This is a genomic window from Eubacterium sp. An11, assembly GCF_002161065.1.
Classification (GTDB): domain Bacteria; phylum Bacillota; class Clostridia; order Lachnospirales; family Lachnospiraceae; genus Anaerobutyricum; species Anaerobutyricum faecale.
Genome location: NZ_NFLV01000009.1, coordinates 57672 through 114172, shown reverse-complemented (window position 1 = coordinate 114172; position 56501 = coordinate 57672). Strand labels below are relative to the sequence as shown.

General features: G+C 46.0%; 58 protein-coding genes, 2 tRNA genes, 1 CRISPR repeat array, 2 riboswitches and 1 other annotated feature (2 of these 64 cut by a window edge). Of the genes, 41 read left to right on the top strand and 19 right to left on the bottom strand.

All coding sequences use genetic code 11. The features are described from left to right. The 4 genes from B5E53_RS09085 to B5E53_RS09070 all read left to right on the top strand — a co-directional run. Window positions 1–112, top strand: the final stretch of a protein-coding gene (locus B5E53_RS09085) for a phosphoenolpyruvate hydrolase family protein (protein WP_087314287.1). The gene continues 719 nt to the left of window position 1, outside the view; the window shows 112 of its 831 coding nt (coding positions 720–831); its start codon lies off the left edge, out of view; its stop codon occupies window positions 110–112. A 195-nt stretch (window positions 113–307) separates the two neighbouring features. Further along, window positions 308–1147, top strand: coding sequence for a tyrosine-type recombinase/integrase (locus B5E53_RS09080; protein ID WP_087314285.1), 840 nt, complete (start codon window positions 308–310; stop codon window positions 1145–1147). A 519-nt stretch (window positions 1148–1666) separates the two neighbouring features. Beyond that, window positions 1667–2161 (top strand): hypothetical protein, encoded by a 495-nt coding sequence (locus B5E53_RS09075; protein WP_087314283.1) that lies wholly within the window; start codon window positions 1667–1669, stop codon window positions 2159–2161. Window positions 2162–2390: 229 nt separating this feature from the next. Beyond that, window positions 2391–2609 carry a hypothetical protein gene (locus B5E53_RS09070; protein WP_087314281.1) on the top strand — a complete coding sequence of 73 codons (219 nt, stop codon included), beginning with the start codon at window positions 2391–2393 and terminating at the stop codon, window positions 2607–2609. Between the two features lie 120 nt (window positions 2610–2729). Here the strand turns inward: B5E53_RS09070 and B5E53_RS09065 are convergent, their stop codons facing one another. Next, window positions 2730–2927 (bottom strand): type II toxin-antitoxin system HicA family toxin, encoded by a 198-nt coding sequence (locus B5E53_RS09065; RefSeq protein ID WP_087314279.1) that lies wholly within the window; start codon window positions 2925–2927, stop codon window positions 2730–2732. 152 nt (window positions 2928–3079) lie between these two features. Here B5E53_RS09065 and B5E53_RS09060 point away from each other — a divergent pair, with 152 nt between their 5' ends. From B5E53_RS09060 to cas2, 4 genes are all read left to right on the top strand, one after another. After that, window positions 3080–3505 (top strand): type II toxin-antitoxin system HicB family antitoxin, encoded by a 426-nt coding sequence (locus B5E53_RS09060; RefSeq protein ID WP_242963602.1) that lies wholly within the window; start codon window positions 3080–3082, stop codon window positions 3503–3505. Window positions 3506–3720: 215 nt separating this feature from the next. Beyond that, window positions 3721–6741: a type VI-D CRISPR-associated RNA-guided ribonuclease Cas13d gene (gene cas13d, locus B5E53_RS19245; protein ID WP_162611874.1), complete on the top strand. Its 3021-nt coding sequence runs from the start codon at window positions 3721–3723 to the stop codon at window positions 6739–6741. Next, the gene (gene cas1, locus B5E53_RS09055) at window positions 6734–7558 is read left to right on the top strand and encodes a type II CRISPR-associated endonuclease Cas1 (protein WP_162611873.1); all 825 of its coding nucleotides are present in this window, start codon (window positions 6734–6736) and stop codon (window positions 7556–7558) included. The genes cas13d and cas1 overlap by 8 nt, the downstream gene beginning before the upstream one ends. Further along, the gene (cas2, locus tag B5E53_RS09050) at window positions 7551–7868 is read left to right on the top strand and encodes a CRISPR-associated endonuclease Cas2 (protein WP_087314275.1); all 318 of its coding nucleotides are present in this window, start codon (window positions 7551–7553) and stop codon (window positions 7866–7868) included. Before cas1 ends, cas2 begins: the two co-directional genes overlap by 8 nt. A 123-nt stretch (window positions 7869–7991) precedes the next feature. Further along, a CRISPR array of direct repeats spans window positions 7992–8623; the repeat unit is 35 nt; unit sequence GAACTACACCCTGGCTGAAAGTCAGGGTCTAAAAC. Window positions 8624–9676: 1053 nt separating this feature from the next. Here the strand turns inward: cas2 and B5E53_RS09040 are convergent. From B5E53_RS09040 to B5E53_RS09025, 5 genes are all read right to left on the bottom strand, one after another. Then, window positions 9677–10285: a Fic family protein gene (locus B5E53_RS09040; RefSeq protein ID WP_087314271.1), complete on the bottom strand. Its 609-nt coding sequence runs from the start codon at window positions 10283–10285 to the stop codon at window positions 9677–9679. 4 nt (window positions 10286–10289) lie between these two features. Further along, a complete protein-coding gene (locus B5E53_RS19240; RefSeq protein ID WP_162611872.1) occupies window positions 10290–10457 on the bottom strand; it encodes a hypothetical protein in 168 nt (55 codons plus the stop codon). 115 nt (window positions 10458–10572) lie between these two features. Beyond that, window positions 10573–11904 (bottom strand): MATE family efflux transporter, encoded by a 1332-nt coding sequence (locus tag B5E53_RS09035; protein ID WP_087314270.1) that lies wholly within the window; start codon window positions 11902–11904, stop codon window positions 10573–10575. Then, window positions 11897–12349: a MarR family transcriptional regulator gene (locus B5E53_RS09030; RefSeq protein ID WP_087314268.1), complete on the bottom strand. Its 453-nt coding sequence runs from the start codon at window positions 12347–12349 to the stop codon at window positions 11897–11899. The genes B5E53_RS09035 and B5E53_RS09030 overlap by 8 nt, the downstream gene beginning before the upstream one ends. Window positions 12350–12514: 165 nt before the next feature. After that, window positions 12515–12937, bottom strand: a complete 423-nt coding sequence (locus B5E53_RS09025) for a hypothetical protein (RefSeq protein WP_087314266.1) — start codon at window positions 12935–12937, stop codon at window positions 12515–12517. Between the two features lie 374 nt (window positions 12938–13311). Between B5E53_RS09025 and B5E53_RS09020 the strand changes: the two genes are divergently transcribed. From B5E53_RS09020 to B5E53_RS09010, 3 genes are all read left to right on the top strand, one after another. Continuing rightward, window positions 13312–14448, top strand: coding sequence for a sugar diacid recognition domain-containing protein (locus tag B5E53_RS09020; RefSeq protein ID WP_087314264.1), 1137 nt, complete (start codon window positions 13312–13314; stop codon window positions 14446–14448). 191 nt (window positions 14449–14639) lie between these two features. Then, complete coding sequence (locus B5E53_RS09015) at window positions 14640–15452, top strand: alpha/beta hydrolase (RefSeq protein ID WP_087314262.1); 813 nt, start codon at window positions 14640–14642, stop codon at window positions 15450–15452. A 20-nt stretch (window positions 15453–15472) separates the two neighbouring features. Then, window positions 15473–16720, top strand: coding sequence for a DUF4147 domain-containing protein (locus tag B5E53_RS09010; RefSeq protein WP_087314260.1), 1248 nt, complete (start codon window positions 15473–15475; stop codon window positions 16718–16720). Here the strand turns inward: B5E53_RS09010 and B5E53_RS19235 are convergent. Beyond that, on the bottom strand, window positions 16717–17661 hold the full coding sequence (locus tag B5E53_RS19235; RefSeq protein WP_162611871.1) for an XRE family transcriptional regulator: 945 nt from the start codon (window positions 17659–17661) through the stop codon (window positions 16717–16719). The genes B5E53_RS09010 and B5E53_RS19235 overlap by 4 nt on opposite strands. Window positions 17662–17906: 245 nt before the next feature. Between B5E53_RS19235 and B5E53_RS09000 the strand changes: the two genes are divergently transcribed. Then, the gene (locus tag B5E53_RS09000) at window positions 17907–18458 is read left to right on the top strand and encodes a uracil-DNA glycosylase (RefSeq protein WP_087314258.1); all 552 of its coding nucleotides are present in this window, start codon (window positions 17907–17909) and stop codon (window positions 18456–18458) included. Between the two features lie 27 nt (window positions 18459–18485). Here B5E53_RS09000 and B5E53_RS08995 read toward each other — a convergent pair whose 3' ends face one another. After that, entirely contained in the window at window positions 18486–19427 is a 942-nt protein-coding gene (locus B5E53_RS08995) for a sugar-binding domain-containing protein (protein ID WP_087314256.1), read from the bottom strand. A 297-nt stretch (window positions 19428–19724) separates the two neighbouring features. Here B5E53_RS08995 and B5E53_RS08990 point away from each other — a divergent pair, with 297 nt between their 5' ends. The 10 genes from B5E53_RS08990 (at window position 19725) to B5E53_RS08945 (ending at window position 32535) form a co-directional block, all read left to right on the top strand. Continuing rightward, complete coding sequence (locus tag B5E53_RS08990) at window positions 19725–20762, top strand: NAD(P)-binding domain-containing protein (RefSeq protein WP_087314254.1); 1038 nt, start codon at window positions 19725–19727, stop codon at window positions 20760–20762. A 21-nt stretch (window positions 20763–20783) separates the two neighbouring features. Next, complete coding sequence (gene xylB / locus B5E53_RS08985) at window positions 20784–22301, top strand: xylulokinase (RefSeq protein ID WP_087314252.1); 1518 nt, start codon at window positions 20784–20786, stop codon at window positions 22299–22301. An 886-nt stretch (window positions 22302–23187) separates the two neighbouring features. Then, a riboswitch (FMN riboswitch) is annotated at window positions 23188–23338 on the top strand. A 252-nt stretch (window positions 23339–23590) separates the two neighbouring features. After that, the gene (locus B5E53_RS08980) at window positions 23591–25156 is read left to right on the top strand and encodes an FGGY-family carbohydrate kinase (protein ID WP_087314250.1); all 1566 of its coding nucleotides are present in this window, start codon (window positions 23591–23593) and stop codon (window positions 25154–25156) included. A 228-nt stretch (window positions 25157–25384) separates the two neighbouring features. Then, window positions 25385–26854, top strand: coding sequence for a 4Fe-4S dicluster domain-containing protein (locus B5E53_RS08975; protein WP_087314248.1), 1470 nt, complete (start codon window positions 25385–25387; stop codon window positions 26852–26854). Between the two features lie 163 nt (window positions 26855–27017). Beyond that, window positions 27018–27105 (top strand) — tRNA-Ser (locus B5E53_RS08970). A 190-nt stretch (window positions 27106–27295) separates the two neighbouring features. Continuing rightward, window positions 27296–30169: a TetM/TetW/TetO/TetS family tetracycline resistance ribosomal protection protein gene (locus B5E53_RS08965; protein WP_087314246.1), complete on the top strand. Its 2874-nt coding sequence runs from the start codon at window positions 27296–27298 to the stop codon at window positions 30167–30169. 122 nt (window positions 30170–30291) lie between these two features. Beyond that, window positions 30292–31002: an ATP-binding cassette domain-containing protein gene (locus tag B5E53_RS08960; RefSeq protein ID WP_087314244.1), complete on the top strand. Its 711-nt coding sequence runs from the start codon at window positions 30292–30294 to the stop codon at window positions 31000–31002. A gap of 23 nt (window positions 31003–31025) precedes the next feature. Beyond that, window positions 31026–31943: a SufD family Fe-S cluster assembly protein gene (locus B5E53_RS08955; protein ID WP_087314313.1), complete on the top strand. Its 918-nt coding sequence runs from the start codon at window positions 31026–31028 to the stop codon at window positions 31941–31943. A gap of 94 nt (window positions 31944–32037) precedes the next feature. Continuing rightward, entirely contained in the window at window positions 32038–32310 is a 273-nt protein-coding gene (locus B5E53_RS08950; protein WP_087282168.1) for a metal-sensing transcriptional repressor, read from the top strand. Window positions 32311–32328: 18 nt separating this feature from the next. Beyond that, entirely contained in the window at window positions 32329–32535 is a 207-nt protein-coding gene (locus B5E53_RS08945; protein WP_087314242.1) for a hypothetical protein, read from the top strand. Between the two features lie 218 nt (window positions 32536–32753). Here the strand turns inward: B5E53_RS08945 and B5E53_RS08940 are convergent, their stop codons facing one another. Next, a complete protein-coding gene (locus B5E53_RS08940) occupies window positions 32754–33665 on the bottom strand; it encodes a precorrin-6B methylase (protein ID WP_087314240.1) in 912 nt (303 codons plus the stop codon). 137 nt (window positions 33666–33802) lie between these two features. Here B5E53_RS08940 and B5E53_RS08935 point away from each other — a divergent pair, with 137 nt between their 5' ends. From B5E53_RS08935 to B5E53_RS08915, 5 genes are all read left to right on the top strand, one after another. After that, the gene (locus B5E53_RS08935; protein ID WP_087314238.1) at window positions 33803–34243 is read left to right on the top strand and encodes an Rrf2 family transcriptional regulator; all 441 of its coding nucleotides are present in this window, start codon (window positions 33803–33805) and stop codon (window positions 34241–34243) included. Between the two features lie 13 nt (window positions 34244–34256). Then, complete coding sequence (locus tag B5E53_RS08930; protein WP_087314236.1) at window positions 34257–35213, top strand: putative ABC transporter permease; 957 nt, start codon at window positions 34257–34259, stop codon at window positions 35211–35213. A gap of 54 nt (window positions 35214–35267) precedes the next feature. After that, complete coding sequence (locus B5E53_RS08925) at window positions 35268–35681, top strand: hypothetical protein (protein ID WP_087314234.1); 414 nt, start codon at window positions 35268–35270, stop codon at window positions 35679–35681. A 236-nt stretch (window positions 35682–35917) separates the two neighbouring features. Further along, on the top strand, window positions 35918–36595 hold the full coding sequence (locus B5E53_RS08920) for a phosphatase PAP2 family protein (protein WP_087314232.1): 678 nt from the start codon (window positions 35918–35920) through the stop codon (window positions 36593–36595). Between the two features lie 91 nt (window positions 36596–36686). Continuing rightward, the gene (locus tag B5E53_RS08915) at window positions 36687–37217 is read left to right on the top strand and encodes a EutP/PduV family microcompartment system protein (RefSeq protein ID WP_087314231.1); all 531 of its coding nucleotides are present in this window, start codon (window positions 36687–36689) and stop codon (window positions 37215–37217) included. 89 nt (window positions 37218–37306) lie between these two features. On the opposite strand, the gene B5E53_RS08910 is transcribed toward B5E53_RS08915, so the two are convergent. From B5E53_RS08910 to B5E53_RS08900, 3 genes are all read right to left on the bottom strand, one after another. Beyond that, window positions 37307–37567 (bottom strand): hypothetical protein, encoded by a 261-nt coding sequence (locus B5E53_RS08910; protein ID WP_087314229.1) that lies wholly within the window; start codon window positions 37565–37567, stop codon window positions 37307–37309. 274 nt (window positions 37568–37841) lie between these two features. Continuing rightward, window positions 37842–37914, bottom strand: a tRNA-Thr gene (locus tag B5E53_RS08905). Between the two features lie 118 nt (window positions 37915–38032). Next, window positions 38033–38425: a transcriptional repressor gene (locus tag B5E53_RS08900; protein WP_087314227.1), complete on the bottom strand. Its 393-nt coding sequence runs from the start codon at window positions 38423–38425 to the stop codon at window positions 38033–38035. A gap of 248 nt (window positions 38426–38673) precedes the next feature. On the opposite strand from B5E53_RS08900, the gene acpP reads away from it, so the two are divergent. The 3 genes from acpP (at window position 38674) to B5E53_RS08885 (ending at window position 42366) form a co-directional block, all read left to right on the top strand. Beyond that, window positions 38674–38907, top strand: coding sequence for an acyl carrier protein (acpP, locus tag B5E53_RS08895; protein ID WP_087314225.1), 234 nt, complete (start codon window positions 38674–38676; stop codon window positions 38905–38907). Between the two features lie 256 nt (window positions 38908–39163). Continuing rightward, complete coding sequence (locus B5E53_RS08890) at window positions 39164–40147, top strand: rod shape-determining protein (RefSeq protein WP_087314223.1); 984 nt, start codon at window positions 39164–39166, stop codon at window positions 40145–40147. Between the two features lie 2 nt (window positions 40148–40149). Continuing rightward, window positions 40150–42366: an ATP-dependent RecD-like DNA helicase gene (locus tag B5E53_RS08885; RefSeq protein WP_087314221.1), complete on the top strand. Its 2217-nt coding sequence runs from the start codon at window positions 40150–40152 to the stop codon at window positions 42364–42366. On the opposite strand, the gene B5E53_RS08880 is transcribed toward B5E53_RS08885, so the two are convergent. The 5 genes from B5E53_RS08880 to B5E53_RS08865 all read right to left on the bottom strand — a co-directional run bounded on the left by B5E53_RS08880 (window position 42363) and on the right by B5E53_RS08865 (window position 46649). Beyond that, window positions 42363–43115 (bottom strand): ComF family protein, encoded by a 753-nt coding sequence (locus B5E53_RS08880; protein ID WP_162611870.1) that lies wholly within the window; start codon window positions 43113–43115, stop codon window positions 42363–42365. The two genes, B5E53_RS08885 and B5E53_RS08880, sit on opposite strands and share 4 nt — an antisense overlap. A gap of 135 nt (window positions 43116–43250) precedes the next feature. Further along, window positions 43251–43685: a dUTP diphosphatase gene (locus B5E53_RS08875; RefSeq protein ID WP_087314217.1), complete on the bottom strand. Its 435-nt coding sequence runs from the start codon at window positions 43683–43685 to the stop codon at window positions 43251–43253. Window positions 43686–43739: 54 nt separating this feature from the next. After that, window positions 43740–44231 carry an anaerobic ribonucleoside-triphosphate reductase activating protein gene (gene nrdG, locus B5E53_RS08870; protein ID WP_087314215.1) on the bottom strand — a complete coding sequence of 164 codons (492 nt, stop codon included), beginning with the start codon at window positions 44229–44231 and terminating at the stop codon, window positions 43740–43742. Then, window positions 44221–44376: an anaerobic ribonucleoside-triphosphate reductase gene (gene nrdD / locus B5E53_RS19965; protein ID WP_140401473.1), complete on the bottom strand. Its 156-nt coding sequence runs from the start codon at window positions 44374–44376 to the stop codon at window positions 44221–44223. Before nrdD ends, nrdG begins: the two co-directional genes overlap by 11 nt. A 14-nt stretch (window positions 44377–44390) precedes the next feature. Next, window positions 44391–46649, bottom strand: coding sequence for an anaerobic ribonucleoside triphosphate reductase (locus B5E53_RS08865; protein ID WP_087314213.1), 2259 nt, complete (start codon window positions 46647–46649; stop codon window positions 44391–44393). Between the two features lie 611 nt (window positions 46650–47260). Between B5E53_RS08865 and rpmG the strand changes: the two genes are divergently transcribed. The 7 genes from rpmG (at window position 47261) to B5E53_RS19225 (ending at window position 50213) form a co-directional block, all read left to right on the top strand. Next, on the top strand, window positions 47261–47410 hold the full coding sequence (gene rpmG / locus B5E53_RS08860; RefSeq protein ID WP_140401472.1) for a 50S ribosomal protein L33: 150 nt from the start codon (window positions 47261–47263) through the stop codon (window positions 47408–47410). A 26-nt stretch (window positions 47411–47436) separates the two neighbouring features. Further along, on the top strand, window positions 47437–47634 hold the full coding sequence (secE, locus tag B5E53_RS08855; protein ID WP_087314211.1) for a preprotein translocase subunit SecE: 198 nt from the start codon (window positions 47437–47439) through the stop codon (window positions 47632–47634). 21 nt (window positions 47635–47655) lie between these two features. Then, window positions 47656–48177, top strand: a complete 522-nt coding sequence (gene nusG / locus B5E53_RS08850; RefSeq protein ID WP_087282131.1) for a transcription termination/antitermination protein NusG — start codon at window positions 47656–47658, stop codon at window positions 48175–48177. A gap of 63 nt (window positions 48178–48240) precedes the next feature. After that, window positions 48241–48666, top strand: a complete 426-nt coding sequence (gene rplK, locus B5E53_RS08845; protein WP_087282129.1) for a 50S ribosomal protein L11 — start codon at window positions 48241–48243, stop codon at window positions 48664–48666. Between the two features lie 75 nt (window positions 48667–48741). After that, the gene (gene rplA, locus B5E53_RS08840; RefSeq protein ID WP_087314209.1) at window positions 48742–49434 is read left to right on the top strand and encodes a 50S ribosomal protein L1; all 693 of its coding nucleotides are present in this window, start codon (window positions 48742–48744) and stop codon (window positions 49432–49434) included. A 259-nt stretch (window positions 49435–49693) separates the two neighbouring features. Beyond that, the gene (locus tag B5E53_RS19230; protein WP_162611869.1) at window positions 49694–49867 is read left to right on the top strand and encodes a hypothetical protein; all 174 of its coding nucleotides are present in this window, start codon (window positions 49694–49696) and stop codon (window positions 49865–49867) included. Between the two features lie 178 nt (window positions 49868–50045). Then, window positions 50046–50213, top strand: a complete 168-nt coding sequence (locus B5E53_RS19225) for a hypothetical protein (RefSeq protein WP_162611863.1) — start codon at window positions 50046–50048, stop codon at window positions 50211–50213. 501 nt (window positions 50214–50714) lie between these two features. Here B5E53_RS19225 and pflB read toward each other — a convergent pair. Together pflB and pflA are read right to left on the bottom strand one after the other, a co-directional pair. After that, complete coding sequence (gene pflB, locus B5E53_RS08830; RefSeq protein WP_087314205.1) at window positions 50715–52958, bottom strand: formate C-acetyltransferase; 2244 nt, start codon at window positions 52956–52958, stop codon at window positions 50715–50717. Then, complete coding sequence (pflA, locus tag B5E53_RS08825; protein WP_087314203.1) at window positions 52955–53695, bottom strand: pyruvate formate-lyase-activating protein; 741 nt, start codon at window positions 53693–53695, stop codon at window positions 52955–52957. Before pflA ends, pflB begins: the two co-directional genes overlap by 4 nt. Window positions 53696–53744: 49 nt before the next feature. Next, window positions 53745–53825, bottom strand: a riboswitch (ZMP/ZTP riboswitch). 116 nt (window positions 53826–53941) lie between these two features. Here pflA and B5E53_RS08820 point away from each other — a divergent pair. The 4 genes from B5E53_RS08820 to rplL all read left to right on the top strand — a co-directional run. After that, complete coding sequence (locus tag B5E53_RS08820; protein ID WP_162611868.1) at window positions 53942–54721, top strand: N-acetylmuramoyl-L-alanine amidase; 780 nt, start codon at window positions 53942–53944, stop codon at window positions 54719–54721. Between the two features lie 122 nt (window positions 54722–54843). Continuing rightward, window positions 54844–55203, top strand: coding sequence for a YccF domain-containing protein (locus tag B5E53_RS08815; RefSeq protein WP_087314199.1), 360 nt, complete (start codon window positions 54844–54846; stop codon window positions 55201–55203). A gap of 55 nt (window positions 55204–55258) precedes the next feature. After that, window positions 55259–55393, top strand: a sequence feature (ribosomal protein L10 leader region). 197 nt (window positions 55394–55590) lie between these two features. Then, a complete protein-coding gene (gene rplJ / locus B5E53_RS08810) occupies window positions 55591–56118 on the top strand; it encodes a 50S ribosomal protein L10 (protein WP_087314197.1) in 528 nt (175 codons plus the stop codon). An 89-nt stretch (window positions 56119–56207) separates the two neighbouring features. Beyond that, window positions 56208–56501, top strand: partial view of a 50S ribosomal protein L7/L12 gene (gene rplL, locus B5E53_RS08805; protein WP_087314195.1) — the 5' portion only. Its footprint extends 75 nt past the window's final position; the window shows 294 of its 369 coding nt (coding positions 1–294); the start codon lies at window positions 56208–56210; the stop codon falls past the right edge of the window.

Below are 56501 nucleotides of genomic sequence, written 5' to 3'. Positions count from 1 at the left end.
AGGACAGGTGCCGGAAATCGATGGTTTCTTCGGTGCTTCCTCTATTGAGAGACTGGCTTCTGAGAGGGGTATGACCAAACAGGCAGCGGCTTTCAAAGCTATTCAGAAATAGAATAAATCACACGATATAAAATATAAGGTACCTGCCAGAAATTATTTTGGCAGGTACCTTTTTGACTGAAAATATGGCTGTTTAGATACATGAAACAGATTATTTAAATAAACGAAAGTTCTTTCTTAATAAAATCTAAGGTTTACGGGTAAGAATATAGTTATAAAATAGCAGAAAATGAAAGGAAGTATGATTATGAAAAATATTCTGACCCCAAAACTTGTGGAGAAATATGAAAAGTATTTAATTCAGGAAGAAAGAAGCCCTGCCACCCGAAAACAGTATCGGAGAGAAATTTTGCGCTTTCTGGAATATGGAGCGGGAAGGACTCTGACAAAAGAACTGATCATTGAGTACAAGAAGGAACTGATGGATAAATATCAGCCGGTCAGCGTGAACACGAAGCTGGCTGCGATCAATGGATTTCTGGCTTTTGCCGGATATGGAGATCTCAAAGTAAAACAGTTAAAGATACAACGAAGGCCCTACTGTTCCAGCGACCGGGAACTAACCAAGGCGGAATATACCCGTCTGCTTTACTGCGCAAGAAATCAGGGACAGGAAAAATTATGGCTGATTCTTCAGACTATCTGCGGCATGGGAATCCGCATTTCCGAGCTCCCCTATATTACCGCAAAAGCTGTCCGGGATGGAGAAGCCTCTGTAAATCTGAAAGGAAAAAACAGGGTGATTCTGATGGGAAAGAAACTGCGCCGAATTCTGAAAAAATATATGGACAATCAGGGAATTAACTCCGGTCCGCTTTTTGTTACCAGAAATGGAAATCCCATGGACCGCAGCAATATCTGGAAAATGATGAAACGGCTGTGTCGAAACGCTGGGGTGAATCCCCATAAAGTGTTTCCGCATAATCTGCGGCATCTTTTTGCCCGGACATTTTATAAAGCCAACAAAGATATCGTGAAGCTGGCGGATGTGCTGGGACACAGCAATATCAACACCACGAGAATCTATATCATATCTACAGGAAAAGAACATCAACGCTTTATGGATGCCATGGGGCTGGTTATATAAATCATATAAAAAGAGAGGTACGAAAGAGGGGAAGAACTGATTGTAGAACAGGCCACATAATTTATATTATGTGGTAAATACGACTGATTTTATATCACATCATCATATATCAATTGTTTTCAATATAGCATAATCCCGTTTTACCGTCAATGAAATTTCTATTACATAAAGGGAATATTGAAAAAAATCTTGTTTTTTTGAAATGCTTTTTTTACAAAGAAAAGTAATAGATATGGAAGAAAAACATTTTCTGATAAAACTGGGCATAACAAAAAAACCCTCTTAAGTCCTGTTTAAAAAGAGGGCAGTATAAGTGTGCGCTCATGAAACAAAAAACAGAAGAAAATGATGACTTCTCCTGTTCTATCCAAAAAAATAAGGGGGATTCCTGTTTTTATACAGTGGCTGCCGTGCCACCCTTACCACATAATATAAATTATGAAGTTATCTGCTAAAATATCATAGATAAGAACAGCAGATATCAGGAAAAATACGGCTGATGGTACAGGGGATGGAGATATGGGAAAGATAGCAGAAAAAACCAAAAGAAAAAAATTAAATTTTGTCGAACGGAATGTCATTCAGACAGGACTTCTGATTACCTTTGAAAAAGTACAAGGCGAAGAACCGGAAGGAATCATTTATAATGTACATATTCCATATGGTATCCATTATCAGGGATACGGCGAATTATTTCTGAAAATGGAGCGCATTTATAATCTGTTGGAACGGCCCCAGGCAGAATTCGAAATGCGGAGCTGGAAAAAGACAGACTGGAAGGACACACCTCTGGAAAATACAGAAGGATGGAATTTTTCTGACAGTTGTTTTGAGGAATTTAAGAGGATGTTTGCCTGCTGTAAAAGATGGGTTTATGCGGAGACCCTGTTTCGCCGCCACGGCAGCTGGCAGGGTGTGATGAAGGCCGTTGGAACCACACTGTACTACAGAAGCGACCTGGAACTGATGCATTTCATTTCAGAGTATCTTCGGGAGACGGGAAAGAAAAAATGAAACATGACTGAGTTATGATCAGAAATGAAAGTAGATGAATACAATAAAGGATTGATATCAAAATATGTGAGATATCAATCCTTTATTTTTATAGGCTTTAGTCTATTGAGCATGAAGCAAGTTTTTTATAAAGGAGAAATGAATTATGCAAAAACACTTGACACGTATTAAAACACGTATTATAATAAGGGCAACAAAAATAAAGTGAATTAAAAATAGGAGGGATAAAATGGCGTTTTATAGTTCCCCGGAAGAAATGTATCTGGCAAGAGCAAGAAGATTTAAAAAAGACGCGGATATGCACTGGGCAAAAGCTTTAAATGGTGAAGGTGATTATCACTATGGAAAAGCAAAGAAATTTTACGAAGAAGCTAAATTAAATAGGGAAAAAGCAGCGAAAGCAAAAGGATTATCGTTTAAAACAGCGAAAAAAGCAGAAAGGGGATAAAAATGTTATCGAAAGCATTACTATTTTTAGGACGCACTACATTAAATGTAGTTGTAGTAGTTATAAGCAAAAAATAATTGTTATAAAACAAGGAGATGATACGCCGGAAAAAGTTAAGGGCTATCTCCGTAGAGATAACCCCGTAACTTTTTCGAGATTTTTAATAACTCCAATGGATAAATCCTTTCCATTATGATTTGGAATCGTAATGGTGTGAGGATTATCAGGATGTTTATATTGGTAATGGGAGCCATTACTGCGTATAAGACTCCAGCCATTGGCGACAATTAATTTCTCGACTTTTCTAAAATTAGGCATTGTATCCTCCTTTTTAATGTTAGGTTAATAGAGCAACAAAAAAGTCTATTACTAACCCGGAAAATACAATATCTAATTATTATTTATTATATATAAAATCTTTGCTTAAGTCAATGGGAGGGCGTATAATTAATGTATATTAAAAAATTGTTATGAAAGAGGAAGGCAAAATAGTGAAAGAAAATTATATTTATCCTGTGGTACTACACAAAGAAGAAGATGGTTATCTTATAACATTTCCAGATTTTCCAGATCAAATGACCGAAGCTGAAAATGAAGAAGAAGCTGTAAAAGCAGCACAGGAAGTATTGGCACTTTGTATTAGTCAAAATGAAGATATGGGAAAGGAAAATCCGAAAGCAAAAAGTCAGGAAGAAATTAAGATTGATGAAAATAGCAAGCTTGTTTATGTTCATTTGTGGATGCCATATTTTAGAAAAATAGAAAAGGTAGTCTATGTAAAAAAGACATTAACTATTCCGAAGTGGCTGGATGAAATGGCAAAAGAGAAAAAAATAAATTTTTCTGCAGTTTTAGTAAAGGGATTAAAGAGAGAGTTGGGAATTGTGGAGAAATGAATTATATCTATTTTTTATAAGATGAAAAGAATGTGTTAATTGATATCAGCAATATAAAAATCAAAAAACAATAGGAGGTAAATTGTGAAAATGGATAAGTGGACTATTGCTAGAATAATTGCCAAAGTTGTGTTAACAGTTGTTGATGAAATTCGAAAAGAATGAAAACAGGTTACTTTGTGGCACTTGCAAAAGAAAGATAGGGGGAGAAAAATATGTCAAAAAAACAAAGACCAAAAGATATTAGGAAAAGACAAGAAGAAGAAAAAAGAGAAAAATATAAAAAACAGGAAGAATTAAGGAAAAAGCAAGAAGAATTGAGGAAAGAGCAGGAGCAAAGAAGAGAAGATCAGAAAGAACTAGAGAAGATTAAGAAAGAAGTGGGAGAAGAGGGCGAAAAAAAGAAATCTAGGGCAAAGGCCCTCGGTTTGAAATCAACATTTATTTTGGACAGGGACGAACAGAAAGTGTTAATGACTTCTTTTGGACAGGGAAATAAAGCAGTCCGGGATAAATATATTATCGGAGATAAAGTTTCAGATATCAATGATGACAGGAAAAATAAAAAAGCAGCATTGTTGGTGGAGGTTTGCGGAAAAAGTTTTAATATATCGAAAAAAGAAAATGATGATTGCGATCCTGTGAAAGTAAATAATCCGGTTGTGTCTAGAAATAAAAAAGACGACGACTTGATTCATTGCAGGAAAAAACTGGAAGAATTATATTTTGGGGAACAGTTTAAGGATAATATACATATTCAGCTCATCTATAATATTCTTGATATAGAGAAGATTCTTGCCGTTCAGGTAAATAATATTGTCTTTGCTCTAAATAATCTTTTAAGTTGGTCAGGAGAGGAAAAGTTTGATTTAATCGGCTATCTTGGGGTAAATGATACTTATGAAAAATTTCGAGATGCCAAAGGTAAAAGAAAGGGGCTTTACGAGAAATTTTCAACACTGATTGAAAAAAAACGAATGAGGTATTTTGGAAGTACGTTCTATCCTCTTAATGAAAAAGGGGAGGAGATTACCAGCAACGATAAAAAAGAGTGGGAACAGTTTGAAAAGAAATGTTATCATTTACTAGCTGTTCTGGGAATGATGAGGCAGGCGACGGCACATGGTGACTCAAAAAGACGCGCAGAAATTTACAAATTGGGAAAAGAGTTTGATAAATCGGAGGCACGAGGATGTCGACAAGAAGCAAGGAAAGAATTAGATGACTTATATAGGAAAAAAATTCATGAAATGAATCAGAGTTTTTTGAAGAATTCAAAAAGGGATATTCTTATGCTGTTTCGTATCTATGATGCGGAGAGCAAAGAAGCAAAAAGAAAGCTAGCGCAGGAATATTATGAATTTATAATGCTAAAGAGTTATAAAAATACAGGTTTTTCTATTAAGCATTTGAGAGAAACTGTGATCGACAAAATGGATGAAGATATAAAAGAAAAGATCAAAGATGATAAATATAATCCAATACGAAGAAAGCTATACAGAATAATGGATTTTGTGATTTATCAATATTACCAGGAATCGGAACAGCAGGAAGAAGCAATGGAACTTGTCAGAAAACTTCGTAATGCTGAAACAAAAGTAGAAAAAGAACTGACATATCGTAAAGAGGCGGAGAAATTAAAAGAAGAATTAGAAAAGATTATTCGTAACAGTATTCTTTCTGTATGTGATAGGATTCTTGCTGAAATGAATGAAAAACGTCATAAGAAAGTGAATCAGGAGTCCTCAGATACAGACAGCGAAGAGCCTTTGGATCCTGAAATATCAGAAGGAATTACTTTTATAAAAGAAACCGCACATAGTTTCAGCGAAATGATATATCTGTTGACAGTATTTCTGGATGGAAAAGAAATTAATATTCTGTTGACGCAACTGATTCATTGTTTTGATAATATTAGCAGTTTTATGGATACAATGAAAGAAGAAAATCTTTTAACTAAATTAAAAGAAGATTATGAAATTTTTGAAGAAAGTAAAGAAATATCAAAGGAATTACGAATTATCAACAGTTTTGCAAGAATGACAGAACCTGTCCCGAAAACAGAAAAAACTATGTTTATTGACGCAGCACAGATTTTAGGATATTCCAATGATGAAAAAGAATTGGAAGGATATGTTGATGCCTTGCTGGATACTAAAAATAAAACAAAGGATAAGGAGAGAAAAGGTTTTGAAAAATATATTTGGAACAATGTAATTAAATCAACGAGATTTAGATATCTGGTGCGTTATGCTGATCCTAAAAAAGTACGCGCATTTGCTGCAAATAAAAAAGTTGTGGCATTTGTTTTGAAAGACATTCCTGATGAGCAGATTAAAGCATATTATAATAGCTGTTTCAGTCAGAATAGCGATTCTAGTAGTAATATGAGCATTGCATTTCAAGATGGTGATAGCAATAAAAAAGGTACTTCTGTTCATGATATGATGAGAAAAGCATTAACAGAAAAAATTACAGGTCTAAATTTTGGTGATTTTGAAGAAGAATCGAAAAAAGGCATCAGAAGGGAAGAAAGCGATAAGAATATTATACGTTTATATTTGACCGTGCTTTATCTCGTGCAGAAAAATTTAATTTATGTTAATTCCAGATATTTTCTTGCGTTTCATTGTGCCGAAAGAGATGAGGTGCTTTATAACGGAGAAACAATAGATAATAATAAAGAGAAAGGATCAGAAAAAGATTGGAAAAAATTTGCTAAAGAATTTATAATAGAACATCCTCCGAAAAAAAAGGTGAAAGATTATTTAGCAAAGAATTTTGAATATTCTAATAAGTGGTCTTTAAGGGTATTTCGCAATTCTGTACAGCATTTAAATGTAATTCGTGATGCTTATAAATATATTAAATGTATTGATGATAATAAAGATGTGCAATCATATTTTGCTCTCTATCATTATCTTGTGCAACGTTATATTAGTGAGATGGCTGAGAATCTAACAGACAAGGGAGAGCTGTCAGAAGGAAGGCTTCAGTACTATTTAAGTCAGGTAGAAAACTACCGGACATATTGTAAAGACTTTGTGAAGGCTTTAAATGTACCTTTTGCATATAATTTACCTAGATACAAAAATCTGTCCATTGATGAATTATTTGACAGAAATAATTATCTGCCAAATAAAGCAAAAAAATGGATTTCTGAGAAAAAGGAGAATGGCGAATATGTCATGGAGGACTGTGGTAACAAAGGCGCAGGACAAGTTGAAAATGCGTGACAATCAGATGGTCATTATATCAGAAAATGAGGAGAAATGTTTTCCTGTCGAACAGATTGGGAAACTCCTCATAGCTTCCAATATTGGCAGTATTTCATTTCCACTATTAGTAAAATTGGCCTCACAAAATACAAAAGTTGTATTTTGTGACAGAAAAACGAATCCAGTATGTGAGGTCAATGCATATTTTTCAAACTATGAAACAGCAGGAAGATTGATGGATCAGGCGGCATGGACAAAACGAAAAAAGGGGGCAATCTGGAGACAACTTGTGAAAATGAAAATTTCGCAGCAAATGGATCTTCTTAAAATTTTAAAATTAGATATTCCGGAACAAATGGTTAATTATTTAAATCAAGTGGAAGTAGACGATGTGACTAATCGAGAGGCAATGGCGTCAAAAATATATTTTAATGTTCTTTTTGGTAAAAAATTTCGACGTTTTGATTCTGATAATATTAACGCAGCATTAAATTATGGATATACCATTTTATGCAGTGCATTTAACCGGGCAATTACAATGATGGGATATAGCACTGCCTTGGGAATCCATCATTGTAACAGACAAAATAATTATAATTTTTCCTGTGATTTAATGGAACCATTCCGACCTTTTGTTGATAAAATAGTTTACAAATATCAAAATTGTGAATTGGATTGGTCATATCGACAGAAATTAATAGGTTTGCTTCAGAATGAGTGTATTTATAAAGGGAAAAAGACAGAGTTAGAAACGGCGATACAATTTTTTGTAAAGGACGTGGCAAAAGGAATGAGTATGTCACGTTATCATGTAGAGGAGATACAGTTTGCATAGACGCAGAGCAGTTGTTTTGGTAATGTATGATTTACCTGTAAAAACGGGTGAAAATAAAAAAGAAAGTGATAAATTTCGGAGATATTTAATTCATCATGGATATGTTTTTATTCAAAAATCTATATATGCAAAGTTACTTAGGAATAAGGCAACACTACGGCATGAAGTTTCATTATTGAAAAAAGAGGCGCCTAAGGGGGGAATCATAAATATTTTGCCGTTATGTATTGATGATTTTCGTAAGATGGAATCAGTATCTGAATCACCGTTCAATATATCAATGTTCGCTGATGATATGATTATTGTTTGACGAAATGTGCAGAAAGAAGGAATATTTTTTAAAATTGGAATAAAACTGTTCGTTTCGTTTGACATTCAGGAGTGTAAAAAGTATAATAAAAACAAGCTCTATACAAAGCTCATTTGTATAGAGGAACTACACCCTGGCTGAAAGTCAGGGTCTAAAACTTCTTTGTTTTCTGTTAGAGATTCTTTTTCTGAACTACACCCTGGCTGAAAGTCAGGGTCTAAAACAAAACACGTGAAAACAATTGCAACATTTTTACTGAACTACACCCTGGCTGAAAGTCAGGGTCTAAAACGTTGGTAGACCATCTACAGAAAGACTTTCTGAACTACACCCTGGCTGAAAGTCAGGGTCTAAAACAAATGATTTCTGCTAAAGAAATTATTTCCCGAACTACACCCTGGCTGAAAGTCAGGGTCTAAAACTTCACATCGTTGCTCTCTTCCACTATAGATAAGAACTACACCCTGGCTGAAAGTCAGGGTCTAAAACCCTACATCTATACCCTTTGAAACACCAATGCCGAACTACACCCTGGCTGAAAGTCAGGGTCTAAAACTCAGGAGTTGCTCCTTTCATAACATCAAGCTGAACTACACCCTGGCTGAAAGTCAGGGTCTAAAACTTAAAGTATGCTCTTAAACCATCAAATTTTTGAACTACACCCTGGCTGAAAGTCAGGGTCTAAAACTTAATTGTGCGCGCCATTGCCACACACAAAACGAACTACACCCTGGCTGAAAGTCAGGGTGTAAAACACAATAGTGGAGACTTACTATGGAGTTCGACAAACAGGTTTATAAGAAGAAAAAGGATTAACATATTTAAGAAATTTTGGGAAAAGTACATTGGAAAAATTAGAAGTGTTCAGAGTTTATAAAGAATAGCGAATGGAAGACGATATGATACTGTTGATGATGAAATTGAATTTGGATTGACAAGTATTGACACCTATCACATTAGCGATAAAGTTCTTATCAGAATTGGTTGCATTAATCAGGATGATATTCATCCCATGACAGATATATATATTATCTGGAAGAAAATGATAATTAGAGCCATACCAAGTTTTAGAATTTTGAGAAACGGAAAACACGGGTATACAAAAAATATTGGAAAGTCTTACAATATGATATATGTCGTTTTTGGGATGAGTATTATTATATCTGTCATGATGAAAGAAAACTGCGTCATATCTGAATAGAACTCAAAGGACAAACAGGATGACTATACGTAGACGATAAGTATGTACCCGCACAGACTGTGGTGGTGGATGTGAGCGTGGATTCAGATATTTTTATATCTGGGATACATGGAAGTCAACAGGGAGAATGGAGATTTATAGCGTCTTCACAACTGATTAGATGAGAAAGTATATAAAGAGTTTGCGTTGTGCGTAATTGGAAAAATGTCGTAAAATGCTATAATTTTTTTGTCGTGAAATTGATTAATAAATGCAAAATATAAAATGATTTTTATTATATTGTCTGTGCATAAGATAAAATGGAAATAACATAATTAGAAAAAATATACTGTTAAAATTTAGAAAATTAAAAAAATAGAATAATATAATGTGTTTGTCTTTATATCTGGAAAATCAGAAGAAAGGAGCAGAGCATGGGTACTACGTGAGAATTCGTCAGCTTTTGCAGAAAACTTTTACGAGTCATTGAAAAAATTGAGAAACATCTGGAAAACGGCGAAAATGATAAAGCCCTTGCCCTGGTCAGGGAGTTAAAGGAAGATACACAAAAAAATATCGAAGCATAAGAATACAAAAACCGGGAGCGTTAACAAAATTGCTCCCGGTATTATTTTTGAGGTGTTTTCTTTACAATTCTGAACATAATCTTATCCATCTTCTCGTACTTCATCAGAAACGAATCGGCGCTGGCCTGGATCATTTCCTCTGCGGTTACATTGGAAAAATCCACTTCGTATCCGGCCCGCTCTGCCAGAATCTCGATGAAGAGGCGCTGGGTCCGGCCGTTGCCTTCCCGGAAGGGATGCAGCGCGTTGATTTCTGAAAGATAGTAAGAGAGCCGGAGAGGCATCTTTTCTTCGCTGCATTTTCGCAGATAGTTTTCTTTTTTCAGCCGGCCGAAAATGTACTCTGCCTGCTGTGTGATAAACAGGTGGCTGCAGAACATGGTGCCTTTATTGATGTTGACGTTGCGGACTTCTCCCGCCCAAGTGTAGATGTCACCGAAAATCTCTTTGTGGAGGCGCCGGAGATATCGGAAATCCATGACGCCTGCCGGGGGATTCTTCCGGAGAGCTAGGATGCGCAACGCTGTAATGTTGCGTTCTGCCTCCTCCAGCAGGTCCCCGTCGGTAATGTTCAGTTTGTTTTTCAGAACAAAAGAATCAGGATAGCAGTAAATGCTGTCCTGTTCAAATTCATAATAGTAATCCTTCATTCCTCTAGTGTGCGGTATATTTCGCGATCATTTCCTGGATAGTCATGGAAATGGACTGTTCTCCGGCGGCGCAGCGAAGCAGAACATCATATTCAGACTCTTTTAAGTTCATGCCTTCCATGGCCATGGAAGCCGCCACCTGTCTGGTTAATTTGACTGCATCTTTCTCCAATGGAATCACCTCCGACTAAATGTGGATCATATATCATTTCCGTTATTATTATACCATTTTGGGAGATGAAATAAAACCAAAATATTTAATGAAATCACGATAAATTACAAATCAATCAGTTCTTTTGCGCAAAGCATTTTAAAATGATCGCCAGAACGGCCGACAGGATTCTCGCGCAGGTGGCGCTCCACCAGATCATCATTTGTCCGCCGAATAAAGGAGGCAGAATGAGCATGAGTACCAGCATTGCTGCCGGTTCAATGTAGGTCAGCAGATAGGCAAAGGTACTTTTTTCTGTGGCATAGAAGCTGGCTGTGGTGACCCGGTTGATGGCGATAAACGGGATGGCAATGAGGAAAATGATCAGAGTATCAGCCACTGACTGCGTGACGGTAGCGGAGGCTCCGAAGATGACGCCGATGCTTCCGCGGAATACGTATAATAATACAATGCTTAGAAGGGACAATAACAGGGCGAACAGGTAAGCAAACCGATTTGCCTGCCCCAGATCCTCCTTTTTGCCAGCACCGTAAAACTGACTCATCAGCGGCTGTAGTCCGTCACCGACACCCTGCAGCACCAGATAAACAATAGTGAGGATGTAGGATACGCAGGCATAGACAGCAATAGCCTCCTCGCCGCCATAAGAAGCAGAGAACCGGTTGATGAGGATCAGGGAAAAGTTTGGCGTCAGAGCCAGCCCGAAGGGAGCCAGACCGATGCGAACAATGGATTTGGTCACTCGTTTCATGGCTTTCCAGGAAATGGAGAAGGTTATCTGCTTTTTATATAGAAGATATCCGATGCCGCCTATCATAGCGACGACTTCTCCGATGATGGTGGCCCAGGCGGCGCCGGTGACCCCGCCATTGAATACCCAGACAAAAAGATAGTCAAGGAAAATGTTAGTCAGAAAACCGGAACACATGGTGATCATGGCAAATATAGCGCCGTTGTTATTACGGATCATCGGAATCAGTCCGGTTCCTACAATCTGCAGGACGGAGCCCAGAGCCATGACAAAGATGTATTTTTCTCCGAGAGAAAGAAGTTCTCCCTGAGCGCCAAGGAGTTTCAGGAGCGGTGTGGCAAAAATGAGCGCCAGCGCTGTCATAATAACGCTGGAGGCCAGAAGAAGCCAAAGGGTTCCTGCCACAAATTCTCTGGCCTCTTTTGGTTTGCCTTCTGCCCGGAAGATGGAGAAGTAAACGGCGCCGCCCATGCCGATGCCTGTGCCCACGGCCAGAATCAAAGCGACGATGGGGTAAGCTACATTGATGGTGGAGATACCGATATCTCCGATGCTGTTTCCTACAAAGAAGCCATCCACAATGGCGTACACTCCGGAGAGGGCAAAGGCCAGGATGGATGGAACAACAAAATGAAAGAAAAGTCTATAATTTGATGACCGGGACGATTTCCTGGCAGATGAAAAAATATTAGTCATGATGTTTTATCCTCCGTTTCATTTCTTTTTCGAAAAGAAGATTATAAAGGTCATTGGTATTGATCATCTCTTCGAGGCGTTCGATGCCGATGGTACGGCAGATATTTTCTTCTGCTTCAAAAAGCGGTGTGAGGAGTTCACCGGCATAGGCTCGTCCTTCTTCTGTGAGAAAAATGATCTTCTCCCGCCGGTCCCTCGTGCCGGGAGTAAGAGAAATGTAGTCTCGCTTCTCCAGATACCGGACAGAAGAATGAACGGTCTGTTTGGGCAGACCAAAGAATTCGCTGATTTTTTTTTGGGTCAAGCTGCCCCGGCTGTACAGAGCATAGAGTGTCATTAAGACCGGATAACTGATGTTGTAGTGATCCGCCCTTCTGGTATACAGAGAAACACTCTGCGCCCATGAAGAATAAAAATTTCGAAGCAGCTCTTTTTCCTTGTGCATAGAATCCCTCCCTGCTGTTGCTGATCAAATGGAAAATATGAAACAGTACTATAATAGTATATTTTCGTACTAATTACAAGAGAAAATGACACAGGCCCGGTTTAAGCCGGGCCTGTGTCCGTAATTCCATATCCCGGGAAGATTCCCGGAATGTACATGGGATTATCAGATATATGATTTTAAATCGCCAAGGAGCATTTCCACTCTTTCGATGGCGTCGTCCACCTGTTCCCTGGCGTCGTTGATGCGGCTCTGTACCAGATAGTCGGCGATGAGACCGTCAAGGAAAAAATCTGCAAAAGAAAGAAAACCATTGACGTTGATATGTAATTCCTGCGGAATGCAGACATCGGAGAGCTCCCGCTGAAAAATCTGCAGATGATATCTGGCTTCCTCCAGTGAAGCGGAAGCTCCGTCAAGTTTAGAGTGTTTGATCATGCTGGCGAAAAAACCGCCGCCAAATATATCAAAAAGTCCCCAGTTTTTTGCGCTGTTTAATTGTTCTCTCGCGGCGTACAAGCTTTGCAGCGCGCGCTCACCCGCCTGTACGGCTTCCCGTACTTCTTTTCTCATTAATTCATTACTCATAAAGATATCCTCTCTTTCCTGTAAGCGACCCTTTGGGCTCTGGCTGATAAGGATACAGCGATGAAAAGTGCTGTCTGGTTTGTCGTCAGGTGTCAGATACGAAAAAAGACCCCTATCATGACCTTAGCCACAATAAAAGTCTTGCTTTCTCATTTGATACGGATGCCTCCCGGCATCGGACAGACGATCTCAAACCCGCTTCATAGAAACGTTTCGCTACTCCCTTTTCATTGCTTGTACAGAATATATCATGGGGAGGAAACGGTGTCAAGGTGGAATAAAGATGCTATAATAAAAAACAAAAATGCTCTGATGAAAGTATACAGGGAAAAGCAAATGGATCGGGAAGGAAGATATGAGACGGGAGGACGAACATGTACATTTCCAGAGAGACGGCACAGGAGATTGTGGAGGAAATCGGAAGAGAGATTGGTGAACACATCAATCTCATGGATGAGCGGGGATATATCATAGCCAGTACAGATGCGGCCAGAATTGGCAATCTGCATGAAGGAGCGAGACGTATTATAAAAAATCATCTTCCGGAACTTTATATCACCAGAGAGATGGAAAATGCCATGACGAAGAAAGGGATCAATCTGCCTTTGATCGTGGAAGGTAACGTGGTGGGGGTAGTGGGGATTACCGGAGACCGGGAGAGGGTATATGGTTACGGTAATATTGTGCGGCGCATGACAGAAATCCTTATTGCTGACAGTATTCAGAAGGATGCGAAACGTTATGAAAGGCGGCAGAGATATTATCTGCTGGAGGAATGGCTGGATAATCCGGGAATTTCCCAGAGTATGGATTTTCAGAAACGGGCGGCCAAAATGGGGATTGATGTCACAAAATCTTACCGGGTGATGATTCTTCTGTTTAAAGAGTATCAGGAACTGTCGGATACTTTTGAAGGACAGCGCCTGCTGGAGCAGATGGAGGCGTCCATACGTCATGAAGCGGAACGCCGGAAGATGCTGTATTTAAGAGAACCGGCCCGGCAGATCTGCATTCTCCCCTGGTGTGCCACCGCGCATATGACAGCGGCGGCAGAGAAAATCTGCTGTCTGATTGAGAAAAAATACGGGAGAAAACTTGCGGTGGGATATGACAGCGGCCGGGAAAAACATTCGTCCATGCGGCGCCGCGTATATGAGGCGGAAAAAGCAGCGGCGCAGGCACAGGCAGCCGGCAGCGGCATTGTGAGTTATGATGAACTGGACATGGAACTTTTTCTCAATGAAATCTCTTACAATACCATGGAAGATTACATACATAAATTGTTTGGAAATATGGGAAAAAGACAGCTGGAGGAATATATTAAATTGACAGAAATGTATTTTTCCTGTGAGGGTTCCATTGCAAAAATGGCAGAAAAAATGTACATCCACAAAAACACCGTACAGTACAAATTGAAGAAAATGGCGGATGAAACAGGGAAAGATATCCGGCAGCCGTCGGAGACGGCAGTATATTACATGGCGTGGAAGTTTCATCATTATATGCGGTGAGGCGGATAAATGAAAAACGGAGCAGTATATTCAAAAATATATTACAGAACACATAAAAATATAACAAATAATGTTTTTTATAATATATATTTTTTCGCTCATTTATTATAAGATATGTAATATCACATTTTAATAAAAGGTTGAGAAATTTTCCGCTGACATGTCGGCGGAAAAAAGGAGGAGGTTACGAAATGGCAGTTTTTAAAACCAATGACAATGTGGAGATTTATTATGAAGTAAGAGGAGAGGGACGTCCGCTGTTCCTGCTGCCGGGATGGACGTGCACCACAAAATTCTGGCAGAAAAATGTAGAGGAGCTGTCCAAAGTCTGCAAAGTCATCGCCATGGACATGCGTGGACACGGTCAGTCGGAGAAGGTAATGCACAGTCACCGTATTTCCCGCTATGCCATGGATGTGAAAAATCTTCTGGACTATCTGGATGTGGAAGATGTGACAGTCCTTGGCTGGTCCATGGGCGCGTCTATCTTGTGGAGTTATATCGAGTTGTTTGGTAATCATCGCATCAGCGGTCTGATTTGTGTAGACCAGTCTCCGGCACAGTACACCGGCCCGGACTGGCAGTGGGGACAGAAAGGTTGTTATGATGTGGAAATGTTTATCCGCACCTGCTATGACATCAAATACGATCCGCGCGGTGCGGCGGAAGGGCTGGCTCATGCCTGCCTGCATCATGAACCTTCAGCGGAAGAGGTGAAGTTTATCGCCGATGAAATTTCTCTTTGTCCGCCATATGTGCGTATTGAGATCATGCGGGATCATACGAATCTGGACTGGAGAGACTTTATCCCGAACATCAATCTTCCGACGCTGGTATGTGTGGCAAGAAACAGCAACGTTTTTGACTGGCATGGAAGCGCCTGGGTAGGAGAAAATATTCCAGGAGCGAAAACGGTGTTCTTTGAGGAGTCCGGGCATATGCTGTTTTGGGAAGAACCGGGCAAATTTAATCGCGTTGTAGCGGATTTTGTGCGGGAACATTAGAGTAAAGGCAGGTAAGAAAAATGACATTACGACAGGATGCGAAGCAGATTATAAAGGAGTCCATAAGCCGGGTGCTGCCCGATGAGGCGGTGAAGCGGACCCTGGACGGGAAAACATTTGCACAGGGAAATGTATATCTGGTTGCCGTGGGCAAGGCAGCGTGGCAGATGGCAGCGGCAGCGCAGGGTGTTCTGGGACAGCGGCTTTCTAAAGGAATTGTTCTGACAAAATACGGACATGTACAGGGAGAGATTCCCGGTGTGATTTGTTATGAGGCCGGGCACCCGGTCCCTGATGAGGGCTCTTTTCGGGGAACGGAGGCAGTGCTCGCCATGACGGAGCATCTGCAGCCGGAAGATACCGTTCTTTTTCTGCTGTCCGGCGGCGGTTCCGCTCTGTTTGAAAAGCCGTTGATTCCGGAAGAGGAATTGTCGGATGTCACAGAGCAGCTTCTTGCCTGCGGTGCGGATATTGTGGAAATGAATACTATCCGCAAACGGCTGTCGGCGGTGAAGGGCGGAAAATTCGCGCTTCACTGTGCACCGGCCAAGGTGTTCAGTATTGTGCTGAGCGATATTCTGGGAGATCCGCTGGATATGATTGCCTCCGGGCCGGCAAGTCCGGACTCCAGCACCTGTGCCCAGGCGCGGCATCTGGTGAATAAATACCATCTGCGTATCAGCGGGGAGGCCCGCCGGTGTCTGAAAACAGAGACGCCGAAAGAGCTTTCCAATGTGGAATCAGTGATCAGCGGCAGTGTCACGGAATTATGCCGGGCGGCGGCGAAGTCTTGCCGGCAGCTTGGATATGAGCCGGTGCTTTTGACCGATCAGCTGGACTGCGAGGCCAGAGAAGCCGGCAGTTTCCTTGCATCTGTGGCAAAAACGCACCGGAAAACCAGCAGGTCCATGGCTTTCATTGCCGGAGGAGAGACGGTGGTACATTTAAAAGGAAAAGGAAAGGGCGGCCGTAATCAGGAGCTGGCGCTTTCCGCTGCTCCGGGACTTTCCGGCATAGGAAATGCCGCGCTGTTCAGCATTGGAAGTGACGGTACCGATGGCCCTACCGATGCTGCCGGCGGCTATGTGGATGGTAGTACGAAACGATGTCTGGCGGACCAGGGCATCGATATTTATCGGGTCCTGGAGGACAATAATGCCTACGAGGCATTAAAGGCCTGCGACGGACTGATCATAACCGGCCCCACCGGTACCAACGTCAATGATGTGGCAGTGCTGCTACTGGACGGCAGCAGGGATGAGCTCTAAGCGCACGCATGGGTTTTCCTGTAATAATAAATGTAAGAAACTAAGGCAGGTATTCCAATCCAGAATGCTACGGCACAGAGGGTGACGGTCTCCACAGAGTCATTTGCTACGATGACGGCGGCAATATAAAACAATGCCACGGGCAGTGCCGTGATGCCAAGAATACGGTGAGCCACATTCCAGGTATCTTCGTCCCGGACGGTCCAGGGCAGACGAAGGCCGATATGCCGGTTAAAGGGCAGTCTTGGGGAAATCATTCCTGAAAAAATGATAATGATGGTGATGACGGCGGTGGCGAAGATTTTTTCTCCACCGGCCGGGAGAACGACAATACCGGCTTCTGTCAGAGCAGTCGTGGTAATCACCACAAGAATCATGGCAATATTGAAAAATGTAGAGATTGTCAGCACCCGGGTGTTGCTTTTCTCCGCGGTCACACTGGTAAACAGTGCGAGATTCTTATAAAGAATCAGGAGAGCGGCGATGAAACAGACGCCGACTGCACAGGCGGCCAGCGCCGGATTTGGCAGACTGGCAGAAAAAATAACAGCGGCAAAGCAGAGGAAAAGGATGACTCCACGTTTTTGACTGACCAGTTTCATCCGACGCTCTGCTTTATTTTTTTCTGCCAGCTGTTCGTTGAGCTGCGCCAGCTTCTGGGTCAGTTCTTTGATGGAGACGTCGGAAACGGCAGGATGCGGTGCTCCGCTGCTGTCAGGCCGGGACTCTCCGGTGGCCGCAGTCTGTGTTTCCATACCCAGCAGTTCGCTGACAGGAACGTTGAATAAAGCAGCTATTTTTATCACCATCTCTGCGTCGGGAACAGACAGACCACGTTCCCATTTCGAGATTGTCTGTCTTACGACGGAAAGCTTTTCCGCCAGATCCTCCTGACTCATCTTTGCATTTTTCCGCAGGCGGCGGATATTTTCTTCAATCATAGTATGACCTCCCTTTATTGTTCGCAGGCAGCGTTCCGTATATGTTTTTCATTATGTCAGTGCCAGCGAATACATTTGATAGTCTTGATTATATTCATCGGAAGTTCAAAGGCAAGCAACAAAAGTTAACATGCTTCTTGCGGGGGGATTTTTCCGGTGGTATACTGAGGAAAAGGTATGTGTCTTGATTGGATTTGCATGATAAAAGGAAAAGTCATCTGTGCAGGATAAAAAAGGAAAGAAAAATGTACACCTATGAAGAATTGAAACATTTTGTGGACCACTGTCAGCGTTGTCCGCTGGCAAAGACCCGCCACAAGGCGGTGATGGGAAGAGGAAATCACCAGGCGCCGGTCATGTTTATCGCGGAGGGACCGGGAAGAAATGAGGACCGGGACGGGGTTCCGTTTACCGGACAGTCCGGACAGGTTTTTGACCGGCTGCTGGAAGGAATCGGATGGTCCAGGGAAGATATTTATATTACGAATATTGTGAAGTGTCATCCGCCGGGCAACCGCGACCCGAGGCCGGAGGAGCAGGAGGCCTGCATGCCGTATCTTAAGTATGAGACCTGGCTGCTGCAGCCAAAGATTATTGTGTGTCTGGGGCGGGTGGCGGCGCAGCGGATCATCCGTCCGGATTTCAGGATTACAAGAGAGCACGGAACATTTCTGTTAAGAAAGGGCGTCTGGCTTACCGCCGTGTATCATCCGTCGGCGATTCTCAGAGATGAGACAAAACTGCCGGAGACGGAGACAGATTTTCGTGCCATCCGTGAGAAGCTCCTGGACTTGTAGCCGTTTTTACCGGTTTTGAAGCTGACTTTACTGCTTCAGAAGTTCCCGGGCGGTTGGCGCGTCGATATAGAGGCTGTCTGCAAGCCCTCCGATGAGGGCGGCGTGGATGACCTCTTTTTTTTCTTTGCCGGAAACCACCAGAAGCTTGTTAGGGATTTTTTTGATGGTGGCCAGAGAGGCGCCGACAACTCTGGCGTCCATTTCCTGATCAAAGATATTGCCGTCACAGTTCAGAAAGTGAGAACAGCAGTCTCCGATGACTCCCCGGTGGATCATATCCTGATATTCTTCATGGGTGATCATGCCCATTTCATACAAGACAGAAGGGCGTTCCAGGTTGCCGACAGAAAAAATCGCGGTGTCGCAGACTTCCGCCATGTCAAGGACCCGGGCAATCTGGGAATCCTGCTTCAGAGCTTCCACGATAAACGGTTTTTCCACCATGGCCGGAGCGGGAATCGGGTAGGCGGTGCCGCCGACACATTCTGCGAAACTGCTCAGGATGGAGAGGGCGTTGGATTCATACATGGCCCGGGAGAATCCGCCGGCCAGCTGAATCACCGAGACGCCGTGACGTTTCAGCCGGGGCAGCTGTCTTGCCATGACGGTCAGAGTGTGTCCGTAAAAGACTCCGAGAATGCTGTCATTTTTGATGTAACGGGGCAGATCGCTGATCATCGCGGCGCAGACATCCTGCAGGAGAATCTGTTCATTTCCCACCATATCGGGAACAATGACCGCCCGCTTGATGGGATAGGCGGCAATCAGTTCTTTTTCCAGTTCCGTATCGTTGAGAATCGAGTTTTTGATCCGCACTTCGATGATTCCCATATCCATGGCAGATTTCAGGATACGGCTCACGGTGGCCTTGCTGATCCCTTCTTTTTTGGCGATTTCCAGCTGTGTATAATTTAATTCATAATGCATTTTGGCAATGCGTATCATCTGTGTCAATTTATTTGTATCCATCTGTTCCCTTTTCCTCAATGAATTTTATTTTTAGTATAGCATACTCCGCGGGCATCGACATGACTTTTTTGGAGAACGGCTTTTTTACCAAAGAACAAGGATGAAATTTGTCTCATTTGTCAGTTGACTTTTCTCATGGAGAAGTTTATACTTAGTGTATGAAAAAAATCTCATGATATTTGAAATTATTCTCAATAAGTGAGATGGCGGAAACGGCGGGAAAATAGGAATGCTGTACAGAGTTTGATGGTTTTCTGCCGTGTACATGTAATTGCAGCACAGGAGGAGGTATTTACAATGAGTGTTGTTACTTTGATCGGAGCCGGACAGATGGCATCTGCCCTTACATTTCCTCTTTTCGAAAACGGACATGAGGTTCGTCTGGTGGGAAGTCCTCTGGATGATGAGATTATCGACCGTCTGCGGGAAGATAATTACCATGTGAACCTGAGAAGAACTCTGCATGAAGGTATCCATTATATCAAATGTGCCGATGTGAAGGAGGCTATTCAGGGAGCAGATGTCATTGTCTGCGGTGTGTCCAGTTTTGGTGTGGATTGGTTTGCTGATGAGATTCTGCCGATTCTCGATGAAAATGTGCCGATGATTTCCGTGACAAAGGGAATGCTTGATTATGAAGATGGCACTATGCAGACATATCCGGAATACTGGCAGAGCAAACTTCCGGAAGGAAGTAAATTAAGATTATACGCCATTGGCGGGCCTTGTACCGCAAGAGATCTGGCAGATCATGATCCGTCCTTCGTGGCTTACTGCGGACCGGATTTTGAGACACTGGAATGGCTGCGGAGCATTTTCGCGACGGATTATTATATCATCAGCCTTACTCTGGATGTGGTTGGATTGGAATGTGCCGTGGCTCTCAAAAACGGCTACGCACTGGGAACCGCTCTCGCCATTGGTATCAAGGAGAAGCTGGGGGATGATGGTATCGACCATAATAATATGAAAGCAGCCCTGTTCCAGGAGAGCGTAAAAGAAATGCTGGAACTGCTGCGGATTGTGGGAGGCGGTGTGGATAACATTATGTTTGCTGCCGGAGATCTGGATGTGACAGTTTCTGCGGGAAGAAGTAGAACAGTGGGTCTGCTGCTTGGCAAAGGGTATACCATTGAGGAGACTCTGGAGCAGCTGCAGGGTCAGACCCTGGAGGCCGTTGTCATTGCCACAAGAACAGCCCGGGCAGTAAAAGCGCTGGCAAAAGCAGGAAAGGTCAGCGAGGATGATTTCCCGCTGCTGATGCATGTCAATGAGCTTTTAAACGAACACGGCAAGCTGAATATTCCATGGAAGAAGTTTGAGAAGAGAATGTAAGAAAATGGGAGGGTTACATATATGACATATTATTTGGGTTTGGATCTTGGTACAGGAAGTTTAAAGACTGTATTGTTTGACAGAAACGGATTGGAGATTGCCGCTTCTACCGTAGAGTATCCGCTGTATCAGCCGCATAACGGATGGTCAGAGCAGGATCCGGAGGACTGGTATCAGGCTGCGGTTACCACTGTAAAAAATGTAATGGATCAGTCCGGAGTGGCTCCGGAAGAAGTCAAAGGTCTCGGTATTTCCGGACAGATGATGGGCGCGGTCATGCTTAATAAGAAGGGTGAAGTTTTGCGCCGGGCCATTCTCTGGAATGACGGCCGTACTTCTGAGTCCTGTGAAAATGTCCGTCACATCGTTGGCGATGATTTATTCATGAAATATTCTCTGACGCCGGCCAGACCGGGTCTTACTGCTGCAAAGATCCAGTGGGTGAAGGATAACCAGCCGATCATCTACAGTGAAGTGGCGCACATTTTGCTGCCGAAGGATTATCTGCGTTACCGTCTCACCGGTGAATATGCCACAGAGGTATCTGATGCTTCTGCCACACAGATTCTGGATATTCCGAACCGGAAATGGTCCGATGAGATCATGGCAGCCATGGAGCTGACGGAAGAGATGCTTGGCAAAGTTTATGAATCCCAGGAAATTACCGGCTACGTGCTGCCGGAAGTAGCAAAACTCATGGGCATTACAGAGAAATGTGCCGTTGTGGGCGGTGCCAGCGATAACTCCGCCGGCGGCGTAGGTACCGGCGTGGTGGCACCGGGACGTGCCATGACAACCATCGGTACCAGCGGAACGGTCTTCGCATTTTCTGAGAAACCGGTTCTGGATGTAAATAAATCCGTGTACACCTTCTGTATGCCTGTGCCGGGCGCATGGCATTTCATGGGAAGTGTGAATTCCTGCGGTGCCTCTCTCAAATGGTGGAGAAATAATTTCTATCCGGACGATCTGGAATACGAACAGATCAACAAAGACGCGGCATCTTCCGCACCGAGCGCCAACCGTCTTATTTATCTGCCATATCTGAACGGCGAACAGTCGCCGCACTTTAACCTGAACTGCCGTGGCTCTTTCGTGGGACTGGCAGCTATCCACACAAAGGCAGATATGACAAGAGCGGTCATGGAAGGAGCCACTTACGCGCTGCGTGATATCCTTACCGGAATCCGCAACTGCGGCGTTCGTCCGGAAACCATGCGGATGTGCGGCGGCGGTTCCAAGAGCCCGTTCTGGCGACAGCTGATGGCAGATATCTACAACATGCCTGTCACCCTGCCGGATATGAACTCCGAAAACAGCGCGGCTCTGGGCGTTGCCATTCTGGCGGCGGTGGGCACCGGCGAATATCCGAGTGTTGTGGATGCCTGCGACAAGATCATCAAGATGCGCGATGAAGTATATCAGCCGGACGAAGAGATGGCGTTCATCTACGACAAAGTATATCAGGAATTTGATAACCTCTATCCGAAGCTGAAAGAAAACTGGAAGTCCATTCTGGATCTGGATTTCCGGTACTAGGGAATATAAATTTTATCTGCGGCGGTCAGCATATGCGGGCCGCCGTTTGTGGTCCATATATTGGGATTTGTAAAGGTGGTAACAGATTTCTCATATATCAGACGATGCCATTCGTTTTCATACAGTTCCTCCCGACTCGACCCTTACTCGGACTGTTGATGTTTTCTGATCAGCAGGGAGAAACCGCAAAGTGGTTTCGGCTGCACCTTACAGGATGAAAAAAGACCTGCTCCTCGTGTAAACACGGGAGGTATCCCTTTTTTCATCCTGCTCCCTGCTTTCTCCAGGTCTTAGACAGTCCTCCCTCACAGCTCGCGGTCGGAAACTGTATGCACTCCGAATGGCATCTGTATATTGGGAAAATCTCTGTTTCACCTTTACAAAAATCTTGTGCTACGTTGACAAATCCCCAGGCTATAGCGACAGACGAATAGCGGATACCCAAATTTACAGTCGTATCTGTCTGGCATGCATGAACCTGCAGAGCAAGCCACACAGGTAGCTTTCCTGTCGGTTTAAATCAGGTATTTTTGCTATCATCCGGGTGATGCAGGAGACAGGGATTTGCGGTATATGTCATAATGATAGAAAAACGGATCAGGGAAGATCGACGACGACTGTGAGCGCAGGCGTCGATGACAGTCAGAGAAAGAGGAGAACCTGCCAGCCTGCCGAAGTGGAGGAGGCGACTTCCCTGACTGCGTTTTTCTATGATACATATCAAGCCGCAAATTCCGTCTGTTCTTCTTCACCGGGATCATTTCAAAACCTATAGGTTCAAAGCGACAAATCCCCATGTTCAGGGAGGCACCGCAGTTTCCGGGCTGCAAATATATCTTGAAAACCGATACATAAAGGGTTATAATAAATAACCAGAGAGATAAAAACAGATCTTCAGGGCGGGGTGCAAGTCCCCACCGGCGGTAATCACAGAGTGACGCGCTGCGTTGCGAGTTTGTGCGAGCCCGCGAGCCGAAAGGCAGGATTCCGGTGAGATTCCGGAGCCGACGGTATAGTCCGGATGGCAGAAGATGAGAAAACGGGTGCTCCTGTACATTTTGCTGCAGATGCAAAAGGGGCGGCCGTGTGGAACAGATATGAACTCACGCTCTGAGATTAGCTGCGCAGGCAGTTGATTTCAGAGCTTTTCTTTTTCCTTCCGGCGTATTGTTCTGGACGATGAACTGTGTCATGAAAGAATTTCCGGGTGTGAGGCAGAAGATGACAGCTGCAGGCGGATCATTCATGAAACAGACCAAATAAGACGGATATGGGAAAGGAAAAGAAAAATGGAAAAATACTATCTTGGTTTTGATGCAGGTACTCAGAGTGTAAAAGTGGCAGTCTATGATGAGAAAATGAATTGTGTGGCGTCTTCCAGCGCCCCGACGACCCTCGTCTATCCGCATCCGGGGTGGGTGAATATGGATTGCGATGAGTATTTGGAGCTGACGATTCAGGGAATGCGGGAGTGCGCCCGGATCATGAAAGAGAAGAATCTGAAGCTGGAAAATGTCCGGTCCATCATGGGGGATGGGATCATCTGCGGCATCTGCGGCGTGGACGCCGAAGGAAATGCAGTGACGCCATACATTAATTATCTGGATTCCCGGACGAAAGAGGATGCGGAAGAGATTAACAGCTGGAATTTGGATATCTGGGGACAGGAGACGGGCAATCCGGAGGCAAACTGCATGTTCCCGGCGCTTTTTGCCCGGTGGTTTCTGAAGAATTCCAAAGAGTTTCGGGAAAAGGGTGTAAAGTTTGTTCACGATGCGCCGTACGTGCTGGCTCATCTGGCAGGTCTTGGTGCTGAGGATATGTTTATCGACTGGGGAACCATGTCCGGCTGGGGACTTGGATATAAGGTGGAGGAGAAATGCTGGTCCGGTGAGCAGCTTTCCCTGCTTGGCATACCGGCGTCCATGATGCCGAAGATCGTGAAGCCGTGGGACATTGTGGGATATCTTACCGAAGAAATGTCTGAAAAAACCGGGTTTCCTGCAGGGATTCCTGTCTGTGCCGGGGCGGGCGATACCATGCAGTCCATGATCGGCAGCGGTAATATGCAGCCGGGGCAGGCAGTGGATGTGGCCGGCACCTGTTCCATGTTTTGTGTATCCACCAGCGGAATTATTCCGGAGCTGAGCCGGCGGGGAGCCGGGCTGATTTTTAACAGCGGGACGCTGCCGGATACCTATTTTTACTGGGGATATATTCGCACCGGCGGGCTGGCACTCCGGTGGTTTAAGGACAATGTCTGCGGACAGGAAAAGGACGGGGATTATTACCAAATTTTAAGCCGGAAGGCAGAGCGGGTACCGGCGGGAGCGAACGGCGTGCTGTTTCTGCCGTATCTTACCGGAGGCATGAATGAGATTCCGGACGCTTCGGGATGCTTTCTCAATATGACCATGGATACAGATCAGGCGGTGCTCTGGCGGGCAGTGCTGGAGGCCATCGGTTATGATTATATGGAGATCACGGATCTGTACCGAAGTGCCGGGATTGATTTAAGCCGCATCACCATCACTGAGGGAGGCAGCCGGGATGCTCTCTGGAATCAGATGAAGGCGGATATGCTTGACAGCCGGACCATTACCCTGGAAAATGCAGCGGGAGCAGTCATGACCAACTGTCTGTTCGGAGCGTACGCCACCGGCGACGTGGATAATATCGAACAGGCCCTTCTGGAGAATCTTCATATCAAAAAAGAATGTGTGCCGGACGGAACCAATCATCGTTTTTACCGGGCACAGTTTGAAAAGAAAAACCGTCTCGTGAAAACAGAACTGGCAGGAGCTTTCCGCATTCTGAAAGAGATGCAGGAGCCGGGAGAACGGATGGGAGTTTGAGAAGCCGGACATGTGTCGTATTTAATTAAAGAAAGAGAAGGACGGGAATTGTGGATTTTTTTTAATACATTGAGAATATTTCTTAAAAATCGTTTGCGTTATGTCACTATGAATGTTAAACTATAAACAAATTAACCTTTAGTAGTATACGGTGTTTTGGAAGCCTGTTTTATGCGCTCTGGCGCGGGCCGGGCTTCAGTCATTCAGGAGGATTTAGGAGGATTATTTATGGTTACGAATGATGCAACAATTTTGAAGATCAAACATGAAGTGCTGTATCGAGTTGCAAAGCTGGCTTATGAGGGAAAGTTCCAGGAAGAAAGAGAAAAGATTCCTTATGAGATGATTCCGGGACCGAAAGCACAGTTCAGATGCTGTATCTATAAAGAAAGAGAAGTCATCAGACAGAGAGTGAATCTGGCGGAGGGCAAAACGCCAATGGGTGAGATCCCGGATAATTCCAAGGGACATAAGATTGTTTATGTGATTCCTGCGGCCTGCGAGGAATGTCCGATCGCAAGATATACTGTTACCAACAACTGTCAGAACTGTATGGGAAAGGCCTGCTATAATTCCTGTAATTTTGGTGCCATCACCATCGGCATGAACCAGGCATACATTGATCCGTCCAAATGTAAAGAGTGCGGTAAATGTGCGGCTGCCTGTCCATACAACGCCATCGCGGATCTGATGCGTCCTTGCCGTAAGAGCTGTCCTGTGGATGCCCTGCAGGTGGATCCGGACACCGGCATCGCTATGATTGACGATGAGAAATGTATTTCCTGTGGTCAGTGTATCCACAGCTGTCCGTTTGGTGCCATCGGCTCCGTTACATATATTGTGGATATTATCAATGCCATGCGTGAAGGCAAGAAGGTTTACGCCATGGTCGCTCCGGCATTGGAAGGTCAGTTTGGCGATAAGATTACCATGGCCAGCCTGAAAAAAGCGGCAAAAGAGATCGGATTTACCGATATGATCGAGCTGGGACTGGGCGGCGACCTGACAGCCCTGTTCGAGGCAAGAGAGTGGGCGGAGGCTTATAAAGAAGGCAAACAGCTCACCACATCCTGCTGTCCGGGCTTTGTAAACATGGTAAAGAAACACTTCCCTAAGATCGCGGATCACATTTCCACCACAGTATCTCCGATGTGTGCCGTTTCCCGTATGGTTAAGGCAAAAGATCCGGATGCCATCACTGTATTTGTGGGACCTTGTGTGGCTAAGAAGAGCGAGGCAGCCGATTCCGGTATCGAAGGCAACGCTGATTATGTTCTGACCATCGGCGAGTTCCGCGCCATGATGAAAGCCAAAGATGTGGAACTGGAGCAGGTAGAGAATGACTACCAGCAGGCTTCCGTATTCGGAAAACGTTTCGGCAACAGCGGCGGCGTAACTAACGCTGTACTGGAGTCGCTCAAAGAAGAGAATGAGAATGCCGATGTGACCGTAACTGTATGTAACGGCGCGGCTGAGTGTAAAAAGGCTCTGCTCATGCTGCAGGCAGGCAAGTTAAAGACAGACTTTATTGAAGGTATGGCCTGTGTGGGCGGCTGTGTAGGAGGCCCAAGCAAGCACAAATCTGAGATAGAGACCAAACGTTTCCGTGATAAACTGATCAAAGAAGCAGACGGCAGAAATATTCTGGAGAACCTGTCCGAAGTGGATCTGGATTCCTTCTCTATGTACAGACACTAATTTGGTTGTTGGCAGGCCATTCATGCACAGACACCGGCATGTTCGTGCGACGGTTGTTTATGCGAAGACGCCAATTAATTCTTGCAATTTAGAATAAGGTCTGATAGAATAATAAAGCAAAATCGGCAGGAAGGCAGATATTTCTGCTTTCCTGCATTCTTTTGGAGATGTACCCAAGTGGTTGAAGGGTCCGCACTCGAAATGCGGTAGGTCGGGCAACCGGCGCGAGGGTTCGAATCCCTCCATTTCCGTACCGGCGGCATGGCTCGTGAGAGCTGTGCCGCTTTTGTCGTTTTTTGGACGGCAATATGATTAAAGGTGGCAGGGACACAGCATGGACGTTGCATCTTACGCCAGCGCGATTGAATGAATCATCGACTTATACCCCTTTCTGTGCTATGATTACAAAAGCATGATCATAGAACAGAAAGGGGTATTTCTATGGGAGATACGTCTGGAAATAAAAAGAACCAATCAGAGATAAAAAATAAAAAGCGTATCTGCATGGGGATTTTGGCCCATGTGGATGCAGGCAAGACGACGTTGTCGGAAGGGATTCTTTATCTGACCGGCGGCCTGCGAAAGCTGGGACGGGTGGACCACGGCGATGCCTTCCTGGATAATTTTGCTCTGGAGCGAAGCCGGGGTATCACGATTTTTTCCAAGCAGGCGGTGTTCCCGCTGGGAGAGACGGAAGTTACGCTCATTGATACGCCGGGACATGTGGACTTTTCTGCGGAGATGGAGCGGGCGCTCTGGGTCATGGATTACGCAGTGCTGGTGGTAAGCGGTGCCGACGGGATTCAGGGACATACGGAGACGCTCTGGCGGCTGCTGAAAGCCTATCAGATTCCCACATTTATTTTTGTCAATAAGATGGATCAGGAGGGAACAGACCGGGAAGCGCTGCTGACAGAACTTAAGAAGAATCTGGATGACGGATGTATTGCCTTTGACGGATTTGCACGGGATGACGGAGAGCAGCGTGCCGGAACGGAAGGCGGAGCAGCCGGGGCAGAGCATGACCACGATGAGGTTCTGATCAGTGCTGATTCGGAAGAGATCCTCGAAGAGATTGCCATGTGCGATGAGGAAGTGCTGGAATCTTACATGGAGACGGGAGCCATCAGAAAGCGGGATGTGATCCGGCTGATCGATGAGAGAAAGATATTTCCCTGCTTTTTTGGCTCGGCTTTAAAACTATCCGGAGTGGAACAGCTGCTCGGGGGACTGGAACAGTTTACGAGGATGCCGGAATATCCGGATGCGTTTGCGGCGAAAGTGTTTAAGATATCCAGGGATGAACAGGGAAACCGTCTGACTCATGTGAAGATCACCGGAGGCCGTCTGAAGGTCAAGACCTCGTTTGGAGAAAAAGAAAAGGTAGATCAGATCCGGGTTTATTCCGGTGCAAAATATACTCTGCAGGATGAGGCGGAGGCAGGAATGGTCTGTGCGCTGACGGGACTTTCGGAGACGGCGGCCGGCCATGGACTGGGCGAAGAAAAAGATCTGGAGGCTCCTTTGCTGGAGCCGGTCTTGAGCCGCAGTGTGATACTGCCGGAGGGGACGGATGTGCCAAAGGCGCTTCGGCAGTTAAAACAGCTGGAGGAGGAAGATCCCCTTCTGCATGTGGTGTGGAACAGCCGGCTGGAAGAGATCCAGATGCAGCTCATGGGAGAGGTGCAGACAGAAGTTTTAAAAAGTATGATCGCGGACCGTTATCAGATGGATGTGGAATTTGGAGCGGGACGCATTATGTATAAAGAGACGATCGCCAATACGGTGACCGGTGTGGGCCATTATGAACCGCTGCGTCATTACGCGGAGGTGCATCTGCGCATGGAGCCGGGAGAGCGGGGAAGCGGTTTGGTTTTTGCTTCAGATTGCAGTGAAGATGTGCTGGACGGTAACTGGCAGCGGCTGATTCTCACTCATTTGATGGAAAAAGAACATCCGGGAGTGCTGGCAGGTATGCCCATCACCGATATGAAGATTACGCTGACAGCGGGAAAGTCACATTTAAAACATACCGAAGGCGGTGATTTCCGTCAGGCAACTTACCGGGCGGTGCGCCAGGGGCTCATGCAGGCAGAATCTGTTTTGCTGGAGCCATGGTATGTGTTCCGTCTGGAACTGCCGGCGGAGCAGGTGGGACGGGCCATGGCAGATATCCAGAAACGATATGGCACCTTTGAGGCCCCTCTTATGGAAGGGGAGCGGGCGGTCCTTTCAGGCCGGGCGCCGGTATCGGAGATGCTTGACTATCCGGCAGAAGTACAGTCCTATACCGGAGGCCGGGGCAGACTGGCATTGCGTCTGGAAGGATATTATCCCTGCCATAATCAGGAAGAGGTGCTGGCTGACATCGGTTATGACAGCGAGGGAGATGTGGACAATCCGTCCGGTTCCATTTTCTGCTCCCATGGGGCAGGATTTTTCGTGCCATGGGATCAGGTGCCGGATTACATGCACATCAAAGAAAAAATTCCGGGCGCAGGCAATATGCCGGACGATGCGGGAGCAAATGTATCTCCCAGCGGAGCCAATGCATCCGATGAAGGCGGCGCATCCTGCGCTTCCTCTTATATAGAAGACAAAGAACTGGAAGCCATTTTTCTCCGGGAGTTTGGCAGCAAGAAACAGCAGGAAGACCGCTACCAGGGATATCGGAATAAATCTGTCCGCACATCTGCAGGCACAGCATCTGCAGGCACATCCGGAGGACGCAAAAATGTGAAGGGTACCGTTTCTGGAATGTTGTATGATCCCGACGGGGAAAAACAATATCTGCTGGTGGACGGCTATAATATCATATTTGCCTGGGATTTCCTGAAAGAATTGTCGGAGGTGAATCTGGAGGCCGCCAGGGGCAAGCTGATGGATATCCTCTGTAACTATCAGGGATTTACAGGATTTACGCTGATTGTTGTTTTTGATGCGTATAAGGTCAAAGGCAATCCGGGAGAGGTATTTAAATATCATAATATCCATGTGGTGTACACGAAGGAGGCGGAAACCGCAGATCAGTATATTGAAAAGACCACCCATGAGCTTGGGCACAAACACCGGGTGATCGTGGCCACATCGGATTCTCTGGAACAAGTGATCGTCATGGGACAGGGGGCAAGGCGTCTGTCTGCGGCGGACTTTCTGGAAGAAGTGGAGCGGGCGGAGAAAGAAATCCGCCGGATCAATGAAGAGCGGCGGCATAACGGGAAAAATTATCTGCTGGAAAACACGGACGACGAGACCGCCGAACTTCTGGAAAATGTACGGCTGGGGAAGACGAATCTGGAAGGTTCGGAATCTTGACTTTTTCACTAGGATATGATATACATAGAATTTGGATACGATGGATATTTTCATAAAATATTTATGGGGCCCGGAAGCTTTTTTCAGAAAGGCAGAACGGGACCGGATACAAGGAGATAACTATGCTTGAACTAAAGAATATCAGCTATATTGTTGAGGATGATAAAGAGATTCTGGAAGATGTGAATCTTACCATTGACGACAAGTTTGTAGCCATTACCGGACCAAACGGCAGTGGCAAATCCACCCTCGCAAAGCTTATTGCGGGGATTATTCATCCTACCGCCGGAAGGATTATTCTGGACGGAGAGGATATTACGGATTTAAATATTACAGAGAGAGCCAATAAAGGTATCAGTTATGCATTTCAGCAGCCGGTACATTTTAAAGGACTTAAAGTAAAAGATCTCATTTCCGTGGCTTCCGGCAGAACTATGTCGGTGAAGGAGATTTGCGATGTGCTCTCTGAGGTGGGCCTTTGTGCCAGAGATTACGTGAACAGAGAGTTGAACGGAAGTCTGTCCGGCGGCGAGCTCAAGAGAATTGAGATTGCCATGATCCGCGCCAGAGCCACGAAGCTCTCTGTTTTCGATGAACCGGAGGCGGGGATCGATCTGTGGAGCTTTAACAGCCTGATTCATGTGTTTGAAGAGCTTCACGAGAAGACGGAAGGAACGATCCTGATCATTTCCCATCAGGAGCGGATCCTTGAGATCGCAGATAAGATCATTGTAATTAACGGCGGCCATGTGGAGAAAGTGGGACGCGGCGAAGATGTGATTCCGGGTCTCCTTTACGCATCATCAGCCTGCCAGAAACTGAGCCAGAAATAAGGAGCAGGGACGATATGAGTGAAATGGATTTAATACAGAAAGAACTGCTGGAGCAGGTAGCTGACCTTCATGGTGTGCCTGCTGGAGCCTATAATATCCGTGCCAACGGAGTGGCGGCAGCAAGAAATACAACAGCTAATATTGATATTGTCACAAAAGAAGACAAGCAGGGCATTGATATCATTATCAAGCCGGGCACGAAAAAAGAGAGTGTGCATATCCCGGTTATCTTAAGCCAGAGCGGACTTAAGGAAGTGGTATACAATGACTTTTATATCGGTGAGGACAGCGATGTGACTATCGTGGCAGGATGCGGTATCCACAACGGAGGCAGCAGCCTCACCAAGCATGACGGTATCCACACATTCTATGTGGGGAAAAATGCAAAAGTGCGCTATGTGGAGAAACATTATGGTAACGGCGAGGGCACCGGTGAAAAGGTGATGAACCCGGAGACAGTGATCCATATGGATGAGAATTCTTATTTCTATATGGACACTGTGCAGATCAAGGGCGTGGACAGCACAGATCGTGTGACCAAAGCCGATTTAAAGGCGGGCGCTAAATTAGAAGTGTCTGAGAAACTTATGACTCACGGTGTACAGACTGCCAAGACGGCATTTGATGTGGAGCTGAACGGAGAGGGAAGCAGTGCCAATGTGATTTCACGTTCCGTGGCAAGAGATCATTCTTTCCAGGATTTCAAGGCAAAGATCAGCGGCAATACCGCCTGCGCCGGTCACAGTGAATGTGACGCCATTATCATGGATGACGCCAGAGTCAGCGCTACTCCGGAGCTGGAGGCGAACAATATTGATGCCGAGCTCATTCATGAAGCTGCCATCGGAAAGATTGCCGGCGATCAGCTTATTAAACTGATGACTCTGGGACTTACGGAGGCAGAAGCAGAAGAAATGATTATCTCCGGATTCCTGAAATAATTCTGAAGAAGACAAAAATGCAATTTTGCGGTGCCCGGAAACAGGGCGCCTGCGAAGGGATTCATTTGGCATAGATGAATGGAGGGAGATACCGATGAGACAATGCATGGATGCGAAGAATCTTCATCAGCGTCTGAGCCGGATCAGAGGACAGATCAATGCCATCGATAAAATGGTGGACGAAGATGTGCCTTGTGAAGACATTCTGATTCAGGTGAATGCAGCGAAATCCGCTCTGCATAAAGTGGGGCAGATTATTCTGGAAGGGCATTTGAATCATTGTGTGAGAGACGGGATTGAACATGGGGACGCCGATAAGACCATTGCGGATTTCGCCAGAGCAGTAGAATATTTTTCCAGATTATAGCAGGCGGGAGGAAACAAAATGAGTGCATACGAACAGGATATAAAAAGGTACGAGACAAAGATGCGTGCCTGCGCCACCATGACGGAACTGCTGGTGGCAATGTCCTCCTGGCAGAGCTTTGCAGATTCCCACGGGCTGTCTGAAGAAGAAAAAGCGACGGTGGACAAGGCATATATGGAAGCAGAAGCGAAGCTGATCACCCAGGTGAAACCTACTCTGTGGTAAACGCGGAAGAAAGTACAAAAGATCATACAGCAAATAAAAGGGCTGCTGCAAAATTGCCTGCAGTGCGAAATATAATGTGTTTAGAAGGGATACGTTTTATTTCGTGAAGGCGATATTTTGCGGCAGCCTTTCTCATTTCACAGGAAGTTCCGCCGGAATTCCCGTGAAACAAAAAGCTTTTTGTGAAAGATTCTCGTTTGCATGTGGCAAAGGGAAACTTATTCTGTGATTTCTCCGGAAATAATCCACGGAGCCGGCTTGGCCTCGAAAACATTTTTCCGGTTCAGTTTGGACATAGATATCTGGATCACTTCGCTGCGGGAAATGTGATACTTCTCAAAAATACGAAGAATAGAAGAGAGAATATCAAGTTCCAGTGTGTAAACCACAAACTTCATCTGTGGATTGATTTTCAGAAGGTTCTGCACCTCTTCTTCGAAACGTTCTGTGGCGACGATAAAAGCGAGAGACGGAACCGGGAGATTCCGCATGGAGGAACGGCTGGTATCTTCCACGATGATAATGTTCGTCAGACCAAATTTATTGATATTTTCTTCCAGAGAATACCGGTCATGTTTGTTGTATTCCACGGCGATGATCTGTCCGTCGCTGGCAATCATGGCGGATTCCACAGCGATGCTCTCGCCGCTGATGATGCAGATGGTATCCTGATCATCCAGATGCAGTTTGTTGACAATAATGGAACGGATCTCACTGGCTACGTAGCGCACGGAACCCTGGGTGAAATTGTCGTTCTGCATGCCGATACGGTAGGAACTTCTGGAGTTCGGATTGAAGATCAACATGACAGATGGCCCGGTGATTTCTGTGTTGATCATCTCAGATAATTTGCAGATATTGACGCTGCCTTCCGGATTAAGGCCGGTTTTAAACCAGATATCACAGTCCCCGAGACCATAATCCCACAGATTGAAGAAAAAGTTTGGATCGCCGGCGTCGGCGAAGACCAGAACTCTTTTGTGGGTTTCGATGGTTGGGATCAGGTTCTTTTGTTTCTTACTGATATCAATTAATTTGATCTTTTCGATGTCAAGGCCGGCTTTTTTGGAAAAGTATTCAAGCCAGGCAAGAATCTGTGTATTTGTGAAGGAAGATTTGTTATTAAGCATGGGAAGACCTCCTTTGATATAATTATATTTATTTTAGTACAATAGATGAAAAAAGGCAAGAAATGAATAGATTTCCTTGTAAAATTGCCACAAAAGTTGTAGAATCTAAAAGATGAAATAAGAAGGGAAGATGAAGGGTGAAAATATCGACAAAAGGACGATATGCATTGCGTCTGATGCTGGACATTGCATTAAATGAGAAAGAAGGTGAGCCGGTCCGCATTAAGGACATTGCGCGCAGGCAGGAATTGTCCTGCAAGTATCTGGAACAAATTATTTCCGCACTGCACAAGGCGGGATATGTCCGCAGTATACGCGGGCCTCAGGGAGGATATCTTTTGACCAGAACGCCGTCTCAGTACACGGCGGGAATGATCCTGCGTCTGACCGAGGGAAGCCTTGCGCCGGTATCCTGTCTGGAAGGGGAAGAGAATACCTGTGCCAGACTCAATGAGTGCGCGACGGTTGTCCTCTGGCAGAAGCTCAACGACGCCATCAGCAGTGTGGTGGACACGGTGACCCTTCAGGATCTGATAGAGTGGCACTGCGACAGAAGTGGAAATAATTACGTGATTTAAAGAGAGCAGAATAATGATTGGACAGTATTCCTTATATGAGTGGCTGATATTTTTTTATATTTACAGCTTTTTTGGCTGGATTTTTGAATCTGCCTACGTATCATTCAAAGAAAAAAAATGGGTAAACCGCGGTTTTCTGATGGGACCTTTCCTGCCTATTTACGGCGGAGGTGCCGTGATGATGCTGTTTGTGTCGGAACCGTTCCGGTCGAATCTGATTCTGACCTATTTTGCGGGGGCAGTGGGAGCTACCCTCCTGGAACTGGCGACCGGCGTGGTCATGGAGAGCATTTTTAAGATCAAATACTGGGACTATTCTGCCCGGCGTTTCAATTACAGGGGATATATCTGCCTAGCGTCCACTATTTTGTGGGGCTGTTTTACAGTGCTGATGAATGAGCTGATTCATCCGGCTGTTCTTTCTTTTCTGGAAATGGTGCCTGCGCTGCCGCTGCACATTGTCTCCGGCGTTATCTCTGCCTTTTTTGTGCTGGATGTCGTGGACTCTGTAAAAGAGGCGCTGGACCTGCGGAATATGCTGGAAAAGATGGAGAATCTCCGGGAAGAAGTGCTGCGTCTCAGAAAACGTGCCGATGTGGTGATTGCCTGTCTGGATGACAGCTGGCGGGATTTTGTGGAAAATAATCCTGCAGCAGATAAGGCCGGAGAGATTTACAAAGGCCTTGAACTTCGATATAATAAACTGAAGCAGAGTGTTATGGAGATAGATATTCTCACGGATGCCCAGAAGGAAGAGCTGGGTGAACTGAAGGAGCGTCTGAATATGATCCTCGAACAGCTGGAAAAGCTCCGGAAAGGAAAAACGCAGATGCACAGACGTCGAAGAAAGCGCCTGAGAATCCGGATTCTCGGCAATCCGACCATGACTTCCGCACGCTACCGTTTTTCTTTGGAAGCCCTGAAAGAAAGGATAAAAGAATCCCGGGAAGAGGAATCCAAAGGAGAATAAGCACGGCAGTATATTTTTCAACATATAATTTTTTCAAGAAAGGACTATACTATAATGAATTTAGACTTAAAAGGAATCAGAATCGTCAAATGTGAGTTTCGCAACGAGATGGGACCAAATACAAAACTGAACCTTCAGGTGAATGTCAACAATCAGATCAAGCTTCCGAAAGAATTGAAAGCGGACTCTGTGGGAACGGTCATCAGCAAGGTGATGGTCGGCTCTCCGCTGCATCCGCTGTATCTGTATCTGGAACAGGTGAGCACTTATGCGGATAAAGATGAGCCGAAAGGGGAAGTGCCGGATATGGAAAGCATGATGAGTCTTTATAAGACCATCTGTGTACCGATGGCCATGAAAGAGCTGGAGGAAACCATCAAAAAAATCTGCGCGGTGTATCATATCCCTGAGATTAAGATTCAGAAGAACGATAATGCGGATAAAAACCGTCGTGGTTATCTCAACTAAACCGGAGAGGATGCAAATCTCTTCCGGGCGTGGGTAAACTTACGGAATTATTAAGAACAGCATGAAGTTATTAAGATAGTATGAACTTGCCGAAAAAGAATTGACGAACGATGGAAGATGCGGTACTGTTTATCATAAATAATTTATCAATAAGCGGTGTGTGCAGGCATTTTCTCAGGAGGTGCCTGCACACATCGTGAACGAGTCAGCACAGTATAACCCGGAAGGTGATTTTTATGAGAGACAAATTAAATCAGAATAAACATGTTTTATTGTTGTTGTATTTTCCTTTTTATCTGGCGGTTTTTCGCTATCTTGAAAACATAAGGCTCGAGCATCTGCATATCATCAGTTCTCCGCTGGATCAGCATATTCCATTTATACCAATTTTTATCATTCCGTATCTGTTCTGGTTTGTGTACATCGCCGGACCGGGATTGTATTTCCTTTTTTGTGAGAAAGAAGAATTCTGCCGTCTGATGTATTTCGGTATGATAGGGATGACCGTATTTTTGCTGGTTTCCTGGATTTATCCCAACGGTCTCGACATCCGGCCGGACAGCTTTGCGGACAATAACATATTTACACAGCTGACCAGATTTGTTTACAGTGTGGATACTTCCACCAACGTACTTCCGAGTATTCATGTGTATAATTCTGTCGGCATCTATCTGGCAGTCAGGGACAGTGAGAATCTTGCCGGCAAAAAAGGAATACGATATGCTTCTTTGATTACGACCGTGCTGATCATTCTGTCTACCATGTTCGTAAAGCAGCATTCTGTCGTGGATGTTTTCACAGGCCTGATGCTTTCGTATGTGGCTTATGAGCTGGTGTACGGCGGCCGTGCGGTGCAGATCTGGAGCAGTATCAATATGGTGAAATACCGTAAAAAAGAAGAGCTGAAGTCCTGACGGGATGAGACGGTGTACGGGCACGATGATACGATGGAAAAGACCGCCGGGAAGACGGCAATAATAACTGCTTGGAAAAGGAGCGGACATCATGAGGAAGATAATGTTTGTGGGGCGGAGCGAGTCAGGAAAGACCACACTCACACAGGCAATGAAGGGAAAGAAAATCATTTATCATAAGACGCAGTACGTCAATCACTATGATGTGATCATAGACACACCGGGAGAATATGCGGAAACCAAAAGACTCGGCGGTTCTCTGGCGGTATATGGAGCAGAATCCGATGTGATAGGGCTTCTCATAAGCGCCACGGAGCCGTTTTCGCTGTATCCGCCCAACTGTACCTCCCAGAGCAACCGTGAGGTGGTGGGCATTGTGACCAAATGCGATCACTGGGCAGGAGACCCGGAGCAGGCTGCAGAGTGGCTGCGCCTGGCAGGCTGCAAAAAGATTTTTTACACCAGCGCCTTTACCGGCGAGGGCATTGCGGATATCATTTCTTATCTGAAAGAGGAACACGAGACTCTCCCGTGGGAGACCGTAAAGGCTCAGTACGATAAGCTGGATTACGGCAGCGGTGCTTCCGATGATGACATGAACATTAACGGCGTGGTGGTGTGAGGATCAAATAATCTATATCGTTCATATGGCAAAAAAGCGGCATCGATTTCGGCTGTTCCGGAATCGATGCCGCTTTTTTGCCTGGTCAGTCAGGTAGAGGGCTTGTCTTCATCCCACACACTTCTCAAATCGGAAATAAAGGCGAAAGCTTCTTTATCAGAGAGAACCGCTATGAAGTGACAGACGGTCTGGCCGGAAAAGCCGCATCTGCCATTTTCCTGTTCCAGATAGCAGCGGGGCGCGATATTCAGCTGTTCTGCCATGCCTTCCTGGGAGAGAGAATGTCGGAGCCGATAATCTAACATGTGTTTGCTGATGAACCGGTTTAATTTTTCATCTGATACTTTCATGGAAATGCCTCCTTGATAAAATTTTCCTTTTTTCGACAGGGAACAGGAAAATATTACCTGTAAGGGAAAAGTGGTGCCATGATATACATGTCACTTGATTATGAAAAATAAATAATATATATGAATATTAAGTGCGCAAATTAATAATGTAAATACAGATAATGGATATGTAAATATTATAAATATTTAAAGTGAACATAAAAATATAGCATAAAAAATAAAATGGGAAAGTGTAAAAAATGCATTGGTTAAGAGAAAAAGAGTAAAAAAAATAAGCTCCCTGCCGGACTTGAACCGGCGACCTACGCATTACGAATGCGTCGCTCTACCAACTGAGCCAAGGAAGCTTGTCTGAACTGACCTGTCTATTCTACAATATTTCGGAATAAAAATCAATAATAAATTTTAGTTTTCCGGCTTCTTTTGAGATAGCCTTCATTCTCCGGGACAGCTTTGTGGGCTGTGTCAGGACTTGGACATGCAATCTTTACACACGCCGCGGAAAACGATGCTGCATTCAGTGATTTTTCCGTCAAAGTTTTCGTTCAGCTGACCGTACAGGGACGCATCCGGATAATAAGGAAGATCCAGAAGGCATCCGCATGAATCACAGATAAAATGAGAATGCGGCCTGGCAAGACCATCGAAGCGGTCGGTGCGGTCTTCGCAGGAGATTTTTTTAATTTTTCCGATTTTGGTAAGAAGAGAAAGATTACGGTATACCGTCCCCAGACTGATGTTGGGAAAGTTCTCTCGTACCTCCATGTAGATTGTGTCAGCCGTCGGATGATCGTGGTGAGAGAGGACGCACTGCAGAATAGCTTCTCTCTGCCGGCTTTTCTTCATTGGAGCAGTCATTATGGAATCATCTCCTCTGTAATTAATAGTAATAATCGTTATCATTCTCATTATATATGAGAGGCAATAAATTTGTCAAGAATGAGAAAGAAAGAGGAAAAGGTGGATTTTTGCGTATTGCGGGAAGAAAATTTTTGTGTTTTTTTGAGAAGGATACATATAAGAAATAGGTTGACAAAGAAAAGTATGAATAGTATACTTTGAGCATCGAAAGAAATGTGATTTTAGGAAAAAGGAGATATTTTCTGATGTTAGAGAAGATGAAAGAAATTATTGCAGAGCAGCTTGGCGTTGAAGAGGATGAGATTACTCTTGAGACTTCCTTCAAAGAGGATCTGGGAGCAGATTCCCTGGATCTGTTTGAGTTAACCATGGCTTTGGAAGAAGAATATGACATCGAGATTCCGGCTGAAGAACTGGGCGAGATTGAGACTGTGAACGATGTCGTTGAATATCTCAAATCCAAAGGTGTGGAAGAATAAGAGTCTGCATGCGATAAGAGACACGGAATGGGTATTGAAAGATAACGCATCTTTCAATACCTCTTTTTATGTAACGTGTTTTCTTACATATTAAAGACAAAACAGTCATTTTTATGAAGTTTGAAAAAAGTATTGGAAATTCGATTCATTTCGTTTATAATAACTATAAGTGTGCAAATTAATTACAGACAAAATCAGACAGAGCCTTCCGGCTCTGCTTCAGATAGACAGGATAAATATAGAAAGGAGATTCCCAATGGCTACGGATATTGGAATTGATTTAGGTACAGCGAGTATTTTGGTTTATGTAAAAGGCAAAGGTGTTGTGTTAAAAGAGCCTTCTGTAGTTGCTTTTGATGTAGATACGAGAAAGATTAAGGCAATTGGCGAGGAAGCGAGACTGATGATCGGAAGAACTCCGGGAAATATTGTGGCAGTTCGTCCTTTAAGACAGGGCGTTATCAGTGATTATTCCGTGACAGAAAAGATGCTGAAATACTTTGTGCATAAAGCAGTGGGAAAGAGTCTCTTTGGAAGAAAACCAAGAATTTCTGTCTGCGTGCCGAGCGGCGTTACCGAGGTGGAGAAGAAGGCCGTGGAAGATGCGACCTACGCGGCAGGTGCCAGAGATGTTAAGATCATAGAGGAGCCTGTGGCCGCAGCCATTGGAGCGGGAATCGACATTGCAAAACCATGCGGTAACATGATCGTGGATATCGGAGGCGGTACCTCAGATATCGCAGTTATTTCTCTGGGCGGCACAGTTGTCAGCACCTCCATTAAGGTGGCAGGAGATGACTTTGACGAGGCCATTGTCCGCTATATGAGAAAGAAACACAATCTGTTGATCGGTGACCGTACAGCGGAAGACATTAAGATTCAGGTGGGCAGCGCCTATGTACGTGCGGAGGAGGCTTCCATGGAAGTGCGCGGCCGGAATCTTGTGACAGGACTGCCTAAGACGGTGACCGTAACATCTGAGGAGACCAGAGAGGCACTCAGAGAGGCAACCGCACAGATCGTGGAAGCGGTACACAGCGTGCTGGAGCGTACTCCACCGGAATTGGCAGCGGATATTTCTGACAGAGGTATTGTGCTGACCGGAGGCGGAAGCATGCTGCAGGGACTGGAACAGCTCATTGAGGAGAAGACCGGAATTACAACTATGACAGCTGACGACCCGATGACGGCGGTAGCCATTGGAACCGGTCAGTACATTGAATATCTTGGCGGCAAATAAAGATGGCACATCTGGAAGGTTATGTAAGCCATATTCGATTTCATAATGAAGAGAATGGATATACCGTTCTGGAACTGGAAACGACCCACGGGGATGAAATCCTCGTGGGAACTTTTCATTATATCAATGAAGGGGAATACCTGTCGGTGGAGGCAGAATTTACGGAACATCCGGCCCATGGCCCGCAGTATCAGGTGACTTCTTATCAGGTAAAGGAGCCCGAAGATAAGGAAGCGATGGAACGATATCTGGGTTCTGGGGCCGTGCGGGGCATCGGACCGGCGCTGGCGGCCCGCATTGTGAAGAAGTTCAAGGGTGATACCTTCCGTATCATCGAAGAAGAGCCGGAAAGGCTGGCGGAGGTCAAGGGGATTTCCTTGCAGAAGGCCATGAATTTTGCTGTACAGTTCCAGGAGAAGCAGGAAATGCGGCATGCTATGATGTTTCTTTCTGACTACGGCATTGCCAACCATCTGGCGGTCCGTATTTTCGAGGAATATGGCGATAAAATGTACGAAATTCTCAAGACGAATCCTTATAAACTGGCGGAAGATATTCACGGTATCGGGTTCCGCATTGCTGATAATATCGCTGCCAGGGCGGGGATTGCGCCGGATTCGGAACACCGGATCGGTGCGGCGATTCTTTATACCCTGCAGCAGAGTGTCAGTGCCGGACATGTGTATCTGCCCAAAGAGGTTCTCTGCCGCAATACCGGACAGATGCTTGGTATGCCGCCGGAATACATCGGCGATCATCTTATGAATCTGGTGATGAATAAGAAGCTGATGATCCGGGTGGTGAATGACGAAGAACATGTTTATTTGAGTACGTATTATTTTATGGAAAGAAATACAGCGGCCATGCTCCATAATCTGGACCTGAAGTTTCCGGCAGAGGAGGCAGTGCTGACGCGAAGGATCGCCTCTCTGGAGGAGGAGACAAAGATTGCCCTTGATGAACTGCAGAAGTCAGCGGTGAAGCAGGCGCTGACGGAAGGCGTTCTCATTGTGACCGGCGGTCCCGGTACGGGTAAAACCACGACTATCAACCTGATGATCCGATGTTTTGAGGCGGAGGATATGGAGATTGTGCTGGCGGCTCCGACAGGGAGAGCGGCGAAGCGGATGACAGAAGCCACCGGCTATGAGGCAAAGACTATCCACCGGCTGCTGGAGTTAAACGGAGGTATTGAAGAGGGAGATTCCTATCGTTTTGAGAAGAATGAAGAGAATCCCATCGAAGCGGACGTGATCATTCTCGATGAAATGTCCATGGTGGATATTTCTCTAATGTATTCATTTTTAAAGGCGGTTTTGCCGGGGACCCGGTTGATTCTGGTGGGAGATTCTAATCAGCTGCCAAGTGTGGGGCCGGGAAATGTGCTGAAGGATATGATCGAGTCCGAAGTGTTTCCGGTGGTCCGTCTCACAAAGATTTACCGGCAGGAAGCTACCAGCCGGATTGTGCTGAATGCTCACAAGATCAATGAGGGAGAACAGATCGTTCTTGATAACCGAAACCGGGATTTCTTTTTCTTTGAGAAGAAAGACATTCGTTCTGTGACAGCGGGAGTGATTTATCTGGTGAAGAACCGCCTGCCGGAATATATCGGGGTGGACCCTTTTGAGATTCAGGTGCTGACGCCTATGCGAAAAGGGGAGCTGGGCGTGGAACACATGAATCAGGTGCTTCAGTATTATCTGAATCCGGCGTCTCCGGATAAAGAGGAGAGAGAAGTGCACGCCGGCGTCTTCCGGGAGGGGGACAAGGTGATGCAGATTAAAAATAATTATAAGATCGAATGGAAGATTGTCAATGAAAAGGGATTTTCTGTGGAGGAAGGTCTGGGGGTATTTAATGGTGACATGGGCGTTATCCGCAAAATCAATACATTTTCGGAAAAGCTCACAGTGGTTTTCGATGAGAACCGGCAGGTAGAATATCCATTTTCCAATCTGGACGAACTGGAACTGGCTTACGCCATCACCATCCATAAATCTCAGGGAAGCGAGTACCCGGCGGTAGTTCTCCCGCTTCTGAGCGGGCCGTCCATTCTGTGTAACAGGAATCTTCTTTATACTGCGGTGACGAGAGCGCAGCGGTGTGTGGCTATTATTGGACGGCAGACCATGGTGGAACAAATGATCCGCAATGAATCAGAACAAAAGAGATATACGGGACTCAGAGACTGCCTGAGAGAGGATGTGGGTCTTTAATCTCTGGCAAGTCCGATGCAAACCGAATAAATAAATATATTTTTCACTCCGGCGCCGTGGAGAATGCGGGTGCAGATTTCCATAGTGGCTCCTGTAGTGTAGATATCATCAATGAGGAGGACTGTCGTCAGATCCGCAAGCTGATCACGGAAGATCGGATTGACGGCAAAGGCGTCCTGCAGGTTGTTGAGTCTGGCCTGAGGCCGCAGCTGTTTTTGGGGAGCGGTATCCTCTGTTCTTAAAAGCAGATTCCCCTGGCATGGGATGCGCAGCAGGACAGAGAGACTTTCGGCCAGAAGCTCCGCCTGGTTATATCCCCGCAGGCGGCGTTTGTTTTTGTGGATGGGAATGGGAACCAGCAGATCCGGTTTCCAGCGCAGAATATCATTTTTGTGCCGGGCGCAGATTTCCCTGGCAAAAAACTGGGAGAGAACACGTCGGTTCATATATTTAAAGGCTGCCATAGCCGGACGAGTCTTTTCGTTATAGACAAAAAGTGCCAGACCGGCCCGGAAGCTTTTGGGAAAGATCCGGCAGTCATAACAGTATTCCTGTTCCGGTGAGGCCACTGGTTTTCCGCAGGCCAGGCAGACCGGTTCTCTCACATAGGGAAGTTCTGGCACACATTTTTTACATACGTAGATGCCATAAGGGAGAACCTGCCCGCAGATCGGGCAGTGCCTTGGGTACAGAACCGGAAGAAACCGGTCGTAAAAATAATAAGAAAACCGGAGATGCAGTTCGTGCATTTCCGGTTTTATCTTTTGTACATAACTTTTATGTGCATGTGCTTTAGTGAAATCGGGCTGTTTCAGAAAAGACAGATATTCTGAAACGGCTTCTTTGGTATCCGTAATTCGATTTCCTAAAGATTTAAACATATATTACGCCTTTCCTGTGCTGCCGAAGCCGCCGCGGTCAGCGTGCCGCAGCTCGCTGGTTTCCTCAAAGTGGATGACTGGCTGATGTTTCATGATCCGAAACTGGCAGATGCGGTCATTGATGTGGATCTCGGTATCCCGCACGGCGAGAACCGGCATGTACCACTGGTCATTGTCGCCGCAGTAGGATTCGTCGATGACGCCCATGTGGTTGGTCTGGATGACGCCGAAATTCTTGAAGGTAGAGCTGCGTGGAACCACGTGGGCCTCGTAACCGGCCGGAAGCTCCATGGCGACGCCCAGGGGAATGAGGGCGAACTCTCCTTTCTTCAATGAGACCTCTGCGGCAGCCCGCAGGTCGATCCAGTCTGATTTGTTTTCTATGTAGGTTAATTTCTCAATCTGATCAGAGAAATATTTGATTCGTATGGTTTCCATAAGTGTGTTCTCCTTCTACCGGGAAATGGAAAGATGGACGCCGGATACTGCAGATTACTGCTGTGCATTCGCCGGCGGATCCAGAGTGATCAGCCGCTGATTGCTGCTGCCGCGGAACTCAAGGGTCAGATCGCGAAGTTCTTCCACATAAGGACCGTCCACCAGAACATTGGTCACAGCCAGCAGCTTTTCGATGGCAGGATCTTTTTTGGCCATCTCCAGCAGATCTTCATAGACATAGCCTGTGTAGGTCATCACATGACCGCCGGTGGCACGCACCATGCGGCCCAGGGCTGCCAGCGGTTCCGGCTGACAGAACGGTTCTCCGCCGGAAAAGGTGATACCGGAGAGAAGGGGATTCTGTCTGTATTGTTTAAAAATGTAATCAATACTTTCCACATAGCCGTCGGTAAAAGAGTGGGTCTGGGGATTATGACAGCCTTTACAGTGATGCGGGCATCCCTGCACAAAAACGACATAACGGAGTCCCGGTCCGTCCACGATGGACTCTTCCACCAGACCGCTTAAGCGTAACTCAAAGGCCATGTTTTACACGGTCCCTTTCCTCGGCTTTTTTGGCGTTATTGAAACGATCCATGGTTCCCACCAGATATCCGGTGATTCTGCGGATGCGGTCAAAGTCAACATTTTTACCGATTGTAGTAGTTTCAGATGTTTTATTATTTAACATAAAAATGCTCCTTTCTATCTTTTGATGGGCGGGACGTCCGGATACTTCTTCTGGAGTTCCAGAAGCTTCTCAATGGAGATGGATTCTCCGGCCCGCCTTCCACAACGTGGACAGACGTCGTTAATGACTCCAGTATACCCGCAAACCGGGTCGCGGTCAACAGGGTGATTGATGGAACCGTAGCCGACGCCCTGCTCTTTCATGTAACGGATGATGGATTCAAAGGCAGGAAGATTCCGGCTGGTATCTCCGTCAAGCTCCACATAGCTGATGTGTCCGGCGTTGGTCAGCGCGTGATATGGCGCTTCCAGCTCGATCTTCCGGTAGGCCTTGATCGGATAATACACAGGCACGTGGAAAGAGTTGGTATAGTATTCTCTGTCCGTGATGCCCGGAATCTCGCCGTATTTTTTGCGGTCCATTTTTACAAAACGTCCGCTCAGACCCTCGGCAGGGGTGGCCAGCAGGGTAAAGTTCAATCCTGTCTTCTGAGACTCCTCGTCCAGCTTGTGGCGCATGTGGCCGATGATGGCGAGTCCCAGCTGCTGCGCCTCCTCACTCTCACCGTGGTGTTTGCCGATGAGAGCCTTCAATGTCTCGGCCAGGCCGATGAAGCCGACGCTCAGCGTACCGTGCTTTAACACTTCTCCGACAGTATCGTCGATGGAGAGATGCTCGGAATCGATCCAGATACCCTGAGCCATCAGGAACGGGTAGTTCCGGACCTTTCTGGCTGCCTGGATCTTAAACCGGTGCAAAAGCTGGCGGATGACCAGATCCATCATATCGTCAAGCTTCTGATAAAAGACGTCCAGGTCGCCGTGAGCCTCGATACCCAGCCGCGGCAGGTTGATGGAGGTAAAACTTAAGTTACCTCGCCCGTATGTAGTCTGTCTGTCCGGATCATGGACGTTGCCAAGGACTCTGGTCCGGCAGCCCATATACGCCACTTCCGTGTTGGGATCGCCTTCCTTATAATAAGCCAGGTTAAACGGCGCGTCGATGAAGCTGAAGTTCGGGAACAGCCGTTTGGCGGAGGTGGCGATGGCCAGCTGGAACAGATCGTAGTTGGGATCGCCCGGATTATAATTGACGCCTTCTTTCACCTTGAAGATCTGTACCGGAAAGATCGGGGTCTCGCCGGCTCCCAGTCCGTCAATGGTGGATTCCAGAAGATTCCGCATGACCATGCGTCCTTCCGGGGAGGTGTCTGTTCCGTAATTGATGGAAGAGAACGGCACCTGTGCACCGGCTCTGGAATGCATCGTGTTCAGATTATGGATGAGAGACTGCATGGCCTGGCGGGTCTGTTCTTCCGTATACTTCATAGCCTGCTGCAGACAGAATGCGTGCATTTCCTCCAGATTCTCCTTGAGGCTGTCTTCCAGAGGAAGCTCTTGGAAGGCTTCCAGAAACAAATGCTCTTTTCCCATTTTGAGGGGAGTGGACACCGCGCCGCGAAGTACTTTTTCAAGGGTCTCAGCCTTGGCTTCGTCATAGCGGAGACGAACCTCCACAAAGGAACGGAGCGCCTTGAAATATTCTTTGGTGTAGGTCTTGGATACACCTTCTGCCATGGCGTAATCAAAATTCGGGAGACTCTGTCCGCCATGCATCTCATTCTGGTTGGCCTGAATGACGATACAGGCAAGGGCCGCATAAGTGATGATGGACTGCGGTTCCCGGACATAACCATGGCCGGTGGAAAATCCGCTTTTAAACAGGCGGATCAGATCGATCTGGCAGCAGGTCTCTGTCAGCATATAAAAATCCATATCATGGATATGGATATCTCCGTTGGTGTGAGCGGCTCCGATATCTTTTGGCAGGACATAGTTGGTGATGAAATATTTGGAACCTTCCGAGCCGTACCGGAGCATGGTTCCCATGGAGGTATCTCCGTCAATATTGGCGTTCTCCCGCTTAATGTTCTCCGACTTGGCGCTGGAGTAAGTGAGGCGCTCATAAATATTCATCAGATCAAACTCGGTGCTGCGGATCTTGGCATGTTCCGCCCGGTATAAAATGTAAGCCTTGGCGGTGGACGCGAAATCGTAGCGGATCAGCATGGCCTCCACAATATCCTGTATCTGTTCCACGGTGGGGATCTCCACATCCTCCACGGCATCGCAGACCTTCTGCGTTAAATAAGAAAGATCCGCGGGAGTCAGATGATCTTCGGAGGCGGTACTGGCACGATGAATCGCATTCAAGATCTTGATGGAATCAAAAGGCACCAGATCGCCGTTGCGCTTCTGAATCTGTTTTCCCATAATATAGTAAAACTCCTTTAATATGTCATATAGACGAAACACAATATATAGTAATTATAAAATGAACAAAACACTATATAATGAGTTGCGTACCACAATAGTATCACCGGAGGGCGGTTTCGTCAACGGAAAATAGTTGTTGCATTTCCCGGAAAATGGGGTAAGATATTATCAGAAAATAAAAAAGAGTTCTGACAATTGGCAGATTTGTTTATAAAGGGGGATATCCCGGGAAGTTATCCACATTTGACAGGGGAATTGTGCACAGCCCAATGAATGAGGAAAAAAGGGACTTATCAACAAGAAAAAGAAAAGTTATCCACATTATCCACAGAATCCACAAGAGATTGTGGATAGTTTATGCACAACAAAAATAGACGGCTTCACATTTGAAATATAATTTCCTGAATGAAAAAGAAGAAAATGATTGACTCCGGCCGTCGGGTATGGTATATTAAGCTGGCGATGGAATAGGTCTTTTTTTTATGCCTAAAAAAGCGTAAGGAACGGATCGCCTGGTGAAAGAGACATCTGCTGTCTCGGGAAACTGCGGCGGAAACCGTCCCGGGCATAAAGAAAAACGCATAATTAAAAAATTGGAGGTGGAAGTTGTGCGCGTGAAGATTACATTGGCATGTACAGAGTGCAAGCAGCGTAACTACAATACTACGAAGGAGAAAAAGAATCATCCGGAAAGACTGGAAACCAGAAAGTATTGCAGATTCTGCAGAAAGCATACTGTTCATAAGGAAACAAAATAGTTGAACCGTTTATAAGGAGTGATGACATGAGCGACGAAAAAAAGAAAGCAGGAATCCGTGGATGGTTCCGTGGTCTTCAGTCCGAATTCAAAAAGATCACCTGGCCGGATAAGGACAGGCTGGTTCGCGAGACAGTGACTGTCGCAGTGGTATCTGTAATCCTTGGTATCATCATTGCTACCCTGGATATGGTTCTTCAGTATGGAATTAATTTTCTTGTCTAGCAAAAGGGTAAAGGTGAATATATGTCAGAATTGAACTGGTATGTGGTCCATACCTACTCAGGCTATGAAAATAAAGTAAAAGCGAATATTGAAAAGACAATTGAAAACAGAAAGCTGCAGGATCAGATATTCGAAGTCAGAGTTCCCCTTCAGGAAGTTGTAGAGATGAAGGGCGGAGTTAAGAAAAATGTTTCCAAAAAAATGTTTCCCGGATACGTTCTTGTAAATATGGTTATGAATGACGATACATGGTACGTCATCCGCAACACAAGAGGCGTTACAGGCTTCGTAGGTCCGGGCTCTGAGCCGATTCCTCTGACGATGGCTGAGATGAGAAATCTGGGCATCGCCGAGACGGAAGAAGAGGTTGAGATCGATGTGGAAGTCGGCGATCTGATCGAGGTGGTATCCGGTGCATGGGAAGGTCGTGTGAGCCAGGTTAAAGACATTAACATGGGCAAGCAGACTGTGACTATCGAAGTGGATATGTTCGGTCGGGAGACTTCTGTAGAGATTGGATTTTTAGACGTAAAGAAATTATAAGATGTCTGAACAGGACAGTGGGAGGGAAATTCCCGCAATTACCACAATAGGAGGTTAGCTATCATGGCGAAGAAAGTAACAGGTTATATTAAATTACAGATTCCGGCAGGCAAGGCAACTCCAGCACCGCCTGTAGGTCCGGCCTTAGGTCAGCACGGAGTAAATATCGTACAGTTTACGAAGGAGTTCAACGCAAGAACAGCAGATAAAGGCGATCTGATCATCCCTGTCGTAATCACGGTATATCAGGACAGAACATTCAGTTTCATTACAAAAACTCCACCGGCAGCAGTTTTATTAAAGAAATACTGCAACATCAAATCCGGTTCCGGCGAACCAAACAGAACAAAAGTGGCATCTATCTCCAAAGATAAGATCAAAGAGATTGCCGAAATGAAAATGCCGGACTTAAATGCAGCTAGTATCGAAGCAGCTATGAGCATGATTGCAGGTACTGCAAGAAGCATGGGAATCACTGTTGAGGACTAATTGTAATTTTGAAGGATTTAGTTTGACGAAGTGGGAGGGTCGCTCCCGATAATACCACAGGAGGTTATTTTTAAGATGAAAAAAGGTAAGAGATATCAGGAAGCTGCAAAGCTCAGAGATAAAACCAATTTATACGAAGCACCGGAAGCTATCGCCATCGTAAAAAAAGCAGCCAGTGCAAAATTTGACGAGACAATCGAAGCTCACTTAAAGATGGGTCTTGACGGACGTCACGCAGACCAGCAGATTCGTGGTGCGGTTGTACTGCCTCACGGAACTGGTAAAAAAGTTCGTGTCCTTGTTTTCGCAAAAGGCGACAAGGCAGAGGAAGCTGCAGCAGCAGGCGCAGAATTCGTAGGAGCAGAGGAGTTAATTCCGAAGATCCAGAACGAAGGATGGCTTGAGTTTGACAAAGTTGTTGCAACACCGAACATGATGAGCGTAGTAGGACGTCTGGGACGTATCCTCGGACCAAAAGGCTTAATGCCTAACCCGAAAGCCGGTACCGTAACCATGGACGTAGCCAAAGCCGTTCAGGAATTAAAAGCCGGTAAGATTGAGTACAGATTGGATAAGACAAACATCGTTCACGTGCCAATCGGAAAAGCTTCTTTCACAGAGGAGCAGTTAAACGAAAACTTCCAGACATTAATAGATGCAATCAACAAAGCAAAACCAGCGGCTGCAAAAGGTCAGTACATCAGAAGTGCTACCCTTACATCCACCATGGGCCCTGGCGTGAAGCTGAACACTGCAAGATTAGTATAATAACGCTTCCAGACAGCGATTGCAAAACAACACAGGACGGACAATTTTCACGGCCGCAGATGCGGCCGCGGGAGTTGTCCGTCTTTTTCTTTTTCTTGTTTTCGGGATTTTGGGCAGGAAAATGGCAGAGAGTCAAAGGTTTAAAATAGTGCGTTTTCATTCTAAAGGAATTGATTAATTTGTATAGGAAGAGTATAATGAATATATTATAAAATATTATATGACAATGACTGAACGGGAAAGGGGCAGGACGAACCGGATGGGGAAAGGAGAAATTATGGAAGATATGGGTATGACTGATTTACAGTTTAAAAGCTGGTTAAGGCAAATTATACGCCGATTAGAAGAAGCAGAAAGTGAAGACAGTAAAGAAAAAACGGATATAAAACTGGATGAGTTATTGAAAGATCTGAGGGAAGATTTACAGGGATGATAACTTCCTGTAACAGGAACAGCAGAGAGGGCGGACCTGCCGCCGCTCTTCACACAAGAAAGAAATACAAGTTGAAAAATGTAAAAATTTGACAGGATATATCATATATAGTAAAATACTGATTGTCACATAAGTATTGTGTGACAATAACCAAAAAGGGAGAGGCAGGACGAACTGGATGGGGAAAGGAGAACATATGAATGATATGAATATGACTGAAGTTGCGAGACTTTTAATTGGATTGCGTGCGGCTGGATGGTCAGAAAAGGAAATTAATGATTTTATTCTTTATATAGAGACTGGAGAAGAACAATATAAACCAAAGAAAAAAGAGACGGCAGAGTAAAACAGCCGTCAGGAACAGCAGAGAGGGCGGACCTGCCGCCGCTCTCCACATAAAAAGAATACCATAATATGATGAGGGCGTCAAAAGGTATTTTGACGCCTATGTACACGGATCGTTACGTGCTGACGCACTTCCGCGCTCTTAAAGTCATGCATGCCTACGCAAGCGCGGTCCGCATGACCTTTTGACGCTTGTATCATAATATATTTCTGATTACAATAATGATTTGAGACGGCCTTATCGTCTGTGCTTCAGGGTGCAGAGATAAGGCCTCTTTTTTGCTTTTTATATACTTTTTTGCTGACGGGGATAATAACTGTTGTTCTCATCTCCCACAGGGAGTCCACCATGCAGGTGGCCGATGAAGTTATAAAAATGGGAACCGCATCGTAAGCGGTTCCCATTTTGCCGGTATATGCAGTTACACAGTTTTGCGAAATATTTCAACTGTCTTGTGCCATGCCTGATCACACAGCTTTGCGAACTCTTTCCGACACGCTGTTACACTGCCTCGTGGAAGGTACGCATGATCACTTCCATCTGCTGCTCACGGCTCAGACGGTTGAAGTTTACGGCGTAGCCGGAAACCCGGATGGTCAGCGTCGGATAATTGTCCGGATGTTCCATGGCGTCGATGAGCAGGTCGCGGTTCATCACGTTGACATTGAGGTGATGGGCGCCCTGCACAAAATAGCCGTCCAGAAGTGCCGTGAGATTCCGGGTCCGTTCTTCCATGTTTTTGCCAAGGGCAGGAGGCGTGATGGAAAATGTGTTGGAGACTCCGTCCTGACATACGGCCCGGTACGGGATCTTCGCCACGGAATTCAGAGAAGCCAGCGCGCCGTGGATGTCCCGTCCGTGCATCGGATTGGCACCCGGGGCAAAAGGTTCTCCGGCTTTTCGTCCGTCCGGTGTGGTACCGGTCTTTTTACCGTACATCACATTGCTGGTGATGGTGAGGGCGGAAAGGGTGTGGATGGCGTTCCGGTACAGCGGATGTTTTTTCAGCTCCGCAGAGAAATAGGAGACCAGCTCCACGGCGATATCATCCACAGCGTCGATGTCATTGCCGTATTTCGGGAAGTCGCCCTCCACACGGAAATCCACGGCGATACCCTGCTCGTTGCGGACAGGATAGACTTTGGCGAATTTGATGGCTGACAGAGAGTCTGCCGCCACGGACAGACCGGAGACGCCGAAGGCGGCCAGCCGTTCCACCAGGGTGTTGTGAAGAGCCATCTGGCTGGCCTCATAGGCGTATTTGTCGTGCATATAGTGGATGATGTTAATGGCGTCCACGTAAAGTTCCGCCACATAGGAAAGCACTTTTTTATAGTCAGTGAGCACATGAGAATAATCCAGTACCTCTTCGGTATTTTTTTCAATGCCCGGAACTACGAGAGTGCCTTTCAGCTCGTCCACGCCGCCGTTGATGGCATAGAGAAGACTCTTTGCCAGATTGGCGCGGGCGCCGAAGAACTGCATCTGGCATCCCACGGCCATGGCGGAGACGCAGCAGGCGATACAGTAGTCATCCCCGTAAATCGGACGCATGATGTCGTCGTTCTCGTACTGGATGGAGTCGGTGTCAATGCTCATTTTTGCACAGTATGCCTTAAAAGGCATCGGAAGATTCTGGCTCCACAACACAGTCAGGTTCGGTTCCGGCGCAGTGCCGAGATTCGTCAGAGTGTGGAGATAACGAAAAGTATTTTTGGTGACGAGAGTTCTGCCATCGGTGCCCATGCCGCCCAGACTTTCGGTGACCCAGGTGGGGTCTCCGCCGAACAATTCGTTATATTCCGGAGTGCGGAGATGGCGGACCAGGCGGAGCTTGATGATGAACTGATCGATCAGCTCCTGGGCTCCCTCTTCGTCAAGGATACCTTTGTCCAGATCTCTCTGAATGTAAATGTCTAAAAATGTGGAAGTGCGGCCGAGGCTTGTGGCGGCGCCGTTGTTTTCCTTGATGCCTGCCAGGTAGGCCATGTAGAGATTCTGCACTGCCTCCCGGGCGGTTTCTGCGGGTTTTGTGATATCGCAGCCGTAGCGGGCAGCCATGCGGCTCATGGCCTGGAGAGCCCGGATCTGTTCATTGACCTCCTCCCGCAGACGGATGCGCTCATCGGTCATCGGACCGTCAAGATTTCGCAGGTCTTCTTTTTTTGATTCGATCAGAAAATCAGTGCCGTAAAGGGGTACCCGGCGGTAATCGCCGACGATACGTCCTCTGCCGTAGGCGTCCGGCAGGCCGGTGAGCAGACCGGTGGAACGGGCGGCGCGTACCCTCTCAGGATAAGCGTCAAAGACGCCTTCGTTGTGGGTCTTGCGGTAAAGCCTGAAGTTTTCTTCCACGTCAGGATCCAGCTGATAGCCGTATTCCGCCAGGGCGGATTTGGCCATGCGCATGCCGCCGAAAGGATTGACGATCCGTTTGAGCGGTGCGTCGGTCTGTAATCCGACAATCACTTCATTTTCCCGGTCAATGTAGCCGGGAGCAAAATTGTCAATGCCGGATACCGTCGAGGTGTCCACGTCAATGATTCCCTTCTTGATTTCTTCTTTGATCAGGGCACTGGCTTTCTCCCAGACCTTTTCCGTGCGTGGGCTGATGCCCGCCAGAAAAGATTCATCTCCGGTGTAAGGACTGTAATTTTTCTGAATAAAATTCCGTACGTTTACCAGGTGACGCCATTCTCCGGTGCGAAACCCCTGCCAGGCGGTGCAGTTTACATCGATGCTCATTGATTTTCCTCCTTGTTTTCCTTGCATGGTTTGTGTGGGTTCATGCGTTCCTGCCAGCGGGTCAGTGCTTCGGCATCCTGCGGCGGTACATCCTTAAGAGGGTAAGGGATCTGCATGCGGGCATATTTGTGTACGCCCAGAGTGTGATACGGCAGCAGTTCCACCCGCTGTACACCCCGGAGCGTCTGGATATAGCTCCAAAGTCCTTCCAGATGTTCTTCGTTGTCTGTGAGACCGGGAACCACCACATGCCGCAGCCACAGCGGAATCCCCATTTCCTGTACCAGGGACAGAAAATGCAGGGATTCTTCCGGTGACCGGCCGGTGATACGGCGGTAGCCTTCCTCCGTGTAATGTTTGATATCAAAAAGTACCAGGTCAGTATTTTTTAATATCTCTTCATAGCCTCCCGCGCCGCAGCCGGCCGTGTCCAGGCAGGTATGAATTCCTTCCTGGCGGCAGCGGCTGAGGATTTCTGTCAGAAATTCCCTTTGCAGGAGAGGTTCTCCGCCGGAAAATGTCACGCCGCCTTCCGTTCCGTAATAAGGACGGAAACGCCGCAGACGGGCCATCACTTCATCAACTGTTTCAAGGGTGCCTCCTTCTTTTGCCCAGGTGTCAGGATTGTGACAGTAGAGGCAGCGCAGGCGGCAGCCCTGCAGGAACACAACGGTTCGGATGCCTGGACCGTCCACCAGACCCATGGATTCCCAGGAATGAATCTTCCCTGATATCATAGTGATCCTCCATTTCTTCGTAAAAAACAAAAAGAGCCGGCCGTCCAGACAAAAATGCCCAGACGGTCGGCTTGGTAAGGTCATACTTCATGTGGTCAATTCCACAGTTCCGTCAGTCATATGACTGCCCCCATTGTAACGGGGAAACGAAAATCTGTCAATGGTTTTTAAAAATATTTGTTGTTGAACGAAGACGGGGGTATCATATATAATATGCGGAGAAGTATATGTACAGGAGGAATTTTTATGAAAAAAATGTTTCGTTGGGCAGTCGGCGGACTTTTGATATTAAGCCTGCTTGCGCCGGTATCGATTCCCGCAGCGGCAGCGGAAAAAGCGCAGACAACAGAGAATTCTCAGACGGTGGATGCCAGCGCCGGCCAAAGCACCAGGAAAAAGAAAAAAACAATTTTTATCGCGGCAGGTCATCAGGAGAGGGGAATCTCTTCCAGGGAACGTCTGGCGCCGGGCTCTTCCGCCACCAAAGCGAAGCTCACTTCCGGCACCAGCGGTGTGAGCACCGGTATCCCGGAATATAAAACTAATCTGGCCATTGCAAAAGCCACGAGAAAGGCATTGAGAAAAGCCGGCTATAAGGTGATCATGCTCCGCACCACCAATAAATGTCCTCTGTCCAATCAGCAGCGGACCAGGAAAGCCAACAAGAGCGGTGCGAACCTGCACATTTGCATTCACTGTAACGCAGGTTCTTCCCGGGCCAAAGGACCGCTGGTCATCGTGCCGGCAAGTTCCCGCTATGTGGGGAAGAAGATTTATAACAAGTCCTGCCGTCTGGGCAGCAGCCTGATCTCTGCGGTGGCGAAGTCCACAGGGAAAAAGGCCAATGCGACGATCCGGTCCAATTATTACACTACCATCAACTGGGCGGAGATTCCAACGGTGATTCTCGAGTGCGGATTTATGAGCAACGCTTCAGAAGACCGGCAGCTGAATTCCGCCAGCTATCAGAAGAAGATAGCCAAAGGCATCGTGAAAGGCGTCAATAAATATTTTAAAAACAGGTAAAACCAGGGAAACCTCCGTTCTTCCTTCTTTTGAGGAACCATAGTATAGTAGTTTCAGCAAGAGGAGTTCAGTAAAAGATACATTTGCTGAAAAATATGAAAGAAAGGAAAAGGAGGAATAGTATGGGGTGCCTGGGAAATATTTTATGGTTTATATTCGGAGGAGCGGTGAGCGGCATTACCTGGTGCCTGGCGGGATGCCTTTGGTGCATTACCATCGTGGGGATCCCTGTGGGGCTGCAGTGTTTTAAGTTTGCATCTTTAAGTTTTTTCCCGTTTGGAAAAGATGTGGTGTACGGCGGCGGAACTGTTTCTTTTGTGGTAAATGTGATCTGGCTGCTTGTATCTGGCTGGGTGCTGGCGCTGGAACATTTTTTCTTTGGCGCGGTACTCTGCGTGACTGTCATTGGCATACCGTTCGGCCTGCAGCATTTTAAGCTGGCCAAGCTGGCACTGATGCCGTTTGGGGCCGAGGTGCGTTAGAAAAAGTATCAGAAAAAGAAAATTAGTGCTTGACATACAGCGTACAGAATGATAGTATACCAGAGTATGAACGCCGAAGACAGCAGGTGCCGTGAGGCATAAAGTGAGAACGCCTGCCGAGGAAGTTATATTCTGATAGTGAATATTTCTCACTCTCTGTCTTTGGACAGAGAGTTTTCTTTTTGTTTCCGGAAGACCGGGATCCGCCTTCGAAAGTGTTTCTTCTATATTAATAGGAGTAACACGATCAATAAGAGCAGCACAGCAGCACATCCTTCGCTGTTGAGAAGGAGTGCCTGTGGGGAAAAGGTGATCCGGCGGAAGCATATAGACATCAGGGGATGTCGCGGCGGTACACACAATATTTTAAGGAGGTGCACCAGGAGAATGGCTAAAGTTGAAGTAAAACAGCCGATCGTTGACGAGATCAAAGCGCAGTTAGACGGTGCGAAATCTTTGGTTGTTGTTGACTATCGTGGAATTTCTGTAGCTGATGTGACAGAGCTTCGTAAACAGTGTCGTGAAGCAGGAGTGGTTTATAAAGTTTATAAAAACACTATGGTAAGACGTGCTGTTGAGGGAACAGAGTTCGAGGGTATCGTAAAAGACCTGGAAGGAACTAACGCTTTTGCAATTTCCAAAGAAGACGCAACACTGGCTGCAAGAACTGTTTCCAAGTTCATCAAAAAAGCAAAAGTCTGCCAGTTAAAGAGTGGTGTTGTTGAGGGTACTTACTACGATGCAAAAGGTATCGAAGTGATCGCTACTATCCCATCAAGAGACGAACTTATCGCCAAATTTATGGGAAGCATTCAGTCCCCAATCGCCAACTTTGCCCGTGTGATCAATCAGATCGCAGAGAAAAAGGGCGGCGACGCTCCGGCAGCTGAGGCAGCTGAAGAAGCAGCAGAGTAATCTGCATACAGTTTACTGACTGACAGAAAGTCATAAGCGGACACGAGATGTCCGGTATTATATCAAGAATATTCATGGAGGGAATTAAAATGACAACTCAGGAAATCATTGAAGTTATTAAAGGTTTATCCGTATTAGAATTAAATGACTTAGTAAAAGCATGTGAAGAAGAGTTCGGTGTATCCGCAGCAGCAGGCGTTGTAGTTGCAGCTGGTGCAGCAGGAGCAGCTGAGGAAGCAGAAGAGAAGACAGAGTTCGACGTTGAGCTGACAGAGGTTGGCGGACAGAAAGTTAAAGTTATCAAAGTTGTTCGTGAGATCACTGGTCTTGGACTTAAAGAAGCAAAAGCTGTTGTTGATGGCGCTCCTAAGAACATCAAAGAA

Bases quoted from the DNA above. Each gene is read 5' to 3' on its own strand.
- B5E53_RS09040 (WP_087314271.1), bottom strand. From the start codon at position 10,285: ATGAAGGATTACTATTATGAATTTGAACAGGACAGCATTTACTGCTAT.
- nrdD (WP_140401473.1), bottom strand. From the start codon at position 44,376: ATGTTAAATAATAAAACATCTGAAACTACTACAATCGGTAAAAATGTT.
- B5E53_RS08975 (WP_087314248.1), top strand. From the start codon at position 25,385: ATGGTTACGAATGATGCAACAATTTTGAAGATCAAACATGAAGTGCTG.
- B5E53_RS09030 (WP_087314268.1), bottom strand. From the start codon at position 12,349: ATGCACAAGGAAAAAGAGCTGCTTCGAAATTTTTATTCTTCATGGGCG.
- B5E53_RS08900 (WP_087314227.1), bottom strand. From the start codon at position 38,425: ATGACTGCTCCAATGAAGAAAAGCCGGCAGAGAGAAGCTATTCTGCAG.
- B5E53_RS08930 (WP_087314236.1), top strand. From the start codon at position 34,257: ATGATTGGACAGTATTCCTTATATGAGTGGCTGATATTTTTTTATATT.
- B5E53_RS08875 (WP_087314217.1), bottom strand. From the start codon at position 43,685: ATGGAAACCATACGAATCAAATATTTCTCTGATCAGATTGAGAAATTA.
- B5E53_RS08925 (WP_087314234.1), top strand. From the start codon at position 35,268: ATGAATTTAGACTTAAAAGGAATCAGAATCGTCAAATGTGAGTTTCGC.
- B5E53_RS08915 (WP_087314231.1), top strand. From the start codon at position 36,687: ATGAGGAAGATAATGTTTGTGGGGCGGAGCGAGTCAGGAAAGACCACA.
- B5E53_RS08865 (WP_087314213.1), bottom strand. From the start codon at position 46,649: ATGGGAAAACAGATTCAGAAGCGCAACGGCGATCTGGTGCCTTTTGAT.
- B5E53_RS19225 (WP_162611863.1), top strand. From the start codon at position 50,046: ATGGGGAAAGGAGAACATATGAATGATATGAATATGACTGAAGTTGCG.
- pflA (WP_087314203.1), bottom strand. From the start codon at position 53,695: ATGATATCAGGGAAGATTCATTCCTGGGAATCCATGGGTCTGGTGGAC.
- B5E53_RS09080 (WP_087314285.1), top strand. From the start codon at position 308: ATGAAAAATATTCTGACCCCAAAACTTGTGGAGAAATATGAAAAGTAT.
- B5E53_RS08950 (WP_087282168.1), top strand. From the start codon at position 32,038: ATGAGACAATGCATGGATGCGAAGAATCTTCATCAGCGTCTGAGCCGG.
- B5E53_RS08920 (WP_087314232.1), top strand. From the start codon at position 35,918: ATGAGAGACAAATTAAATCAGAATAAACATGTTTTATTGTTGTTGTAT.
- B5E53_RS09075 (WP_087314283.1), top strand. From the start codon at position 1,667: ATGGGAAAGATAGCAGAAAAAACCAAAAGAAAAAAATTAAATTTTGTC.
- B5E53_RS08955 (WP_087314313.1), top strand. From the start codon at position 31,026: ATGGATTTAATACAGAAAGAACTGCTGGAGCAGGTAGCTGACCTTCAT.
- B5E53_RS08820 (WP_162611868.1), top strand. From the start codon at position 53,942: ATGAAAAAAATGTTTCGTTGGGCAGTCGGCGGACTTTTGATATTAAGC.
- rplJ (WP_087314197.1), top strand. From the start codon at position 55,591: ATGGCTAAAGTTGAAGTAAAACAGCCGATCGTTGACGAGATCAAAGCG.
- secE (WP_087314211.1), top strand. From the start codon at position 47,437: ATGAGCGACGAAAAAAAGAAAGCAGGAATCCGTGGATGGTTCCGTGGT.
- B5E53_RS09070 (WP_087314281.1), top strand. From the start codon at position 2,391: ATGGCGTTTTATAGTTCCCCGGAAGAAATGTATCTGGCAAGAGCAAGA.
- B5E53_RS19230 (WP_162611869.1), top strand. From the start codon at position 49,694: ATGGGGAAAGGAGAAATTATGGAAGATATGGGTATGACTGATTTACAG.
- B5E53_RS09060 (WP_242963602.1), top strand. From the start codon at position 3,080: ATGAAAGAGGAAGGCAAAATAGTGAAAGAAAATTATATTTATCCTGTG.
- rplA (WP_087314209.1), top strand. From the start codon at position 48,742: ATGAAAAAAGGTAAGAGATATCAGGAAGCTGCAAAGCTCAGAGATAAA.
- acpP (WP_087314225.1), top strand. From the start codon at position 38,674: ATGTTAGAGAAGATGAAAGAAATTATTGCAGAGCAGCTTGGCGTTGAA.
- B5E53_RS08890 (WP_087314223.1), top strand. From the start codon at position 39,164: ATGGCTACGGATATTGGAATTGATTTAGGTACAGCGAGTATTTTGGTT.
- cas1 (WP_162611873.1), top strand. From the start codon at position 6,734: ATGCGTGACAATCAGATGGTCATTATATCAGAAAATGAGGAGAAATGT.
- B5E53_RS09010 (WP_087314260.1), top strand. From the start codon at position 15,473: ATGACATTACGACAGGATGCGAAGCAGATTATAAAGGAGTCCATAAGC.
- B5E53_RS08990 (WP_087314254.1), top strand. From the start codon at position 19,725: ATGAGTGTTGTTACTTTGATCGGAGCCGGACAGATGGCATCTGCCCTT.
- cas13d (WP_162611874.1), top strand. From the start codon at position 3,721: ATGTCAAAAAAACAAAGACCAAAAGATATTAGGAAAAGACAAGAAGAA.
- B5E53_RS08910 (WP_087314229.1), bottom strand. From the start codon at position 37,567: ATGAAAGTATCAGATGAAAAATTAAACCGGTTCATCAGCAAACACATG.
- B5E53_RS09035 (WP_087314270.1), bottom strand. From the start codon at position 11,904: ATGACTAATATTTTTTCATCTGCCAGGAAATCGTCCCGGTCATCAAAT.
- B5E53_RS08980 (WP_087314250.1), top strand. From the start codon at position 23,591: ATGGAAAAATACTATCTTGGTTTTGATGCAGGTACTCAGAGTGTAAAA.
- B5E53_RS08995 (WP_087314256.1), bottom strand. From the start codon at position 19,427: ATGGATACAAATAAATTGACACAGATGATACGCATTGCCAAAATGCAT.
- B5E53_RS09065 (WP_087314279.1), bottom strand. From the start codon at position 2,927: ATGCCTAATTTTAGAAAAGTCGAGAAATTAATTGTCGCCAATGGCTGG.
- B5E53_RS09020 (WP_087314264.1), top strand. From the start codon at position 13,312: ATGTACATTTCCAGAGAGACGGCACAGGAGATTGTGGAGGAAATCGGA.
- B5E53_RS08945 (WP_087314242.1), top strand. From the start codon at position 32,329: ATGAGTGCATACGAACAGGATATAAAAAGGTACGAGACAAAGATGCGT.
- B5E53_RS08885 (WP_087314221.1), top strand. From the start codon at position 40,150: ATGGCACATCTGGAAGGTTATGTAAGCCATATTCGATTTCATAATGAA.
- B5E53_RS08965 (WP_087314246.1), top strand. From the start codon at position 27,296: ATGGGAGATACGTCTGGAAATAAAAAGAACCAATCAGAGATAAAAAAT.
- B5E53_RS08940 (WP_087314240.1), bottom strand. From the start codon at position 33,665: ATGCTTAATAACAAATCTTCCTTCACAAATACACAGATTCTTGCCTGG.
- xylB (WP_087314252.1), top strand. From the start codon at position 20,784: ATGACATATTATTTGGGTTTGGATCTTGGTACAGGAAGTTTAAAGACT.
- B5E53_RS08880 (WP_162611870.1), bottom strand. From the start codon at position 43,115: ATGCACGAACTGCATCTCCGGTTTTCTTATTATTTTTACGACCGGTTT.
- B5E53_RS09025 (WP_087314266.1), bottom strand. From the start codon at position 12,937: ATGAGTAATGAATTAATGAGAAAAGAAGTACGGGAAGCCGTACAGGCG.
- B5E53_RS09015 (WP_087314262.1), top strand. From the start codon at position 14,640: ATGGCAGTTTTTAAAACCAATGACAATGTGGAGATTTATTATGAAGTA.
- pflB (WP_087314205.1), bottom strand. From the start codon at position 52,958: ATGAGCATCGATGTAAACTGCACCGCCTGGCAGGGGTTTCGCACCGGA.
- B5E53_RS09000 (WP_087314258.1), top strand. From the start codon at position 17,907: ATGTACACCTATGAAGAATTGAAACATTTTGTGGACCACTGTCAGCGT.
- B5E53_RS08960 (WP_087314244.1), top strand. From the start codon at position 30,292: ATGCTTGAACTAAAGAATATCAGCTATATTGTTGAGGATGATAAAGAG.
- B5E53_RS19235 (WP_162611871.1), bottom strand. From the start codon at position 17,661: ATGATTGAAGAAAATATCCGCCGCCTGCGGAAAAATGCAAAGATGAGT.
- nusG (WP_087282131.1), top strand. From the start codon at position 47,656: ATGTCAGAATTGAACTGGTATGTGGTCCATACCTACTCAGGCTATGAA.
- nrdG (WP_087314215.1), bottom strand. From the start codon at position 44,231: ATGGCCTTTGAGTTACGCTTAAGCGGTCTGGTGGAAGAGTCCATCGTG.
- rplK (WP_087282129.1), top strand. From the start codon at position 48,241: ATGGCGAAGAAAGTAACAGGTTATATTAAATTACAGATTCCGGCAGGC.
- B5E53_RS08815 (WP_087314199.1), top strand. From the start codon at position 54,844: ATGGGGTGCCTGGGAAATATTTTATGGTTTATATTCGGAGGAGCGGTG.